This is a genomic window from Paraburkholderia franconis, from assembly GCF_009362735.1.
GTDB lineage: Bacteria > Pseudomonadota > Gammaproteobacteria > Burkholderiales > Burkholderiaceae > Paraburkholderia > Paraburkholderia franconis.
This window is the reverse complement of record NZ_WHNP01000005.1, coordinates 286332-334377: the sequence shown is the minus strand read 5'-3', so window position 1 is coordinate 334377 and position 48046 is coordinate 286332. Positions and strand designations below refer to the sequence as shown.

49 protein-coding genes and 3 pseudogenes (1 of these 52 running past the window's edge) are annotated in these 48046 nt (G+C 64.0%); 29 read left to right on the top strand and 23 right to left on the bottom strand.

All coding sequences use genetic code 11. The annotated features are described in order from the left end of the window. A partial coding sequence (locus tag GCT13_RS08060; protein ID WP_321574243.1) for a transposase occupies positions 1–254 on the bottom strand: 254 nt, incomplete at its 3' end. Between the two features lie 85 nt (positions 255–339). Between GCT13_RS08060 and GCT13_RS08055 the strand changes: the two genes are divergently transcribed. From GCT13_RS08055 to GCT13_RS08025, 7 genes are all read left to right on the top strand, one after another. After that, a complete protein-coding gene (locus GCT13_RS08055) occupies positions 340–573 on the top strand; it encodes a hypothetical protein (protein WP_321574250.1) in 234 nt (77 codons plus the stop codon). Between the two features lie 24 nt (positions 574–597). Beyond that, on the top strand, positions 598–906 hold the full coding sequence (locus GCT13_RS08050; protein ID WP_227746750.1) for a hypothetical protein: 309 nt from the start codon (positions 598–600) through the stop codon (positions 904–906). Positions 907–1157: 251 nt separating this feature from the next. Continuing rightward, complete coding sequence (gene dinB / locus GCT13_RS08045; protein WP_152756670.1) at positions 1158–2312, top strand: DNA polymerase IV; 1155 nt, start codon at positions 1158–1160, stop codon at positions 2310–2312. A gap of 512 nt (positions 2313–2824) precedes the next feature. After that, positions 2825–3856, top strand: a complete 1032-nt coding sequence (pstS, locus tag GCT13_RS08040) for a phosphate ABC transporter substrate-binding protein PstS (RefSeq protein WP_152756668.1) — start codon at positions 2825–2827, stop codon at positions 3854–3856. Positions 3857–4030: 174 nt separating this feature from the next. Then, positions 4031–4243, top strand: coding sequence for a hypothetical protein (locus GCT13_RS08035; RefSeq protein ID WP_087739221.1), 213 nt, complete (start codon positions 4031–4033; stop codon positions 4241–4243). Positions 4244–4638: 395 nt separating this feature from the next. Continuing rightward, entirely contained in the window at positions 4639–5637 is a 999-nt protein-coding gene (locus GCT13_RS08030; protein ID WP_152756726.1) for an O-fucosyltransferase family protein, read from the top strand. Between the two features lie 202 nt (positions 5638–5839). After that, positions 5840–6991, top strand: coding sequence for a J domain-containing protein (locus GCT13_RS08025; protein ID WP_321574242.1), 1152 nt, complete (start codon positions 5840–5842; stop codon positions 6989–6991). Positions 6992–7089: 98 nt separating this feature from the next. Here GCT13_RS08025 and GCT13_RS51140 read toward each other — a convergent pair whose 3' ends face one another. Next, positions 7090–7464 (bottom strand): hypothetical protein, encoded by a 375-nt coding sequence (locus GCT13_RS51140; RefSeq protein WP_407670760.1) that lies wholly within the window; start codon positions 7462–7464, stop codon positions 7090–7092. Here GCT13_RS51140 and GCT13_RS49105 point away from each other — a divergent pair. Further along, a pseudogene (locus GCT13_RS49105) lies at positions 7418–7537 on the top strand (histidine kinase dimerization/phospho-acceptor domain-containing protein); the annotation flags it as partial. The gene GCT13_RS51140 and the pseudogene GCT13_RS49105 sit on opposite strands and share 47 nt — an antisense overlap. 96 nt (positions 7538–7633) lie before the next feature. Here GCT13_RS49105 and GCT13_RS08005 read toward each other — a convergent pair. From GCT13_RS08005 to GCT13_RS07995, 3 genes are all read right to left on the bottom strand, one after another. Beyond that, the gene (locus GCT13_RS08005; protein ID WP_227746749.1) at positions 7634–8911 is read right to left on the bottom strand and encodes an MFS transporter; all 1278 of its coding nucleotides are present in this window, start codon (positions 8909–8911) and stop codon (positions 7634–7636) included. Positions 8912–9049: 138 nt separating this feature from the next. Further along, positions 9050–9994 carry a transcriptional regulator GcvA gene (gene gcvA, locus GCT13_RS08000; protein ID WP_152756666.1) on the bottom strand — a complete coding sequence of 315 codons (945 nt, stop codon included), beginning with the start codon at positions 9992–9994 and terminating at the stop codon, positions 9050–9052. 90 nt (positions 9995–10084) lie between these two features. Continuing rightward, the gene (locus GCT13_RS07995) at positions 10085–10312 is read right to left on the bottom strand and encodes an FmdB family zinc ribbon protein (RefSeq protein ID WP_152756664.1); all 228 of its coding nucleotides are present in this window, start codon (positions 10310–10312) and stop codon (positions 10085–10087) included. A 214-nt stretch (positions 10313–10526) separates the two neighbouring features. On the opposite strand from GCT13_RS07995, the gene GCT13_RS07990 reads away from it, so the two are divergent. Beyond that, entirely contained in the window at positions 10527–11090 is a 564-nt protein-coding gene (locus tag GCT13_RS07990) for an SLATT domain-containing protein (RefSeq protein WP_152756662.1), read from the top strand. A gap of 55 nt (positions 11091–11145) precedes the next feature. Here GCT13_RS07990 and GCT13_RS07985 read toward each other — a convergent pair whose 3' ends face one another. Further along, a complete protein-coding gene (locus tag GCT13_RS07985) occupies positions 11146–12102 on the bottom strand; it encodes a PTS sugar transporter subunit IIA (protein ID WP_152756660.1) in 957 nt (318 codons plus the stop codon). Between the two features lie 403 nt (positions 12103–12505). Between GCT13_RS07985 and GCT13_RS07980 the strand changes: the two genes are divergently transcribed. The 7 genes and pseudogenes from GCT13_RS07980 (at position 12506) to GCT13_RS07955 (ending at position 19900) form a co-directional block, all read left to right on the top strand. Next, positions 12506–13096 carry a BPSL1445 family SYLF domain-containing lipoprotein gene (locus GCT13_RS07980; RefSeq protein WP_152756658.1) on the top strand — a complete coding sequence of 197 codons (591 nt, stop codon included), beginning with the start codon at positions 12506–12508 and terminating at the stop codon, positions 13094–13096. Positions 13097–13360: 264 nt separating this feature from the next. After that, positions 13361–15889, top strand: a complete 2529-nt coding sequence (locus tag GCT13_RS07975; RefSeq protein ID WP_152756656.1) for an EAL domain-containing protein — start codon at positions 13361–13363, stop codon at positions 15887–15889. A gap of 79 nt (positions 15890–15968) precedes the next feature. Next, positions 15969–16355, top strand: a complete 387-nt coding sequence (locus GCT13_RS48230) for an ester cyclase (protein ID WP_193727602.1) — start codon at positions 15969–15971, stop codon at positions 16353–16355. Positions 16356–16361: 6 nt separating this feature from the next. Next, positions 16362–16580 (top strand): annotated as a pseudogene (locus GCT13_RS48225) (ABC transporter permease subunit); the annotation flags it as partial. 73 nt (positions 16581–16653) lie between these two features. Next, positions 16654–17619 (top strand): alpha/beta fold hydrolase, encoded by a 966-nt coding sequence (locus GCT13_RS07965; RefSeq protein ID WP_152756654.1) that lies wholly within the window; start codon positions 16654–16656, stop codon positions 17617–17619. Further along, on the top strand, positions 17616–19028 hold the full coding sequence (locus GCT13_RS07960; RefSeq protein ID WP_152756652.1) for a hypothetical protein: 1413 nt from the start codon (positions 17616–17618) through the stop codon (positions 19026–19028). Before GCT13_RS07965 ends, GCT13_RS07960 begins: the two co-directional genes overlap by 4 nt. Next, a complete protein-coding gene (locus tag GCT13_RS07955) occupies positions 19025–19900 on the top strand; it encodes an alpha/beta hydrolase (RefSeq protein ID WP_152756650.1) in 876 nt (291 codons plus the stop codon). Before GCT13_RS07960 ends, GCT13_RS07955 begins: the two co-directional genes overlap by 4 nt. Positions 19901–20022: 122 nt before the next feature. On the opposite strand, the gene GCT13_RS07950 is transcribed toward GCT13_RS07955, so the two are convergent. From GCT13_RS07950 to GCT13_RS07930, 5 genes are all read right to left on the bottom strand, one after another. Beyond that, a complete protein-coding gene (locus tag GCT13_RS07950; protein WP_087739237.1) occupies positions 20023–20184 on the bottom strand; it encodes a DUF1328 domain-containing protein in 162 nt (53 codons plus the stop codon). Between the two features lie 31 nt (positions 20185–20215). Continuing rightward, positions 20216–20848: a DUF72 domain-containing protein gene (locus tag GCT13_RS07945; protein ID WP_227746761.1), complete on the bottom strand. Its 633-nt coding sequence runs from the start codon at positions 20846–20848 to the stop codon at positions 20216–20218. Positions 20849–20973: 125 nt separating this feature from the next. Then, positions 20974–23838, bottom strand: coding sequence for an Hsp70 family protein (locus tag GCT13_RS07940; RefSeq protein WP_152756646.1), 2865 nt, complete (start codon positions 23836–23838; stop codon positions 20974–20976). 26 nt (positions 23839–23864) lie between these two features. Continuing rightward, positions 23865–25727 (bottom strand): Hsp70 family protein, encoded by a 1863-nt coding sequence (locus GCT13_RS07935; protein ID WP_152756644.1) that lies wholly within the window; start codon positions 25725–25727, stop codon positions 23865–23867. Then, positions 25724–26311: a DUF2760 domain-containing protein gene (locus GCT13_RS07930; protein WP_090865371.1), complete on the bottom strand. Its 588-nt coding sequence runs from the start codon at positions 26309–26311 to the stop codon at positions 25724–25726. The genes GCT13_RS07935 and GCT13_RS07930 overlap by 4 nt, the downstream gene beginning before the upstream one ends. 412 nt (positions 26312–26723) lie before the next feature. Here GCT13_RS07930 and GCT13_RS07925 point away from each other — a divergent pair, with 412 nt between their 5' ends. Beyond that, positions 26724–27116, top strand: a complete 393-nt coding sequence (locus tag GCT13_RS07925; protein WP_152756642.1) for a DUF3597 domain-containing protein — start codon at positions 26724–26726, stop codon at positions 27114–27116. A gap of 99 nt (positions 27117–27215) precedes the next feature. Beyond that, a pseudogene (gene xth / locus GCT13_RS07920) lies at positions 27216–28010 on the top strand (exodeoxyribonuclease III); the annotation flags it as partial. A gap of 302 nt (positions 28011–28312) precedes the next feature. Here the strand turns inward: xth and GCT13_RS07915 are convergent. Next, positions 28313–29254: an LLM class oxidoreductase gene (locus tag GCT13_RS07915; protein WP_152756640.1), complete on the bottom strand. Its 942-nt coding sequence runs from the start codon at positions 29252–29254 to the stop codon at positions 28313–28315. A 287-nt stretch (positions 29255–29541) separates the two neighbouring features. Between GCT13_RS07915 and GCT13_RS07910 the strand changes: the two genes are divergently transcribed. Both GCT13_RS07910 and GCT13_RS07905 read left to right on the top strand, forming a co-directional pair. Then, positions 29542–29820 carry a hypothetical protein gene (locus GCT13_RS07910; protein WP_152756638.1) on the top strand — a complete coding sequence of 93 codons (279 nt, stop codon included), beginning with the start codon at positions 29542–29544 and terminating at the stop codon, positions 29818–29820. A 67-nt stretch (positions 29821–29887) separates the two neighbouring features. Then, entirely contained in the window at positions 29888–30199 is a 312-nt protein-coding gene (locus GCT13_RS07905; RefSeq protein ID WP_152756636.1) for a superinfection immunity protein, read from the top strand. Between the two features lie 141 nt (positions 30200–30340). Here GCT13_RS07905 and GCT13_RS07900 read toward each other — a convergent pair whose 3' ends face one another. Beyond that, positions 30341–30811, bottom strand: a complete 471-nt coding sequence (locus GCT13_RS07900) for an NUDIX hydrolase (protein ID WP_407670759.1) — start codon at positions 30809–30811, stop codon at positions 30341–30343. A gap of 297 nt (positions 30812–31108) precedes the next feature. Here GCT13_RS07900 and GCT13_RS07895 point away from each other — a divergent pair, with 297 nt between their 5' ends. Further along, positions 31109–33412 (top strand): phospholipase C/P1 nuclease family protein, encoded by a 2304-nt coding sequence (locus tag GCT13_RS07895; RefSeq protein ID WP_152756633.1) that lies wholly within the window; start codon positions 31109–31111, stop codon positions 33410–33412. Between the two features lie 17 nt (positions 33413–33429). On the opposite strand, the gene GCT13_RS07890 is transcribed toward GCT13_RS07895, so the two are convergent. Together GCT13_RS07890 and GCT13_RS07885 are read right to left on the bottom strand one after the other, a co-directional pair. Beyond that, a complete protein-coding gene (locus GCT13_RS07890; RefSeq protein WP_152756631.1) occupies positions 33430–34761 on the bottom strand; it encodes a type II toxin-antitoxin system HipA family toxin in 1332 nt (443 codons plus the stop codon). A 2-nt stretch (positions 34762–34763) separates the two neighbouring features. Further along, positions 34764–35258, bottom strand: a complete 495-nt coding sequence (locus tag GCT13_RS07885) for a helix-turn-helix domain-containing protein (protein WP_321574240.1) — start codon at positions 35256–35258, stop codon at positions 34764–34766. Between the two features lie 364 nt (positions 35259–35622). Between GCT13_RS07885 and GCT13_RS07880 the strand changes: the two genes are divergently transcribed. Then, entirely contained in the window at positions 35623–37080 is a 1458-nt protein-coding gene (locus GCT13_RS07880) for an alkaline phosphatase family protein (RefSeq protein ID WP_152756627.1), read from the top strand. Positions 37081–37190: 110 nt separating this feature from the next. Here GCT13_RS07880 and GCT13_RS07875 read toward each other — a convergent pair whose 3' ends face one another. From GCT13_RS07875 to GCT13_RS07865, 3 genes are read right to left on the bottom strand one after another with little or no spacing between them, the layout of a single operon-like run. Further along, a complete protein-coding gene (locus GCT13_RS07875) occupies positions 37191–38444 on the bottom strand; it encodes a DUF3734 domain-containing protein (protein ID WP_152756625.1) in 1254 nt (417 codons plus the stop codon). A 9-nt stretch (positions 38445–38453) separates the two neighbouring features. Then, positions 38454–39236, bottom strand: a complete 783-nt coding sequence (locus GCT13_RS07870) for a 3-hydroxybutyrate dehydrogenase (protein ID WP_152756623.1) — start codon at positions 39234–39236, stop codon at positions 38454–38456. Positions 39237–39257: 21 nt separating this feature from the next. Further along, the gene (locus GCT13_RS07865; protein WP_152756621.1) at positions 39258–40067 is read right to left on the bottom strand and encodes an acetoacetate decarboxylase; all 810 of its coding nucleotides are present in this window, start codon (positions 40065–40067) and stop codon (positions 39258–39260) included. A 496-nt stretch (positions 40068–40563) separates the two neighbouring features. On the opposite strand from GCT13_RS07865, the gene GCT13_RS50525 reads away from it, so the two are divergent. Further along, complete coding sequence (locus GCT13_RS50525; RefSeq protein ID WP_265335276.1) at positions 40564–40692, top strand: hypothetical protein; 129 nt, start codon at positions 40564–40566, stop codon at positions 40690–40692. A gap of 117 nt (positions 40693–40809) precedes the next feature. On the opposite strand, the gene GCT13_RS07860 is transcribed toward GCT13_RS50525, so the two are convergent. Continuing rightward, positions 40810–41448 carry a LysE family translocator gene (locus GCT13_RS07860; RefSeq protein ID WP_152756619.1) on the bottom strand — a complete coding sequence of 213 codons (639 nt, stop codon included), beginning with the start codon at positions 41446–41448 and terminating at the stop codon, positions 40810–40812. A 137-nt stretch (positions 41449–41585) separates the two neighbouring features. Here GCT13_RS07860 and GCT13_RS07855 point away from each other — a divergent pair, with 137 nt between their 5' ends. Then, complete coding sequence (locus GCT13_RS07855; protein WP_152756617.1) at positions 41586–42407, top strand: SIR2 family NAD-dependent protein deacylase; 822 nt, start codon at positions 41586–41588, stop codon at positions 42405–42407. A gap of 70 nt (positions 42408–42477) precedes the next feature. On the opposite strand, the gene GCT13_RS07850 is transcribed toward GCT13_RS07855, so the two are convergent. Both GCT13_RS07850 and GCT13_RS07845 read right to left on the bottom strand, forming a co-directional pair. After that, positions 42478–42834 carry an HPF/RaiA family ribosome-associated protein gene (locus tag GCT13_RS07850; protein WP_152756615.1) on the bottom strand — a complete coding sequence of 119 codons (357 nt, stop codon included), beginning with the start codon at positions 42832–42834 and terminating at the stop codon, positions 42478–42480. A gap of 116 nt (positions 42835–42950) precedes the next feature. Continuing rightward, the gene (locus GCT13_RS07845; RefSeq protein WP_152756613.1) at positions 42951–43835 is read right to left on the bottom strand and encodes a LysR family transcriptional regulator; all 885 of its coding nucleotides are present in this window, start codon (positions 43833–43835) and stop codon (positions 42951–42953) included. Positions 43836–43981: 146 nt separating this feature from the next. Between GCT13_RS07845 and GCT13_RS07840 the strand changes: the two genes are divergently transcribed. Then, a complete protein-coding gene (locus GCT13_RS07840) occupies positions 43982–44776 on the top strand; it encodes a TerC family protein (RefSeq protein WP_152756612.1) in 795 nt (264 codons plus the stop codon). A gap of 13 nt (positions 44777–44789) precedes the next feature. Next, the gene (locus GCT13_RS07835; RefSeq protein ID WP_152756610.1) at positions 44790–45104 is read left to right on the top strand and encodes a TFIIB-type zinc ribbon-containing protein; all 315 of its coding nucleotides are present in this window, start codon (positions 44790–44792) and stop codon (positions 45102–45104) included. On the opposite strand, the gene GCT13_RS07830 is transcribed toward GCT13_RS07835, so the two are convergent. Continuing rightward, entirely contained in the window at positions 45050–45871 is an 822-nt protein-coding gene (locus tag GCT13_RS07830; RefSeq protein WP_321574239.1) for a helix-turn-helix transcriptional regulator, read from the bottom strand. The genes GCT13_RS07835 and GCT13_RS07830 overlap by 55 nt on opposite strands. 274 nt (positions 45872–46145) lie before the next feature. On the opposite strand from GCT13_RS07830, the gene GCT13_RS07820 reads away from it, so the two are divergent. Both GCT13_RS07820 and GCT13_RS07815 read left to right on the top strand, forming a co-directional pair. Then, on the top strand, positions 46146–46451 hold the full coding sequence (locus tag GCT13_RS07820) for an acylphosphatase (RefSeq protein ID WP_152756608.1): 306 nt from the start codon (positions 46146–46148) through the stop codon (positions 46449–46451). 107 nt (positions 46452–46558) lie between these two features. Further along, positions 46559–47569, top strand: coding sequence for a hypothetical protein (locus GCT13_RS07815; protein WP_152756605.1), 1011 nt, complete (start codon positions 46559–46561; stop codon positions 47567–47569). A gap of 7 nt (positions 47570–47576) precedes the next feature. Here the strand turns inward: GCT13_RS07815 and GCT13_RS48220 are convergent, their stop codons facing one another. Further along, complete coding sequence (locus GCT13_RS48220; protein WP_193727601.1) at positions 47577–47879, bottom strand: hypothetical protein; 303 nt, start codon at positions 47877–47879, stop codon at positions 47577–47579. A 160-nt stretch (positions 47880–48039) separates the two neighbouring features. Between GCT13_RS48220 and GCT13_RS07805 the strand changes: the two genes are divergently transcribed. Beyond that, a protein-coding gene (locus GCT13_RS07805) for a hypothetical protein (protein ID WP_090865390.1) crosses the window boundary here: on the top strand, positions 48040–48046 show its 5' portion. It continues 251 nt past the right edge of the window; 7 of the gene's 258 nt are visible here — the first part of the coding sequence; its start codon is at positions 48040–48042; the stop codon falls past the right edge of the window.

Genomic DNA, 48046 nt, shown 5'->3' with positions numbered 1-48046 from the left:
GTGCGTGTCTTATCGAAAATCGTGCCGGATGTCACTGTCCCAGGATGTCGGCAGGTGCGGCAGATCAGGCGCCCGCGGCTGCTCCTATACGGGTCCCGTTTGGTTGCGCAACTGGGGCAGACGAACCCCTCCGGCCAACGCAGCCGCTCAAGATAGCGCGCACACTCCTCCTCGGTGACAAACCAGTCTTCAAACTGGCTCCACGTCCGAGGGTAGTCGACGCCGGCGGTCGGGGTAGGCTGGAATTCGCTCACACCGACATTTTCTCTCAGGTGGTGCTAAGTGGATAGCCCTTATGGATATACAGTATCTGGCGTGCGATTGACGAGGAGCTGCGTCGTGGATATGCGCGTGAACAAACCCGTTAGCCATCCGATGCCGGAGATCGCGGCTTTTGTCGCGGCCTTGAAATCGGCGTTCGGCGAACGGGAAATCGATGAAGCGATCCGCCGCGGCAAGGCTGGCGAGCCCACGTTTTACGCATGCGAGAACGGCCGGTCGGTGGGAACGGCGAGTTCGCCGGCGGGCCCGGTGCGCGAACATCCCCGCGCGGCGGCAAACGATGCCCGGTAAGACGCACGGCAAGGAGATAAAGCAATGAATGCAGGTCGTCGTCTCTTACCCGGAATGACAGCCGGGCTGATCGCGCTGCTTATGGCTACGGCAGCGCACGCGGAAAAGTACGTCGAGATCTGGAACCCGCCCGAGGCGCGAGGTCATTCCGCACCGGCGCCGAAGCACGTCCGCCCACACACGCAGACGACGCCACGGCTCGCGCGGAAAATCACCGAGCCGGGCAGCGAGCATCCGGATCATGGCGCTTCATCGGTGGTGTCGTCGAAGAAGGCGCCGAATCGCAGCATTCCCCGCAAAATCGGTCCCGACGGCAACGTGTTCCGCGTCTGATGCAAGCGGGAAAGCGGCTGACGGTTGAACGTTGCACGCGTCGCTGTTTCGAAACGCTGTCTTGCGCGGCTGTTTTCCGCCCGTGTATTGCTAAACTCCACGACCGCGCGGCATAGCCCATCGCACCGCATGCCCGTCTCGCAAGCGGCACCAGCAGCACCAACTGCGCACGTGGCGTATCGTCGAGTCAGGTTCTAGCTGAAGCATCCGCTGCCGCAACCCACATCCAATCGCAGGCCGCATCACGCAACATGAGCGTCACCACCCGCCGTATCGCGCATCTCGACATGGACGCGTTTTATGCATCCGTCGAACTGCTGCGCTATCCGGAATTGCGTGGCAAGCCGGTGGTGATCGGCGGAGGGCGTAGCGCGACGCCTGAAACGCTGCCCGATGGCACGCGCCGCTTCGCGCGGCTGCGCGACTATGCGGGGCGCGGTGTCGTCACCACGTCGACTTACGAGGCGCGCGCGTTCGGCGTCTTTTCGGCGATGGGCATGATGAAGGCCGCGCAACTCGCGCCGGACGCGATTCTGCTGCCTACCGACTTCGATTCGTATCGCCATTACTCGCGCCTTTTCAAGGCCGAAGTGGCGAAGTTCACGACGCGTATCGAAGATCGCGGCATTGACGAAATCTATATCGACCTCACGGACGTCCCCGGCGACGCCGCCGACATAGGCACGCGCATCAAGCAGGCCGTGCGCGATGCGACGGGTCTCACGTGCTCGATTTGCGTCGCGCCGAACAAGCTGCTGGCAAAAATCGGCTCCGAGCTGGACAAGCCCGATGGCCTCACGATCCTGACACCCGCCGATATTCCCTCGCGCATCTGGCCGCTGGCCGCGCGCAAGATCAATGGCATCGGCCCGAAGGCGAGCGAGCGGCTGGCCACGATCGGCATCCATACGGTCGGCGATCTGGCGCATGCGGCGCCCGACCTGCTGCAGGCCAACTTCGGACTCAGGTATGCGACGTGGCTGATGCACGTCGCGCAGGGTATCGACGAGCGTCCCGTCGTCGTCGAATCCGAGCCGAAGTCGATGAGCCGCGAGACGACGTTCGAACGCGATCTGCATCCGCGCCACGATCGCGCGGCGCTGTCGGAGTCGTTCACGCGACTGTGCGTGCGGGTGGCCGAAGATCTGCAGCGCAAGGGCTATGTCGGGCATACGGTCGGCATCAAACTGCGCTTCGACGATTTTTCGACCGTCACGCGCGATCTGACGATTCCCGTCGCCACGTCGGATGCAGCGGCGATCCGGCGCGCGGCGACCGAATGCCTGAAGCGCGTCGCGTTGACGCGCAAGCTCCGATTGCTGGGCGTGCGAGTGAGCGGGCTGTCGCATGCGAGCGAACACGCGCAGCCGTTGCCGGTGCAGGCGGAGTTGCCCTTTACTGCGTGAGGCGATTGCGCGTCGTGTGCTGGCGTACGCGTGCGCCACGCTGTCCATGGCCTTTCGACGAACGAATCGTCGACGTGCCGCATCCATTCTGCGATCTCTTCCGACAAAACCGCGCGAAGCCATCGGCACTTACCGTAAAAGCCGCGCTTATCGACATACCCGAACCACTCCGCGAGCCGCACCACATCCGTCACCGCAATGTCACGAAGCACGGCTAATTTCGAAACGCACCCCATACAAAGCTTTTGCAACTGTCTTGCATGGGACCAGTAAGGCATGGAACGGCAGTAGGCACCAAGGCGCCAGCACTAACTCCAGCCGACAGCCGAAGCGCCAACTCTGGATCGACAGCCTTGCATGGGACCAGAGTAGGTGCTCCGCATGGGGCCGGAGTAAGTGCTAAAGCACTAACTCCGGCCGACAGGTAAAGCGCCAACTCTGGATCGACTGCTCTGCATGGGACCAGAGTAAGGCGCTAAAGCGCCAACTCTGGATCGACAAAGGAGGTGACCATGAAACTCGCATTCTTCGCCGTGGCCGGCGTGATCGGCGCGCTGTCCAACTCCTTCGCTCAGGCGGCCGACATTACGGGCGCCGGCAGCACGTTCGCGGCGCCCATCTACACGAAATGGGCCGACGCATATCAGAAGACGGGCGGCGCTCGCATCAACTACCAGGGCATCGGCTCGTCGGGCGGGATCAAGCAGGTGCTCGCGAAAACGGTCGACTTCGCCGGCTCCGATGCGCCGCTCAAGGACGACGAACTGGCCAAGGACGGCCTGTTCCAGTTTCCGACCGTCGTCGGCGGCGTGGTGCCCGTGGTCAACCTGCCCGGCGTGAAGCCGGGTTCGCTGGTGCTCTCGGGTCCCGTGCTGGGCGACATCTACCTCGGCAAGATCAAGAAATGGAACGACCCGGCCATCGCCGCGCTCAATTCGGGCGCAAAGCTGCCGGATACCGATGTCGCCGTCGTGCGCCGCGCGGACGGTTCCGGCACGAGCTTCATCTGGACGCACTATCTGTCGCAGGTGAACCCGGAGTGGAAGAGCAAGGTCGGCGAAGGCACGACGGTCAACTGGCCGACGGGCACGGGCGGCAAGGGCAACGACGGCGTCGCCGCGTTCGTGCAGCGTCTGCCGGGCGCGATCGGCTATGTCGAATGGGCGTACGCGAAGCAGAACAAGATGACGTACACGTCGCTGAAGAACTCGTCGGGTGCCGTCGTCGAGCCGAAGACGGAAACCTTCAAGGCGGCCGCCGCGGGCGCCGAGTGGTCGAAGTCGTTCTACCAGATCCTCACCAACGAGCCCGGCAAGGAAGCGTGGCCGGTCGTCGGCGCGACGTTCGTGCTGCTGCATTCGTCGCAGGACAAGCCGGACCACGGCAAGGAAACGCTCAAGTTCTTCGACTGGGCGTTCAAGAACGGCAACCAGACCGCGCAGGAACTCGACTACATCACGCTGCCGGATGCCGTCGTATCCGAAATCCGCACGCAGTGGAAGGCGAAGGTGAAGGACGCTTCCGGCAAGCCGATCGCCGACTGATCAGAATGCGCGCATAAAGCGGACCGGCGTGCAAAAACGCCGGCCGTCACCGAACAGTAACGGGGCGTCGTGATAATGCGAATCCTGGCCCGAAAGTGGGCACGAGGCGCGGCCCAGTCGTTCGGGACGCAGCGCATCGGCCCACATTCCGTTGAAAGAGCCAGAGACGTATCAATGACGATTCCCATGCTGACGACACACCGAGGCTATCGTTTGCAGGCCAGCGCCGCCATGGGCGACGACGGCATGCACGCAGCCGATCTCATCATCGAAAAACCGGGGCTGCCGCCCCGCACGTTCAACGCGCTCGACTACTTCTACGACGGCGAACAGGCGCTCAAATACGCGACCGCCTGGGGCCGCATCTGGGTCGACATGAAAGGCTGATGGAAGGCGCTGACGGCAGGCTTGCCGACAACTGCGGCGGGCCCTCGATCGCCCCGGCCGCGGCTATCCTGTTGCCATAAGTGCCTCAAAAAATCCTTTAAATTCAGACGATTAGCGGCGCGCAAGCAAATGTTGGGTGTCGCACACAGCCGGTTTTTCCCTGCTCGACCGCCGCGTTTCTGCCCTATATGATGGCGCGTGTCGGAACGCGTCTATTTGCTGGCTGATTTCGCATTGGGCCGGCGGTCCGCTTCGTACGATGTGCAAGACACGCTGGACATTCCAGCATGAAGGGCGTCTTGCGTCTGTCGTACGAAGCGCCGCCTCGCGCCTGCATCCTTCGACCACAGACGCCGTATCGGGTCGGCTGCCCGGTGAGCGGAAAGGGACGTGGCATGTTGAGCAAGTTGATCGATATCGCAAGAGATATCCGGCGCAGCGAACGGTTCAAACAATCGATCAGCACACCGGGCCGCATCTCGCTGCATGCGCAGCAGCGGTTGAATCACGGTTACTTCGCGATTGAAATTCGCGCGCATTCGGGCTTTTTCTCCGTGATGCAGATGGTGCTGTTCATCCTGATGTATTGCGACGAGAAGGGCCTGACGCCGCTGATTTCCGCGCGCGGCGGGATTTACGGCGATCGCGAAGGCCAGGTCGACTGGTTTGCCGAATACTTCGATACCGTCAGTGTGTCGCCAAGGCCGGGAGCGAGCGTGCGGCTGCGAACGTCGGTCGTGCGCGATCTCAGCGTGCTCGGCTTTCGCCGTCGCTACGAGCCGCGGCTCGAACTGAAGCATTCGAGCGCGCTCTTCATGGCGCACTACCGGCCGGCCGCGCCGATCCGCGCGGAAGTCGACGGAATCTGCCAGCGGCTCGGCATCGGCGCGGCGACGCTCGGCGTGCATTATCGCGGCACCGACAAGAAGGTGGAGGCGCATACGATCGGCTGGGAGGAATTTTGTCGGCTGATCGATGCAACGCTCGCCGAAGAGCCGCATCTGACGAACATCTTCGTGTCGAGCGACGAGCAGCCGTTCCTCGATTTCTTCGCGACACGTCAGTTTGCCGTGCCCATCAACGTCGCGCCCGCGCGGCTGCTGGCCTCGGGCGGCACGCCCGTGCATTTCAGCGGACATCCGGGGCTCGCCATCGGACGCGAGGCGCTGGTCGCAAGCCTGCTGCTCGCGCGCTGCGGCTGTCTGCTGAAGACGCCGTCGTATCTGTCGGCGTGGTCGAAGATCTTCAATCCGTCGCTGCCAGTCAAGCTTGCCGTCCCGCCGCGCGCGACCGCGTTCTGGTTCCCGGACAGCCAGATCTGGAACGAGCAGCAAAAACGTAACGAGGAAACGTCAGAATCGGCCGTGCAGTTTCCCCACGAGAAGACGGCATAAACGGAAGACTGCATAAAACGGCGGCGGGAACGGCGGCGCGCGCTACCTTGCATGATGTAAAAACAGCGCAACAGGAAGTGCGGTCCAGGCCACAACGGCGATTCGAAAGCCGGGGGGCGGGTGCGCCCGCGACCGGTAGGCTCGCTTTGGGTCGCGTAGAATCGATATAAAAGACAGCACGGCAATCGGGGAAGGGAAGGGCGTGAAGATTCACAGCCACTATGACAATCTGAAAGTCTCGCGGGACGCGCCTCAGGAAGTGATCCGCGCGGCCTATAGGACCTTGTGTCAGAAATATCACCCAGACCGGCGGATCGACGATCCGGACGCCGAGCGGGTGATGAAGATCATCAACGCGTCTTACGCGGTCCTGAGCGACCCGGCGCAACGCAAGGAACACGACGAATGGCTCGCGCGCAAGGAGCGCGAGGCGTCGGCTGCTGCCGCGACGGCGGCGTCCTCGCGTCCGTCCGGTTCGTCGCATTCGTCCGCATCGTCCGCCTCATCCGCATCTTCCGCGTCGGCCTCCCAGCAGATGCCCCGGTACGCCGCTGCGCAAGCCGAGGCGTCGGCGCGCTCCGCGCCGCGCGGAAGCGGCTGGACGTCCCAGGCGCGGGTCGATCCGCGCGCCGCCGCGCGCAAGAAGCCGCGCGTGTCGTTCGGACTTGCGCTGCGCAGGGTCTCGTTGCGCGGCTGGATCGCGATCGCGGCATGTGCGTTCGTCGGCTATGTCGTGATTACGGAATCGATGTCGCCGTGGCCGTTCACGCGCAACATCACATCCGGTGCGCCGTACGGCGAGCATGGCCATGCCGATGCCGACAGCGCGGCAGCAGACAGCAACGGCCGCGCGCTGGCTGCGATGGCGTCGGCGCAAGCAGCGACGTCGCCGTGGACGAACGACGCGCCCGATGCTGCGAGCGATGCGGGCGCGGCCGCCGCGTACGTGCGCCCCAGCGTCGCGCCGAACGGCGCGCCGTGGCCGGCCACGGCGGGTTATCTCGACGGCACGCCTGTCGGCGCGTCGGGCGGGCATTCGTCGGTGACGATCGACAACTCGATCAACCGCTTCGACGTGTTCGGCAAGCTGGTCTACAACGCGTCAGTGTTCGATCAGCCCGTGCGCCACTTCTTCGTGCCGGCGGGCCGGACCTTCACGCTGAAGGACGTTGCGCCCGGAAGCTACGACATCCGCTACCAGAATCTCGACGACGGCGGCATCTACAAGTCGCAGCCATTCGGGCTCACCGAGCAGGCTGTCGGCAACGGTCTCGACGCAACGCATATCAGCGTCATGCTGTACGCGTCGCCGGGCAGCATGCAGGCCACGGCGATCGGGCGAGGCGAGTTCTAGTTTCGGTTGCCCCGTCTATCGCGCAGTGGCGTTGCCATGCGCCGCAATGCGGCTCGCGGATCGCACGGCGGCTTGACAACGGCATCGATCCCAAAACGCTACACGGCCGTCACGCTAACGAGCTTCGACATCTTGCGCGAGCGTTGCGGCGATTCGTTCTCTCGCGGCATTCGCCACGCGGCGCGCAGCACGCGCACGAACATGTCCTCGCCTTCGGAAAGATGCCTGTCGGCGTGCGCGCTTTCCTTGCATAGCGCAGTGACTTCGCGTCGTAGACGCGCATCCTTGACGTCCGGTGCCAGCTGAACGATCACGGCGGGGTCGAGCCGGCAGGTGCGCCCCAGCTCAGATAGTCCGTCGTCGTGAGGTCTTCGCACATCTGCCGTGCCGACCGAAATACGTCCGTTCATCGTTTCGATCAACAGGATGTTCGAGCGTCTCGCGAAATCGATCGAAGGCGAAAGAAAGTTCATCTCCGACGCCGCGCACGAATTGCGCACGCCGCTCACCGCGTTGCAGTCGCTGGCCGACAATCCAGTTTGGACAGACGGTGATCCGCAACGTGCGCGGGCTCGGCTGGACAGTCATGCTCGGCGATACGCCGAAGACCTGAAGGCCGCCGGCGCATCGCTACACTTCACTTCAGGCGCGCGCCGCTTCGACAGACGCGCCGCTCGCATGAACCGTATCGTCGATGGGGAAATGCAGGAGCGCCGCGAACAGTCCCGCCAGCGCCGTCGCGCCCCAGATCAGCGAATACGAGCCCGTCACGTCGAACACGAAACCGCCGAGCCACGCGCCGAGAAACGAGCCAAGCTGATGGCTCAGGAACACGACGCCGAAGAGCGTCCCGAGATACCGTGTGCCGAACACCTTCGCGATGAGTCCGCTCGTGAGCGGCACCGTGCCGAGCCACGTCAAGCCCATCACCGCTGCGAACAGCACGACCGAGAGCGTCGATTTCGGCAGCAGGAAAAACGAGGCAATCGTCGCGCCGCGAATCAGGTACAGCCAGCCGAGCACGTGCTGCTGACGGAAGCGCCCGCCGAGCCAGCCGCACGCCCAGCTGCCCGCCATGTTGAAAAGCCCGATCAGCGCGAGCGCGGTGGCGCCGAGTCCCATCGGCATATGGCACAACGTGAGGTATCCGGGCAGATGCGTCGCAATGAACGCAAGCTGGAAACCGCACGTGAAGAAGCCGAGCGTCAGCAGCTGGTAGCCGCGATGCCGCGTCGCGTGCGCGAGCGTCTCGCGCAGCGACGATACGGGCGCCGACGTCGCATGTGATGCCGCCACATGCGGCACGGCCGCGTCTCTGCGGCGGTCGAGCACGATGCCGAGCGGCGCGGCGATCAGCATCAGAAATGCAAGCGCGAACAGCGACGTCGATACGCCCGACGTTTCGCGCAGCGTCTGCGCGAACGGCACCATCAGCACCTGCCCGAGCGAGCCGCCCGCGCTCGCGATGCCCATCGCCATGCTGCGCTGCTCGGCCGACGCCACGCGTCCGACGGACGTCAGCACGACGCCGAACGTCGTGCAGCTGACGCCGATGCCGACCAGCAGCCCGAGCCCCGCAATGAGCGCGAGCCCCGACGGCGCGCCCGCTGCGAGCGCGAGGCCCGCCGCGAACGTCGTCGCGCCGAACGCAACGACGGGTGCTGCACCGTAGCGGTCTGCGGCCGCGCCCGCGAATGGCTGCGCGAAGCCCCACACGAGATTGTGCAGCGCGATCGCGAATGCGATCAGCGTGACGGGCAGGCCGCGGTCATACGAAAACGGCCCGATGAACAGGCCGAATGTCTGCCGTATGCCCATCGCTGCGCTCAGGATCAGCGCGGCTGCGACGATCACATAGAACGTCGGGTTCTTCAGGGTTGTTTCGTAAGTTGTTGCATGAGCGGGTTTGGCCGTCGACATGTTTCGTTTCCTCCTCGCGGCCATCGTCGCAGCAGCGCGGACACGCGACAAACGAAAAGTTTTCGGCGACAGATGAACAGAATTCACTCGTGGCGAAAGACTCGCCAGCGTTGAGAGCGTCGGGAAGAGCCAGTAGCGCTACCGCGACGCGGCAGCCGCGGATGAAGGAGCGTCGTCAACGGGATGCTGGTCGTCGAACGCCTTCGCTTCGTGAAGCAGCCAGCGCTTGAACGCCTGCAGATCGGGCCGCTCGTCGGCGCCTTCCGCGCTGACGAGCCAGTACGCGGTCTTCGCTTCGACAGTCGGCGCGGCGGCTTCGACGAGCGTGCCTGCATCGAGCTCGCGGTTGACCAGCGGCCGGCGGCCGATCGCGATGCCCATGCCCGTCGATGCCGCTTCGAGCGCAAGCTGGATCGTGTCGAAGCGCAGCCCGGGCACCGCGTCGACGTCGACGATGCCCGCGCCGTCCAGCCACGCCTGCCAGTCCTCGCTCGCGGTATCGACGTGAATCAGCGTTGCACGGCGCAGATCGATGTGGCCGTGCGCATCGACGAGCGTCGCGCGATAGGCCGCGTTGCAAACGGGCACGAGCCGCTCGCCGAACAGCCGGCTCCAGTCGCTGCCCGGAACCGGGCCGCGGCTCAGTCGAATGCCGAAGTCGAAGCCGTCGATGGGAAAGCCGACCTGGCGCCGCGACGTGTCGACGGACACGTCGATGCCGGGCCAGCGCGCGCGAAAGTCGTGCAGTCGTGGCACGAGCCAGCGGACGGCTAGCGTCGGCGCGCAGCTCACGGAGATCGTCCGGTGCGTGCGGCTGTCGGGCAGCCGCTGCGTGCCGAGCGCGATCAGCGAGAAGGCCTCGGCGATGTACGGAAAATACAGCTGGCCTTCAGACGTGAGCGACAGCTTGCGCGGCTCGCGCATGAAGAGGGCGACGCCGAGCGCTTCCTCGAGCGCGACGATGCCATGACTGACGGCGCTCGGCGTCACGTTGAGTTCAGCGGCCGCGAGCTTGAAACTGCCGTGCCGCGCCGCCGCCTCGAAGAATCGCAGCGAGTTCAGCGGGGGCAGGCGAAGCGGCATGACACGTCCTTCTGGCGTGATGGTTGACGGCCGCGCCTATCGACCGATAGCGCGGATAACGCGCGGCCTGTTCGCGTGCCGCTCATGGGCTCAAGGGCAGCACGTGCAGCCGCGATGCCGCATGCCGTAACCGCCCTCGCCATCGGACGCGGCGCCACCCGACGCCGACGAACCGCCGAGCAGCGCGGGCGCGCCGATTCGCACGCGTTCGGCGGGGCTTCCGCAACGGGGACAGTCGGCTGCTTCGTCGCGCTGCGCGATACGCCGCACTGCTTCAAACGCGCCACAGTCGGCGCACTCATAGTCGTACACAGGCATTACTTGCTCCCACGAATCCTGTCATCGTACCGTGTCCGCTGCGCCTGCGTGAACTCCGCGTTTCGCGCTTGTGCGTTGCGACGGGGCCCTGCATGCGGTTGACACGAGGTCGAGGCGACATGGATTCGACGTCGATGCATGCCCCACACGCAAGGGCCATGCCGCACCGCACGATGCTATGCTGGTCTTTCCTTGTCGAAGAGAGGCGGCAGGCATGACGATGGTCGATACGCAAGCGAAATCCGGTTCGGGCGCGCGGGCCGGGTACAGGCCGCCCGTCAGCGAAGACGAGCTGCTGCTGAAATGGATACGCCGCGCGCGCGAATCGCAGAAGAGCCATTACGACATGGCCGATCTGCTGGCCGCGCGCAACCGCCTGTTCGGCATCGGCGTGACGGCCATTTCGGCTGTGGTTGGCACGACGGTGTTTCTGTCGCTGGTGGCGTCAGCGGACTCGCCTTGGGCACGGCTCGTGGTCGGAATGGTGAGCATTGCGGCGGCCGTGTCGGCGGCGTTGCAGACGTTCATGCGCTACGCGGAACGGGCCGAAGAACATCGCTCGGCGGGCGCGCGTTATGGTGCCGTGCGGCGTCAACTGGAAGCGATTTACGCGGGCGATCCCGGCTCGCGCGACGGCCTCTATGTGAGCGCGGTTCGCGAGACGCTCGACAGGCTCGCGGAAGACTCGCCGAGCGTGCCGCCGAGTGTGTTCAGACGCACGCAGGAAACGTTGCGCGTCGCAGCAGCGGAAAGCCACCACGAAGGACGTTGGGAGTGAACGCGCCCGACGCGCGACTCACAATGCAGGCGCGCAAAGGCCAGGCACGCCGGCGCTACGCCCTCTGACGCGCCACCGATGCGCCGTTGCCGCCAGCCGGACGCTGCATCGGCGTCAACGACGGCGTGAGCGTGCCGTCGCCTTCGGCACCGCCGCCGAACAGGCGGCAAACTTCATTCGCGCTGCCGCATCCACGCAGGCGCTCGCGAAAGTGCTGATCGCAAAAGCGCTGCGCGACATCGGCGAGCAGGTTCAGGTGCGTCGTGTTCGCGCCTTCGGGCACGAGCAGCGCGATCACGTCGCTGACGGGCTTCGCATCGGGCGCGTCGAAATCGAACGGCACGGCGGGGCGCACGTACACGACGACCGAGTTGCGCAGGCCCGCGATCTGGCTGTGCGGCACGGCCACGCCTTGTCCGAGGCCCGTCGAGCCCAGTGCTTCGCGCGCGTCCAGTCCCGCGACCACTTCATGCGCCGGTACGCCGTAGCGCGTTTCGCACAGATCGCCGAGCCGCGCGAAGAGCGCGGCGCGATCCGCGATGCTCACATCGAGCAGCACGTTGCCGGGATTCAGCAGGCGGTCGAGCGACTCGACGTCGTCGCTGACGGACGGTTGCCGCGCCGCGCGCAGCGCGTTGGCCGCGTGCGTCCAGGATGTCGCGCGCAGCAGGTCGCGCCAGCCGTCCGTCGGCGTTTCGGGAATCTCGAACAGATGGCCGAATTGCGCGGCGGGCGCGATGCGTGTCACTTGTGCGATGGCGCCGTTGACGGCGTCCTTCGGCAGATACAGCGACAGTTGCACGCGCTCGGTATGCGGCAATGTCGCGATACGGATCGTCCAGGGCTGGCCCGCGCAGTCGCGGGTGAGCGCGCGCCGCAAAGGCGTGACGTGCTGCGCGTCGAGCGTCACGCGCATCATCACGCTGCGCACCGCCGCGTGCCGCCGCGCGGCATCCGCGCGGGCACGGTGGACGCCGAAAATCGCGCGCAGAATGGCACTTGTCTTCGTCATGCCCTCTCTCCAGACCTTGACAAGATCATTAGCGTAGCGCGATCCGCATTAAAGCCGAATAAAAAAGTCGTGAGCGGTGCGCTCGCGGAATGCGGGGTGCCGCACCGCGCGCCAACTGGCGCGAAACGATGATTGCGGTCGGGCGCTGCGCGGCCGTGGGGGCTTTCGATGGCGCGCAATGCAGGTGCTCGATGCCGGTGCCCGATGCCGGTTCCCGATGCAGGTGCCCGATGCAGGTTCCCGATGCAGGTGTCCAATGCAGGTGTCCAATGCAGGTACCCCATGCCTGTCCCCGATGGAACTCCGGCGACGCATTCGCTGTCATCAAGTAGGGCCGTCCTCTGCCGACGCAAGGACGGAGCCGCCGTCGCGACAAAAATTCGGACTTGCAAGGGAGAAAACAATGCGCCGCCGCCGATTCCTCGCCATGACCACTGCCGCAGTCGCCACGAGCGGCCTGTCGCTTGCGGGCTGCACGACAACGGGGCCGTCGTCGGATGCGACGCCTGAAGCGAACGCCGGCAAGCGCCAGTCGATCGACGCCGACGTCAACGCGACGCTCACTCGTCTTTTCAATACCATCGGCGGCTCGCGCGAACTTGCCGACAAGGCGCGCGGCATGCTCGTGTTTCCTTCGGTGATCTCGGCGGGCTTCTGGTTCGGCGGACAGTACGGGCAGGGCGCGCTGCGCATCGGCGGACAGACGTCGGGCTACTACAGCATCACGGCGGCGTCGTTCGGCTTGCAGATCGGCGCGCAGTCGAAGGCGATCATCATGCTGTTCATGACGGACGACGCGCTCAACAGCTTCACGCGCAGCCAGGGCTGGGCGGCGGGCGTCGATGCGACCGTCGCGGTGCTGAAGGTCGGCGCGAACGGCAACGTCGATACGTCGACGGCGACGAGCCCCGTCGAAGCCTTCGTGCTGACGAACGGCGGATTGATGGCGGGCGTGTCGCTCGAAGGCTCGAAGATTTCCCGTCTGATCATCTGATTGCTTTGATGCTGCCTTGATGCGGCGCTTGTGAGCCTGCGACGTGTGCGGGCTCTTAACGAGCATGGCTGTGCGCGCTCTCGTGCGACATTCTGCCGCTCAGGTTTTGCACTCGATCTGTCGTCAAGAGACGGGTTGAAGTGTCATTTCCGTTGGGCGTCCGCAGACCCCGTCGATGCAGCAGTGAACCTGCGAGGCCGCCGGGCTTTGCCGGCGTGCGTGTGATGCAGACGTCTGCGAAGGTTCGCCGCTCTGAGCCAGTCGATGATAAACACGAGCAGCTACGCTATTCCCGTTTCACGCCTCATCGCGCGTCCGATGGTGACGTGCACCCCTGCCACGCCCGTGCGCGAAGTCGCGCGGCGCATCTTCGCGGAACGTTGCAGCTCGATCGTCGTGATCGACAACGGCATGCCCGTCGGCATCTGGACGGAACAGGACGCGCTCGCCGCCGGCGAGGATGCCGATGCACTCGATCGCCCGATCGGCGACGTGATGAGCGCGCCGCTTCTCACGCTCGATGCGGGCACGCCGCTCGGCGAAGCGGCCGTCCGTTTCAAGCAGTCGGGCATTCGTCACTTCGGCGTGGTCAGGGACGGCGCCTGCATCGGCGTGCTGACGCAGACGGACGTGATTGTGAACCAGGGCGCGGAATTTTTCCTGCGCCTGAAGCCGATCGAATCGATTCACGTGCACCCGCACGTCGCGGTGCCGGCGCATCAACCGCTGCGCGATACGATCGCGCAGATGCGGGCCCGCAAGCTCGATGCCGTCGTCGTCGAGTATGACGACGGCGAGCACGGCATCCTGACCGAGCGCGACGTGTTGCGTCTGATCGTGAACGACCGGCTCGACGGCGCGGTCGGTGATCAGGCGAGCCGTCCGTTGCAGTCGCTTGCGGCGACGCAGAGCCTGTACGCCGCGCAGCGCCTGATGCTGCAGCGGCATATCCGTCATGTCGGCGTGTGTGACGGCGACGGACGCCTCGCCGGATTGCTCAGTTTCGCGGACCTTCTGCAGAACATCGAAGACGAGTACGTCAGCGAGCTGCAAAACGCGGTGCGCGAGCGCGACGAGGCGCTCGGCCAGGCACGCTTCAGTCTGCGGATGGCGGACCGCGTGTTCGAGTCGGCGCTCGAAGGCATCATGGTGACCGACCGCAACGCGAAGATCGAGCGCGTGAATCAGGCGTTCACGCGTCTCACGGGCTATACGCAAGAAGAGGTGCTCGGGCGCGACGCGAGCCTGCTGAACTCGGGTCATCAGCCGCCCGGCTTCTATGTGGAGCTGTGGCGCTCGCTCGAATCCGACGGGCACTGGCAAGGGGAGATCTGGAACCGCCGCAAGAACGGCGAGCTGTATCTCGAGTATCTGACCATCACGAGCATTCGCAACAACCACGGCGAGATTTCGCACTACGCGGGCATCTTCTCCGACATCACGCAGCGACGTCAGACGGAAGAGCGGCTGCGCTACCTCGCGACGCACGATGTATTGACGGGGCTCGCGAATCGCGTGCTGTTCGAGGAGCGGCTCGAGCGGGCGATCATTCATGCGGGCCGCAGCAGACGCAAGTTCGCCGTGATGTGTCTCGACCTCGACCGCTTCAAGCTGGTGAACGACACGCTCGGCCATAGCGCCGGCGACAAGGTGCTCAAAGTGGTGGCCGAGCGGCTGCGCGCCGGTCTGCGCGAAAGCGATACCGTGGCGCGGCTCGGCGGCGATGAATTTGCGCTCGTGCTGGAAGACTTCAACGATGTCCGCGATGTGGGCCATCTTGCGGGAATGCTGCTCGACTCGGTGGGGCAGGCCATCGACCTCGGTGGACGCGAGATCTTCACCACGCCGAGCATCGGCATCAGCATCTATCCGGACGACGGCGTGCAGGCCGAGCAACTGATGATGCGCGCCGATCAGGCGATGTACGGCGCGAAGAGCCGTGGACGCAACGTGTTCCAGTTCTTCGAGAGCAACATGACGTCGTCGGCGATCGCGCAGCTCGAAACGCTCGGCGAACTGCACCGCGCGCTCGAGCAGAACGAATTCTGCCTGTACTACCAGCCGCAGTACGACCTGTCGAACGGCCGCGTCGTCGGCGTCGAAGCGCTGTTGCGCTGGCGCCACCCGCATCGCGGGCTCGTGCCGCCCGGCGAATTCATCGGCATCGCCGAGCAGTCGACGCTGATCGTGCCGCTCGGCCGCTGGGTGCTCCGCGAGGCGTGCCGGCAGGCGCGCGCGTGGCTGGATGCGGGCATCGAGTTCGGCCGTATCGCCGTAAACCTGTCGGCGCGTCAGTGCCTCACCGACGAGTTCCTGGGCGACCTGTCCGCCATTCTCAGCGAGACGGCGCTGCCGCCCGAGCGCCTGCAACTCGAACTGATCGAGAGCATGGCGATGAATACGCGCGAAGAGATCGGCACGCTGTTGCGCGAGCTGGTCGCGCGGCGCGTGAGCCTTGCAATCGACGACTTCGGCACGGGCTACTCGTCGCTCGCGTATCTGAAGGATCTGCCCGTCGATACGCTGAAGATCGATCGCTCGTTTCTCGGCAGCAGCGACGCGCACAATCCGGATCGCGCGATCATCCGCGCGGTCGTCGTGATGGGGCGCGCGCTCGGCCTCGATGTGGTGATGGAAGGCGTGGAGACGCCGGAGCAGCTCGCGTTCCTGCAAGACGTGGGCTGTCACCAGGGACAGGGCTACCTGCTGGCGAGACCGCAGCCTGCCGAACGGCTGACGGAACACATGCGGCACAGTTGCGATGCGGTTCTCGCGCAGCTGGAGAGTGCGTAGAACGCGTCACTTGATTCGGGCAATGCACGTCGGCAAGATTCCTTGCTCAGGGACATCGCACGAGCAAGGAGCCATGGCCATGATCGAAACGCGTCTGCCCGCCATCTACCGGGATTACATTGCATGCCTGAACAGGCAGGACTGGCCGGGCCTCGGACGGTTCGTTCACGATGACGCTATTCACAATGGCAAACGGATCGGCTTGGCGGGTTATCGCGTGATGCTGGAGCGAGACTTCGCGGAAATCCCGGATCTTTGCTTCAACATTCAGTTGCTGGTCTGCGATCCGCCCTTAATCGCAAGCCGATTGCAATTCGACTGCGCGCCACGGGGCGTATTTCTTGGCCTACCCGTGAATGGCAAGCGAGTCTCGTTTGCCGAGAACGTGTTCTATGAATTCCACGCAGACAAGATCAAGGAAGTATGGTCGGTCATCGACAAGGCCGCCATCGAAGCCCAGCTTTAGCGGTTAGGCATTCGTGGCGTCGTCCAAGCGCAGTATCAGGCGGCCGCTGCGCTCGGGCTCACGCCGCTTGCAACCTTTCGGCATGTCGTGCTGCCGCGGGCGATACGGATTGCGACGTCGCCGCTCGCCGGACAGTACATGAACGTCGTCAAGAATGCGTCGCTGACGATGGCAATCGGTTTCGCGGAACGGTCGTACGCGTCGCGGCAGGTCGATACGGAAACGCCTTGATCGCATGCGTTGCAGCAGGAACAGCAATTGCTCACATCATTGATTCCCATGCGGCACCGACGCATGCATGCCTCACCGACGCGTGCCGCTACCGCTCTTCAACGGACACAAGACGTTGCAACTTCTTCCTGTCTGCCTGGCCGTCTGCATCGCGCTCGGCGGCGCCTGGCTCGCGCTCGCGTGGCGCCGGCTCGAGGCCACGCCCGCGCTGAGCGGGGCCAGCCGCGCTGCGGGCATCGGCGGCGTCTATACGGAGGTCGGCCGCAGCCGGATGTTTCATCGCGTGCATCCCGGACCGGCCATGAGGCAGCAGACGATGCCCGTCGTGCTGGTCCACGGCCTTGTGATATCGAGCCGCTATATGGAGCCGCTTGCGAGCGCGCTGGGCCGTCACTTTCGCGTGCTCGCGCCGGACCTGCCGGGTTTCGGCGAAAGCCGTCTGATCGACGGCAGCCACTCGCGGACGTTGTCGCTTGCGCAACTCGCCGACGCGTTGCGCGACTGGCTGCGGGCGCTCGGAGTCGAAAGGGCGGCGTTTGTCGGCAATTCGTTCGGCTGCCAGATCATCACCGATCTTGCGTGCCGTCATCCAGATGTCGTCGACCGGCTCGTCCTGCAAGGTCCGACCACCGACCCCAACGCGCGCACGCTCATCAAGCAGGCGTATCGCGATCTCGTCAACGGCCGGCGTGAGCAGATGCGCTCGCCCGCCGCAACGGGACGCATCGACTACGCGAAGGCCGGCCTGCGCCGCGCGTTCGCGACGATGCGTATCGTGATTCGCGACAGGATCGAAGAGCGGCTGCCGCATGTTGCTGCGCCGACGCTGGTCGTGGCCGGCACGCGCGACGCCGTGGTGCCGCTCGAATGGGCGGCCACCGTCGCGCGGCTCGTCCCGCGCGGAACGCTTGCTGTGATCGAGGGAGGCACGCACACGTTGAACTACGTCTATCCGCACGCATTTGCGCTGGCGGTCGCGCCATTCCTGACGGCAGGCACGCACACTTTTGCAACCGAGGCCGAACGACCATGAACAAGGCGCCGCGCGGCATTGCCCGTTTCGATTCGGCGGCCGGCATGGCGCAGGCGCTGGCCGCGACGCTGCACGGCAAGCCGTTCGTGAGTCCGAGCAAGTCGCGCGTGCAGGACTGGCTGATGTCCTCCGCCAACAGGTTGTCGCCGCGCGCCCGCGAACGCTGCTACAGCATCGGCGGCATGATGGAAGGGATACGGCGGCGTCAGGTCCGCAAGCTGGACATCGAACGCATCGCCGAATGGCTCGCGGGACTGTATCCTCAACGGCAATACGATGCGGCCATCGTCGGGTCGTCGAATGGCGCGCTGGTTCATCTCGCGGCCGCGCTGCGGATTCCGTGGCTGCCGCAGACGTTCCTGTGCCCCGTGCGCGCACCGTTCAGCGACCCCGACGACGCGCAGCGCGGTTTCAACGAAGGCCGCCCGATCGTCGATGCGTTGCTCGCCGCCGACGAGCGCATCGCGGTCCATCATATGCAGGACCCGAATCAGGACAGGCTGATGCTGCATGCGATGCACTATTTCCGCCTGAAGCATCTCGCGCTGCCGCTTGCGTATCGCGAGTTTCTGCTGAGCAGCCTGCGGCCCGGCGGGACCTTGTACGTGAACGCATGCACGCGCGCATGGCCCGTCACGCGCACGAGCTCGCGCTCCGTCTATCAGTTCGGCGCGACGGGCGGCGCGACCGAGGACGACTATCTGCACGGCGGCCCATCCGTGAAAGCGAGCCTCGCGCGCTACGGCAGCAAACGCACGCACTGGGCGCCGCCTGCGCCCAACGACATCGCGCCCGAAGCCGAGTGGGGCTTCGACGAACGGCTGATGCGCGACATCGAATGGCTGGCCGCGCAGATGCGATGGCGGATCGTGGAGATCCGCTACGAGGAGCCCGAGAGCCTGAGCTTCGTGACGGCAGCCGTGTATCGCGACTGGTATCGCGACGTGGGCATCGTTCCGCGCAGGCTCGTCGTCGATTCGTTCCTGCTGATGGAACCGCTCACCACCATGCGTCTTCACGCGCTGCCGTTCTGGCTGCTGTTCTGCGTCGAGTCTTCGGCGGATGCGTTGCAGCGTTATCTGCAGACGCAGCCCGCATTCGACGAAATCGACATGATGCTGTTCTCGCATGGCGTCGAGAGCATCGGCTATGCGCCGATCGATCGCTGGCGCGCGCTGCTCGATACGGCGAAGAGCGAGGGCCGCTTCGCCGGCGTCGATACGGAGCACTATCCGCGCGACTTCGCGACGTTCGCGCGTTTCGGCCGCGCGCTTGCGCGCCTGCAACCTCAATTCCCGACACCACTTGCATTGAAGTGCGCGCGCTTCGAAGCGCTTCTCCAACAGCATGGCGCGGCGCATCGCGTGCAGTGCGCCGAGCGCGCGTCCGTGCAGGGCGCGACGGCATGAGCGAAACGGTGCGGCTGATTCTGCTGTCGCTGCTTGCCGTTGTCCTCGCCGGTTATGCGATCGTCGTCGCGCTGCTGTTCTGGCTTCAGGGGCGACTGGTCTATCCGCTCGAACAGATCCGAGGCGTGGCGCGCAACGCGGCTGCCGATCGCATCGAGCCTGTGACCGTGCGCACGGCAGACGGTCTCGTGCTGCCGGGCCGTTATGCGCCCGCAAGCCAACACGACGCATTCACCGTCGTGCTGTTTCATGGAAACGGAGAAGACCTGTCGCAACGCGCGCAAATCGCGCATGACCTGATCGCGGCAGGGCATGGCGTGTATCTCGCCGAATATCGCGGCTATGGTGGCGCGCCGGGACATCCATCCGAAGCGGGCCTGTATGCGGATGGCCGCGCAGCACTCGACTTCGTCGCGCAGCGCACGAGCAGGATCGCCGTGCATGGGTTTTCGCTCGGCACGGGTGTCGCGGTGCGAATGGCGTCGGAGTACGAAGCGCTTACTGCGCTGATTCTCGAAGCGCCGTTCACCAGCATCGCCGACGTGGCGAGAGCGCGCTTTCCGTTGTTCGCATTGCGCTGCATGGTGCGAGACCGGTATGACAACCTCGCCAGCATCGGCCGCGTGCGTGCGCCCGTGCTGATATGCGGCGGCCTCGCCGACGCCGTCATTCCACCTGTGCAATTCGCGCGGCTCTACTCGGCTGTCCGCGCGCCGCGCCGGCTCGAAATGATCGATGGCGCGGGACATGTCGATGTGTGGGAACAGGGCGCGCGCGAACACGTATTACGTTTTCTCGACGATCTGCGACGCGTGAGCGCCGCCGTCGAAACGGATCAGCACCACGGGCAGACTGCGCCGCACGATGCGTAAGCGCCGCGTGCAAAAGACGCACCTTGTAGACGCGTCTTATGCGAGGTGGCGGCGGCGATGCGAGCTGTCCGATCGACAACGTTCACGCGTTCGCATCGCCGCTTCTTGCGCTTGCCGTTACGTTATCGCCGCACGACGCCCATCAGCAGCGTCACGATGAAGATCACGAGGAAGATGAAGAAAAGGATCTTCGCGATGCTGGCCGCGCCCGCAGCGATCCCGCCGAATCCGAAGACGGCGGCAATGATCGCGATGATGAAGAAAACCAGAGCGTAGTAAAGCATGGTATGGATCTCCTTTTGGGGCCGCGCCGGGTTAGCGCGTGCGCTTCACAGGGACTGAGCAACCGTCGTGCCGTCGTCTCGTGAAGCCGGAAAGCGGGTGTCCGCGCGTCGGCTGCGCTGGACCAGAGGGCCGCAGTGCAAGCGCTGGCCTTGGAACGTCGGGTGCACAACTCCGGCTGTAGCGATTCATCAACGGAGACAGGTGATGTCCGGATGTCGCGTCTTCGCCGTATGGCCAGCCTGCTGTCGAGTCGGATATCACGAGTGCCGCCTTGTACTTTCGCAGCAGGGCCACGAACTCGGGTGTGCCAAAGCTCGGGTGACGAATTTCGATTGCGTGCCGAACGCGTCGGTTCACATCGACGTCGACCCAGGGATCGCTGACGCGTGCATCGTGTTGCGCGGCGAACTGCGCTGCGGACGCGAAATCCATGGGCAGCAGCGCGAGGACCGCTTCGAACGAATCAGGGACGAACGCAAAGTTCGGCGGAAATTGCCACAGAAACACACCGGGCTTTTCGCGCAATGCGAGCACGCCGGAGGCGAAGAAGTTCGCCGTTGCCGGGCGCGCGGTTTCGTCGCGGAAGCGCAGCATGTGAGTCGGGTAGCGCGGACCCTTCACGCTGAAAAGGAAATTGCGTGGTGTTGCGTCGTACCGCGACAGATCGCTCTCGACGGTTCGCAGCGAATGATCAGGTTTAGCGTGAATCAGGTTTAGCGTGAATCAGGCTGAGCGTGAATCAGGCTGAGCGTGAATCAGGCTGAGCGTGAATCAGGCGCAAGCGCGCATCACGCGCTGCCGATCAGCTTCAGCCCCGCCGGCAGCGATTCGCCGAACACACGTCCGGTGTCGGCCTCGTCAAGCGCGACCGTCTCGCGCACCATTCTGATCCACATGGGCGCCGCGCCGACCGCTTCGAGCCGCCGGATCACCGTTTCGCGTGCTTCGTCAGGCAGGTCGCGCGAGCGGTCGCCCGTCATTCGCGACAACTGCACGGCGGCGAACGCGGCGGGCTCGACTTTCTTCCAGTCGAGCGCGAGCACGGCATCGAGCCACGGCAGCGCGACGTCGGGCGGCACTACGCCATGCGCGCTGCCATAGAACGGCAGACGCGCGCCGATGCGCCCGATCGCCCACCACGTCTGGTGATTCTCCGAAGGCTTGCGCAGCCTTTCGAGCAACTGCTGCGCAAGCGCGATCTTGCGATCGACGGAAATGCGTTCGAGCGATGCCTGCACGCGAATCATGTCCGCATAGCCGACCTTCGCGGGATCGAATGGCAGCTTCTGTTTTTTGATGCTCGCGGCTTGCAGGAAGTCCATCGCATCGAGCAGCTGCAATTGCGCGTCCTCGTTCAGCCCGCCCGCCGCGCGTCGCCACAGCGTCCACCATTCGGACCAGACCTGGCTTTCGTGGATGTACTGAATGCCGTCGTCGAAGATCGTCCAGAGTTGCTCGACGCGCCATTCGTCGAGCGGATAGCCGAAGCCAGGCCGCACGCAGTAGCCCGTGAGGTTGAGCCACAGCCGCTCGTGAGCGGCCGAGCGCCGTCTGCGCTTCGCGCGTTCCCACAGTGCGCCGAACAGTTCGCGCAGCAGCGCGACGTCCCAGTTGTCGCGCGGCCCGAGCGTCTGTTCCAGTTGCGCGCGCAGCCGCTTCACTTCGTTCGGGCCCACGTCCGACGAACGCGCGCCGAACGAACGCTCGATCAGCTCGATTGCGTGATCGAGTGACGGATGGCGCCCGGACTCAATTACCTCGTCCGTTGCGGCCGCCGCCTCGTCGCGCCGCAGTTCGAATTGCAGCAGCCAGCGTTGCGAAGGATCGTCGGTGGCGATGCAGGTCACTTCGAGCGTGCCGACTTCCGTCATCGAAGTCGTCAGCCGGACGGGGCGCTCGTCGGCGTCCGCCGCGTGCCGGCGTTGCACGACGGTCGCGATAGGGGGCAGGCGCACGAAGTCGCCTTGCGACAGATCGGCGAGCTCGCCCGGCGCGAAGCGCGTGTCGGCGACCGTCGACATCAGGTGAAAGCGCACGGGTTGCCCCAGGCGCAGCGCGAACACGCGATCGTCGAGATGCACTTCGTGCGCTTCTTTCGTGCCGCGCGGCAACAGGCAGATGCCCTGATCGCCTTCGAGCACGAGGAAATAGCTGCGCGCCGAGCCGCCGCCGATGCGCGGTGCGTTGCCCACGCGCGCAAGGCCATACGCGACGGCGCCGCGCGCGACCGCGACATCGGGATGGTCGTTGTGCAGCACATGCAATGGCTTGCCGCGCCATGCGCCGAGCGTTTGCGCGAGCCGCTCCGTCAGCGGCTGCGCGCGGAACACGCCGCCGTTGAGCAGCAGCGTGTCGGGCACGGGCAGCGTGTCGGCGTTGTCGCCGTTTTGGCCGCGTTGGTCGCATTCTTCGGAAGTGCCCAGCGCCTCGCGCGATTGCGCGGCGAGCCGCTTCAGAAACGCCGCGACGTGACGCGTAACGGCGGCATCGCTCGCATAAGGCAGGCCGAACTCGACGATCGCCGCGCGCGAGCGGCGCGGCATCTCGTCGGCGGCGACCTGCGGAAAGAATCCGTCGACAACGACCTTTTCGATCTCCTCGCGCGTCACGTGCGCAGTGCGTGCGCCGCCGATCAAGCGCGAGCCCGCGCCGAGCAGCGTGATCGCGACGGACTCAGGCGCGTTCGCGTCGAGCAACTGCTCCTTCGCGACGCGGCAGCGTTCGACCAGCTGCGACAGGCTCGCTGCCGACAGCCGCGTCTGGCCGTCCTGCGTCTGCGACAGCCGCGTCTCGACGAGCCGCGCGAGCGCGAGGTCCATGTTGTCGCCGCCGAGCATCAGATGATTGCCGACGCCGATGCGCGTCAGTTGCGGCTCGCCGTTTGCGTCGATCTGCACCTTGATCAGCGTGAGATCGGTGGTGCCGCCGCCGACGTCGCAGATCAGCACGAGCCGCGTGTCGGCAAGCTCGCCGCCGAGGCTCGCGCGATGATGGAACAGCCAGTCGTAGAACGCCGCCTGTGGTTCTTCGAGCAGCCGCAGCGCCGGCAGCTTCGCGAGACGCGCCGCTTCGAGCGTCAACGCGCGCGCGCCTTCGTCGAATGACGCGGGCACCGTGAGAATCACGTTCTGCTGTTCGAGCGGCGCATCGGCGAAGCGCGCATTCCACGCGGCCCGCACGTGCGCGAGGTAGCTCGCGCTCGCGGCGACGGGCGAGACTTTCGCGACGTCCTCCGGCGCACCCCAAGGCAGGATCGGCGCGAGCCGGTCCACCGACGCATGCGACAGCCAGCTTTTCGCGCTCGTCACGAGACGCCCGGGCACCTGCGCGCCGAGCGTGCGCGCAAGCCGCCCGATGATGGGCGCGGGTTCGTCCCGCGATCCATCGCGCGTTTCATCCGTTGCGCGCGACCACGGCAGTTGCAGGTCGCCGGGATTCAGCTCGCCCGCCGCCGGGTGATAGCGCACGGACGGCAATAGCGGCTGCGCGCCCACTTCGCCGGGGCCAACCAGTTGCTCGACCTCGAACACGCGGATGTCGTCGGAGTCCGGCTCGACATACGCGACGACAGTATTGCTCGTGCCGAGGTCGATGCCGACCGTGTAGCGCCTGACGGCTTGTGGCTTTGGCTGCTTCGGCTGCTTTCGCTTCATCGATGCGTAGATGGTCAACCCTGTGGTCAGCCCTGCGCGCCGCCGCGCACGTCGAACTCGACTTTCCAGCGCTCGTCGGTGCCGCGGGGGATGATCGCTTCGAGTTCGAGCGTGCCCGTTTCCGTCACACGCGCGTGCAGCTTGACGGGCACGACTTCGCCAACCGTGCGGCCTTCCGCCGGCAGCGATGCTTCGATCTCTTCGAGCTCCTGCAATTCGTCGGGCGACCAGTAGTCGAGCATCGTGCCAACCTGATCGAGACGCCGCACCGACGAGCCGAAGAAGCGAAAGCGCACCGGCTCGCCGACGACGAGGCCAAACTCCTGTTCCGGCAGCGGCGCATCGGTGCCCTCTTCCATGCCGAAGGGCGCGACGCACAGCGCCGAGATGGGCGGCTCCATGCCGGGCACGGCGGGCATCGCCGATTCGATCGCGACGTAGTATGAGCGCGCCGTGCCGCCGCGAATGCGCACGCCGCGCCCGCGCTTCACGTAGCCATAGTAAGCGGCGCCGCGCGCCACGGCGAGATCGAGATCGGCGCCTTCGAGCAGACGCGCCGCCGCGCCGCCATCGGCCACGAGCCAGCCGTTGAGCGTGGTCATGATGCGCTCGACGAGCAGCGGCGACTTGAACACGCCGCCGTTGAACAGCACGGCCGTCGGATGCAGGAACGTTGCATTCGGTTCGAGCGGCAGCTGCCCGGACCCCTGCGACTCTCGCAGTTCCGCGAGCGCCGCGACCTGGCGGCCGAGGAACGCGGCGAGATGGCGCGTGACGCCCGCGTCCTGCGCATACGGCAGACCGAGTTGCGTGAGGCCGGCGCGCGTGCGGGCAATGGGCCGCGCCGACGCGTCGATTTGCGGGAAGAAGCCTTCGAGAATGGTCTGCGTGAGCTCGTCGCGCGTGAGTTCGGTGCGGATCGATCCGCCGATCAGCTTCGAGCCTCGGCTCGGCACGACGAGGGGAACGGCATCCGTCGACGGATCGGACAGCAGCGTTTCCTTCGCGCCCCGGCACGCGTAGGTGAGGGCGCGCAGTTGCCACGGATCGGCCTGCGTGCCTTGCGACGCGAGCTTGCGCGCGACCACGTGCGCGAGCGCGAGGTCCATGTTGTCGCCGCCGAGCAGGATGTGCTCGCCGACGGCGACGCGATGCAGTTCGAGATTGCCTTCGCGCTCGATCACGGCGATCAGCGAGAGGTCGGTCGTGCCGCCGCCCACGTCGACGACGAGAATGATGTCGCCGATCCTGACCTGCTTGCGCCATGCGCCGTCGCTCTTCTGAATCCAGCTATAGAGCGCGGCCTGCGGCTCTTCGAGCAGCGTCATCTGGCCGTAGCCGGCGGCATTCGCGGCTTCCGCCGTCAGCTCGCGCGCGGCGGGATCGAACGACGCGGGAATCGTCACGGTGATTTCCTGCGCGTCGAACGGCGCGTCGGGGTGCGCGTGATTCCACGCTTCGCGCAGGTGCGTCAGATAGCGCACCGAGCTTTCGAGCGGCGACACGCGTGTCACTTCGGGCGGCGCGTCGCTCGGCAGAATGGCCGCGCGCCGGTCGACGCCCGGATGACACAGCCAGCTTTTCGCGCTCGACACGAGACGGATTGGCGTGCCCGCGCCACGGCTGCGCGCCATCTCGCCGACGACGAATTCGCGTTCGCCCGTCCACGGCAGCGCGAGATCGCCGGGCGTCAGTTCGCTCGCATGCGGCAGGTAGAGGAACGACGGCAGCAGATCGAGATCTTCGATCGCGCCGGGCGCCGTGAGCTGCGTGACGGGCATCACGCGTTGGTCGGTCTTTTCGCCGTCGCTGGTGGCGAGATCGACATACGACAGCGCGCAGTGCGTCGTGCCCAGGTCGATACCGATCGAATAGCGCGGATCGCTCATAGTTCCACCTCGGCGGGAGCGAGCACGGTGGCGTCATGGCTTTGCGTGAGCTTCGGCAGGCGCACTTCGGCGACGCGCCAGCCGCGATGGCTGATGCTGCCCGTAAACGGCGCCTTGCCGACCACATTGCCCGTGAGGCGGATCGCCGTCGCGTCGAAGCCGTCGTTGATCGTCACGCGGCTGCCTTCCGCTTCGTCGCGCACGGGGCGGATCGTGAAGTGCTCGCGCAGCGTCGCGCGGCAGCCGTCATGGACGAGGCGCGCGGCGGCGCCGATGTCGGCGTCCGAGTACTTCGCGATGTCTTCCTCGACGAAATCGATGAAGCGCGCATCGCGTTGCAGGAGACCGAGCAACTGGAGCGCGGCGTCGGGCGTGGCTTCCTTGATCACAGGCGCGGGAGCGGGCGCAGGCCGGGGCGCCGGTGCGGGCGCCGGTGTCGCCACGGGAGCTGCGGCAGGAGCGGGCGCCGCGCCGCTGCGCAGGCGCAGCACGCTTGCGGCGAACTCGCGGTCGCCGAGGATGCTGAAAAATGTGCCGAAGGCAAGCGACAGCCTGCTCATCAGCGAAACGTTCGGTTCGGTCATGAAAGATCGCTCCTGATTCTCTGGATACTGCCGCGGCGCGCGGTGCCGCGCGGCCGCATGGGCTCGGGGCGGATGGCCGTGGCCGCCGGAAACGGGCGGCTGCCTGTGCGCCAAATCCGCGTCAAAAGCGGTATTTTGCCTTGTTATGAGCCGACGACGGCTCAGAGTCTGATTCCGGCACAAGAATGGCGGCCGGATTTTACGTCCTCAAGTAAGAATAAGCGGCATCGTCCTGTCATTTTTTGCGGCGAGGATAGCGGTTCGAGCGGGCACGTTGGGCGTACCGATTGCCTACAATCTCCATCGGCCGCCTTGCGTGCGTCGATCCCGCGAAATTCCATGAGGCGGATGTTCGGGGCCGTTTCGTCGAGTGCGGCGCTGTCGCCTTCAACCGGTTGTCTGGAGGAAAGCCATGAGCATTTTCAGCACGATCCTCAGCAAGATCTTCCCATCTAGCCATCCCGCCGTGCAGGCCGCGACGGCGACGCCTGAAGCCGCGCCTGCCGCCGAGGCCGCATCGGCACCCGCCGCAGCGCCCGCTGCCGAACCTGTCGATGTCGAGGCCATCCTGACCTCGCTCGCCGACCAGAATCCGGAAAAGCTGAACTGGCGCACGTCGATCGTCGATCTGATGAAGCTGCTCGGGCTGGACAGCAGTCTCGCCGCGCGCAAGCAACTGGCCGAGGAACTCAAGTACAGCGGCGATACCAACGACTCGGCCGCGATGAACATCTGGCTGCACAAGCAGGTGATGACCAAGCTTGCCGAAAACGGCGGCAAGGTGCCCGACGATCTGAAGAACTGATAGAGCTGATCGGCCGCGTCCGCCCGGCGCGACGCGATCCGGCCGTGCGCGGAGACGCGCGGCGCGCGTGGGTATGGCACTTGCGAGCACCCGATGATCATGAAGCTCGCGACGTTCAACATCAACGGCATTCGTTCACGGCTTCCCGCGTTGCTCGAATGGCTGAAGCGGGAAGCGCCCGACGTCGTGTGTCTTCAGGAGCTGAAGACGCCCGATGCGAGCTTCCCAAAGGCCGAGATCAACGCCGCCGGTTATGGCGCGATCTGGCATGGGCAGGTGTCGTGGAACGGCGTCGCGATTCTTGCGAAGGACAGCGAGCCCGTCGAGACGCGTCGCGGCCTGCCGGGCGATCCCGACGATACACATAGCCGCTATATCGAAGCGGCCGTCGACGGTCTGCTGGTCGGCTGCCTGTATCTGCCGAACGGCAATCCGCAGCCGGGGCCGAAGTTCGACTACAAGCTCGCGTGGTTCGAGCGGCTGATCACCTATGCGAAGAAGCTCGCCGACTGGGGGCATCCCGTCGTGCTGGCGGGCGACTACAACGTCGTGCCGACCGATTTCGATATCTACAATCCGCGCTCGTGGCTCAAGGATGCGCTGCTGCAACCGGAGAGCCGCGCGTGCTATGCGCGCCTGCTCGCGCAGGGCTGGACGGATGCGTTGCGCACGCGCTTTCCCGACGAACAGGTCTTTACGTTCTGGGATTACTTCAGACAGCACTGGGAGAAGAACTCGGGGCTGCGCATCGATCATCTGCTGCTGAGCAAACAGGTCGCCGCGAAACTGCGCGATGCGGGCGTGGACCGTTGGGTGAGGGGCGAGCCGCATGCGAGCGATCATGCGCCGGCGTGGGTCGAACTGGATCTCGGCGGGCAGCGCGGCGAGCCTGGGCGCGCGGCGTCGGAGAACAGAGACGCTGATGGAGATGCAGAGGTTGGACGCAGTGCAGCGAAGGTGGCTGTGAAGAAGAATGCAGCGAAGAAAAGTGCGGCGAAGAAGAGTGCAGCGAAGGAAAGTGCAGCGAAGGAAAGTGCAGCGAAGGAAAGTGCAGCGAAGGAAAGTGCAGCGAAGGAAAGTGCAGCGAAGAAAAGTGCCGGGAAGAAAACTGCGGCGAATAAAACTGCGGCGAATAAAACTGCATCGAAGAAAAGTGGAGTGAAAAAGTAGCGGCACTCGCCTCGCGCATAGCAACATCACGTGCGGAAATGCGGCAATACGTCGGCGGCCAGTTCCTCGATCACTTCGCGTACAGGGCGATCGGAAGTCAAGTTCAGTGTCACATGATGCGTGCCGTTCCCGCGCATGTCGTCTAGCAGTTCAAGCAGCGCATCCCGTCCCGCGCGATAGCCGAGCGAGAGCGGCGTAGCGCGCTCATGCGGATCGCCGCTCAGATCGAGCCGCATCGCAATGCCGAACGCGCGAAAGCCGGGCGTCGGCAGACGTTCGACGGCCGCGCGCCACATGCTATGTCTCGCGCGCTGGGTTTCCGGCTCGCGGTGATACGTCATCCAGCCGATCGAATGCCTGGCGATCCAGTCCACGCTCTGTCCGCCCGAGCCGACGGCAAGCATCGGCACGGGCGAAGGCGGCTGCGGCAAGAGCATGAATTCGGGCGCGTCTTCCGGGCGACGATCGGCCACCACGCGCGGCGCTTCGCCCAGCGCCGCAGCTACCGTCTCCCAATGCACGCGATACAGTTCGCGCCGCTCTTCGCCATCGCGCCCGAACGCTGCGTATTCGGGCGGCCGGTCGCCGGAACCCAGCCCGAGAATGAAGCGGCCATTCGACAGCGTTTGCACGGAGCCCGCGCCCTTCGCGATATGCAGCGGATGACGCAGCGTCAGCACGATCGCGCCGCTGGCGAGCGCGATCCGCGTCGTGTGCATCGCGAGCGCGCCGAGCAGCACCCACGGATCGAGATGACCCACGGGGTCGGGATAGTCCGCGCTGTTCAACGGTACATCGCGTACCCAGAGCGCGCGGAATCCGAGTGCATCCGCGAGCGCCGCGAGTTCCACCTGTTCGCGGAAGTCCGCGACGACATTGCCCACGCGCAGCAACGGCAGCGTCAGTCCGATCGACAGACGGCCTTCGGAAAACACCCGGCGTTCCGTGGTGGATGCAATTGAGTTCATGAACGTGCGCCACCTGCTGCCGCGACGCTTGCGACGGTTGAATGGAAGCCGATCCTAGCATCGGCGCGCGAATCGCACCGGCAACGGGCACGACGACCCTGAGGACCGCATGGACAACGCGCTGGCATCGGCGCGCGGTTTCCCATTGTTTGAAAAACGGGAACTGTGATTTCAATCTATGAGCATAGAAGTTTGATAGGACTCGCCTAAACTCATCCTCAACCGACGCCGCACCAGAACATCCGGTTGCGATGCGTTCCTGATTCAACACTTTCCGGAGTCACGTCATGAAAACCCGTCTTATCGCAGCTTTGCTCGTCGCCGTATCCGCAGCCGTTGCCGCACCGGCTTTTGCGTCGGGCTACGGTCCCGCACCGTTCTATCGTCCTTCCGTCGGCGCGCCGGCTTCACAACACGGCGTCAGCGCTCAGACGATCGTTGCGGAACGCAGCCAGGCTGCCGATGCGAACAGCGCCGTCGGCGGCGTGGCCGATACATCGTCGGCATCGGGCAGCCGTCAACCGGCCGAAGCCGCTCGCGAAGCGAACGTGTTCAAGGGCCACTGATCGCCGCACGCGGCGCGTGCAGCGCGCCGCACCGACGACGATGGCGACCATTGCAGGAGGTTACGGCATGAGAGCGTTTTTCGAAGGACTGGTGTTGCTGGCGGCAGTGATCGTGTATTTTCTGCCCGCCATCGTCGCCGATTCACGCGAGCGCGACGACGCGTTCGCACTCACGGTCTTCAACGTATTGTTTGGCTGGACGGTGATTGGCTGGATCGCGGCGTTCGTGTGGGCGCGCCATCGCGTGAGCGAGAAGCGGCTCGCGAATGTCGCGACGAAAACGCGCCGCTCGATCGGTCGCGTGACGATCGCGAAGCTGGTCGCGCGCTCGCACCGTGCACGTCTGGCGCGGCGTCAGCCAACGGTATCCGTGTTGTAGCGGGTTTGGTGCACGAAGCCGCCGGTCTTTGAGGCCGGCGGTTTTGTTTTTGTGCGGAGCATGGAAGCGCTTGCTCGAACATCAGTCACTCGGCTCTCACACACACGGCCGGTACGGATTCCGATCTGAATCGACTTTCGATCACAGCGCAGGCGTCGACCCGTTGAGCCCCACGTCGTGCAGCGCGTCGCGCAGATTCTGCACGAATGCATCGGCGCGCTGGTGCCGGCTCTGCTCGCGTGGATCGTAGCGGCGATTCAGCGCGAGCACATCGACGATGCCTCGCGTCGAGACGCTCGTGTCGAGATCGGAAATGTCGGTGACTTTAGCCCACGTGCAGCGTGTGATTTCGTTGCTGGGCACAGGGGATTGCCGCTCGTCGATATGCGCGGCGAACACGTGATGACAGGTGCGCGTGCCCGCGAATGCGAACAGGTACTGCATGCCGATGGCTTGAAGGCGTGTCTCTTCGATCAGTTCGCGCACGGCGGCCGCTTCGAATGACTCATCCATTTCAGGCTTGCCGCCCGGCAGCGACCAGCGTGAATTCGCCTTGCCGACCAGCAGAATGCGTGTGCCCACCCTGCATACAACAGTCGCACGCTGCTTCACAGTGTCTCTTCCATGTAGGGACGCAATAGCACCGGATTGAGCAGGCCGTGTGCCGCGCGATGCGATGGCGCTCTCAGCCGCCATTCGACCGTATTGTCCGCTGATGGTGCGCACCGCACGTGACACCTTTATGACAGCCCTCATCGGAGTGACGCAACGCTGTCACATGCATCGGAGAACCTTGATTGCGACCACGCGCCGCCGCGCGCGATGCCATCTGAAGCGCGGCATCGCATCGTACTGGCGGCGTGCCTGCAACGGCCGGTCGAAGCGGCCGGCGAGCGTCGAGGTGAATCGATGAATCCATTGTCCACGCAGCACAATTTCCAGAGCCTGTCGTTGAAGGATCTGCTCGAAGCGCGCGATCTGTATCACTGGCATCTGTCGAACAAGGCCAATGTGGTCGGCACGGCTGTCGGGCTGTATCTGATCCGTACCGATGAACCGTGGCCGGACCAGCACGCCGATACGAACGGCCACGATGTGCGCAACGCCAGGGCGAAGGGCATACGCATATTCGACAACTCAGAGGTGCGGCCTTATTCATGGCCCGCCGTGATCGTGCTGGTGCGAGACTGGATCGATGCGACGGAGTTTGGTCATGGCAAGGTCGATCCCGATCATATGGTGCCGCGCACGCTTTACATGCCCGATGGCCGCGCGGTGCCCGTCTGCGTGGTCGCCGTCGAGCCGACCGAGCCCGCGACGAACGCGCCCACGGATGCACGCTGGCCTTCGACATACATCGGCGGCGGCTGCCCGTTGATTGCGGATGCACAGGGCATCGAGCGCACGGCGAGCGTCGGTTGTCTCGTCACCGATGGACATACGGTCTACGCGCTCACCAACCGGCACGTGTGCGGCGAACCCGGCTCGTCGGTGAAGGCGCTGTTGCGTGGCGCAGTTTCGGAAGTAGGCCTCGCATCGGACCGGCAACTGACGCGCGAACCGTTCACGGATGTGTTTCCTGAGTTCGCAGGCAACCGCAGCTTCATGACGCTCGATATCGGGCTCGTCGAAGTGCACGACGCCAACGACTGGTCGAGCCAGCCGTTCGGCATCGAAGGCACCATCGGGAACATCGTCGATCTGAACGAGCTGAGCCTCAACCTGCAATTGATCGATCAGCCGGTGACGGCGTTCGGCAGCGCATCGGGCGCGCTCGACGGCACGATCAAGGCGCTCTTCTATCGTCACAAGTCGGTCGCGGGCTACGACTACGTATCGCAGTTTCTGATCGCGCCCGCCAACGGCAGTCGGCAAACGCAACCCGGCGATTCGGGCACGTTGTGGTATCTGGTGTCATCGGAAAGTGCGGAAGAGGAAAAGGGAACACGTAACGGGTCCGCGCGTAATGGCAAGAAGCGCAACGTCGTGAAGAGCGCGCGCCGTCTTTATCCGCTTGCGATCGAATGGGGCGGACAGGCGCTCGCGAGCGACGGCGACGGGCGGCTGAACTATGCGCTCTCGACGGGCCTGAGCACCGCATGCCAACTGCTCGACGTCGATCTCGTGCGCGAGCATAACGTCGGCGCGAATCCGTTCTGGGGACAAACAGGCCACTACAGCATCGCGACGGCGGCAATCGAGTCCGTGAAGCAGGGACCGTTGCATGATTTCCTCGAAGCGAACGTCGAGCGCATCAGCTTCCGGCTGAATGAACTGACGCCGGAGCAGATCCGCGAGAAGCTTGCGCGCGGCGATTTCGTCGAACTGGCGGACGTGCCTGATCTCATGTGGAAGAAGACGCCCGATCGCGTACCAGGCGGGCGCGACTATGCGCAGAACGCGGGCCCCGAGCATCCGAATCATTACGCGGACATCGATCAGCCCAACGCCGACGGCAAGACGCTGCGCGATATGACGCTCGACAACATCGCCAACATGAGCGTGGCCGTATGGTCGAGGTGGTATGCGGATGAAGGCGAAAAGGACGCGCGCAATGAAGGTCTGCTGCCGTTTCGCGTGTGGCAGATTTTCGACGAGATGGTCGCGCAGCTGAAGGCGCGCAACGACACGAAGTTCCTGTGCGCGGCGGGCGTGCTCGCGCATTACGTTGGCGATGCATGCCAGCCCTTGCATGGCTCGTATCACTCGGACGGCTACAAGGATGCCCCTGGCGCAACTGCGAAGAAATGGCCCGGCAAGGGCGTGCATTCGACCTACGAGGACAAGATGGTCGACCGTCATTCGAGCGACCTGCGGCCGCAGATCGGACCGCAGGCGAAAGCGTTCAAAGGCAAGATTCCCGCGATCAAGACCGGCCGCGATGCCGCGTTCGCGACCGTGACGTTGATGAGCGAGGCGGCGCAAATTCTTCCGCCCAGCACGCTGATCGACGAGTACGTCCGTCTGGGCGGCGGAAGTTCGGCGCGTGTCGTCGATGGTCTATGGGCGGCCTTCGGCGAGGACACGGCGAAACTGATGGGCGCGGGCGCACGTTTTCTCGCTGCGATGTGGGAAGCGGCGTATGCCGTCGCCGATACGTCGCTGCCTGCGGGCGCGCGTGAAATCGACGAGCAGGCGCTCGCGCACGTGTATCAGGACAAGACGTTCGTGCCGTCGCTGACTATCGACAAGATTGGACCGGTGATTGGTTGAGCGCTTTTATCGCGGCGCTACATCGCCGCGAGCTTCCTGCTCTGTTTCAGCAGGCCGTCGAATATCGCCGAGGCGAGGTCTTCCGGGAAAGCGGCGGGCAGTTGCGCGGCCACGGTGTCGATGACGTGCTGCGTGTCATTCGTCACCGACGCGATCAGCGCATCGACGGCATCGGGTGCCAGGCCGACCTGCTGCGCTTGTGCGATCCAGTGCCGCCGCACGATCTGCGCGATCAGATAGTGATTGCTCGTGCCGCGCACGGCCATCGCCATTTTCGCTTTCTGCATCGGGATGCGGTTCGCGCCGCGCCCGATGATGGGATGCGCGGACAGCACGTCGTACAGCGGCGTCGCGCGATAACGATTGCCCGGTAGATGCGTGATGCTGAAATTCTTCGCGTGACCGTCGGTGGCCGCAAGCAGCCAGAAGACCAGCTGCGTCTTGAAGAAACGCGTGGTGTCAGTGGCGGCATCGACCGATCCCGCCAGTATCTCCATCACGGTGTCGATGCCTGGGCCGCCGTCCGCCTGGTACTTCACGATGGGCGGCGTGCCCGTCGCCTGGCACATGTCTTCCTGCGGCAGGCGGACGATCCACGTGCCGTCGCTCGACAGCCTGCGATCGAAGCGCTCGACCATGAGTGCCTTCTGATCGCCGAAATGCGCGATCTCGCACGCGGCGACGGGCAGGCCATACGCTTCGACGATCTTCGAGCAAAACCATTCGTTTTCGACCGACGTGCGCATGTCGGCGCGCATGTTGCCGACGAGTCCCAACGGGAGCTTGAGAATGTGCGTGGTGGGCGTGCTGCCCGAGGGCAACACCCAGCGGCCCTTGTGGCGCAGCAACGCTGTCTTTTCCTGCGCGCCGGCGATGGACAGCCGCAAGTCGCCCGCCTGATCGCGCTGGCCTAGCGGCGCGGCTGATGTCGTGTCGCGCAGCAGGCGGCCGATGTCATCGTCGGTGAGCGTGTCGCCGCTGATGCGGTAGAGGTCGGCGGGGGCCTCGCCTGGCGGCAGCATCTGGATCGCGCCGACGCAGTCGCGCCCGAGCGCCGCGAGCAGATCGAACGGCGCCGTGCCGGCCGTGCGGTAGCGCTGCGCCATCCGCCGCCGGATCGGCTCGCTGTCGGGCAACAGGTTGTCGAAGAACGCCGACACGACGGCGCCGCGATAGGGCTGATTGCCGGGCGTGAATGGCAACGAAAGTGACAGCGGACGGCCCTGTTCGTCGGCGATCCAGTCGTCGAGGTAGACGAGCCGCTCGCCGCCGCTGGCTTTTTCCCAGTAGCCGACGGCGAGACCGTTCATCCACAGGTCGAGTCGTTGTGTCTGTGAACCGCGCCGCATGCTTACCAATTCTCGCGCTTTTTCGGCGATGTTGCCGCTTGCTTCGCCTTGACGGGGGCGGGCGCTTTTCGGCCGGACGTAGCCTCGTGCGCAGCCATGCGGGCGCCCGGCACTGTCTTGCCCGGCTGCGCCCGCTTGCCGGTCTTGCGCGCGGGCGCCGCGCGTTTCGTCCCGGCTTTGCGAGGCGTTGCCGGGGGAGCCGTTGAGACGTTCCCATTAGTGGCGGCTGCGCGGGTCGACGGCGCCATCTTCGCAACGGGCGCCGTGTTCGCCGGCGACGGCGCATCCTGACTGAGCGTGATGCCGGCGTTCAACAGCCGCAAAACCTTGAACAGCCGCTCGACCCCGGCCGCAGCCGGATTCGCCTCGAACTGCGCATAGCTCTGCTGCGTGATGCCGAGCCGCTCGGCGAGCATGGCCTGCGTGAGTCCCGCGGCCTTGCGAAAGCCGCGCAGAACGGGCCGCAGCTGGCTGAGCGTCTTGACGGAATAATCCACGGCGGGCCTCGAAAGGAGACAGTTGAAGGCGGGCAGGCAAGGGTGCGCATGCGTCGCTGCCTGTCGATCAGGATACAGGTCAAAGACTGTATTGGCAATATACAGTCTTTAGACTGTAAAGAGAAAATACAGGCTTGAGTCTGTGGCGATGCGCATGTCTCCGCGCACGGCCGTCCCGCGTTACGCAGCGCACGAAAAACCCATGCAGCATCGGCAAAAGATCAGGGAATCCACTGACGCGGATCGCGTGCCGATCGGCGACGTCCGGGAACGCCAAGTGCTGACGAGGCTTGTCCGCCCGCTCGATCCGTCGACAGCGATCTCAACGGCACCCCCGGCGGCCCTTACAAAAACGGAGAACGACATGAGCGATCATCAGTCTTCGAATGCACCCGATCCCACGCGCCGCAAGATACTGGCTGCGCTCGCGGGCACCGTCGCGTTGTCGGCTTGTGGTGGAGGCGGGGGAGGCGGAGGCAGTTCGGGGGCGACGAGCGGCATTCCGCCCGATCGCGCCAATCTGCCGAGGCCCGCGTTGCCCGATCCGGCCACGTCAGGCGTCGATCACATCGTGCTCGTCACGATGGAGAACCGCTCATTCGATCACCTGTTCGGCTGGGTGCCGAATGCGGAACATCAGCAGAACCGCGAGTTCCCTGACGCATTCGGACAGACTCAGTCGTCGTTCGCGTTGACGTCGAACGCGGCATACGGCTTCCAGGCCTGCTCGTTTTCCGATCCGAACCATCAGTACACCGGCGGCCGCACGCAGCTCGCCAATGGTGCGATGAACGGCTTTTTGCTGACGCCGGGCACGAGCCTCTTGCGCGGCGATCTTCTGCCCATCGGCTATTTCGGCGCGGCCGACCTCGACTTCTATCGCGGCGCCGTTACGCAGTATACGGTTTGTGATTACTTCATGAGCGGCATTCTGTCGGCAACTTTCCCGAACCGTCTTTATCTGCATAGCGGCGAAACCGACCGTCTCAACGACAGCACCGACACGAGTTCGCTGCCGACCATTTGGGACCGGCTTGACGCGAAGAACATCTCGTCGACGTATTACTTCCACGACGTGCCGATCACCGCGTTGTACGGCTCGCGCTATGTCGGCCGCTCAAAGCTCTTCGCGAATTTCCTTGCGGATGCGGCGTCGGGCAATCTGCCGTCGTTCTGCATGGTCGATCCGAGTTTCGCGGGAGAAGTGCAGGGCACGTCCAACGACGATCACCCGCATGCGGACGTGCGCAACGGCCAGGTCCTGCTCGGCCAGATCTACGACGCGCTGCGCACCGGGCCGAAGTGGAGCACGACGCTGATGATCATCGTGTACGACGAATGGGGCGGTTTCATGGAGCACGCAGTGCCGCCCGTCAGACCCGTATCGACGGCTGAGCAGGGCGCGGGCAATGACGGCCGCCTGGGATTTCGTGTGCCGTGCATGATGCTCGGACCACGTACGCGCGCGAACATGGTGTCGCGCTATCCGTTCGATCCCAGCTCGATCCATCAGCTGCTCGCATGGCGCTTCGGTATCGACCCGTTGGGCGTGCGCGCAACCGACCCCGCCACCTTCAACATGGCCTATGCGTTGGACTTCAGTGATGCTGCGCGAACCGATGCGCCCGCCATTGCAGTGACGCAGGGAATCTTCGGTGTCGCGTGCTCGACGGCGGGCATCATACCTGGACTCGGCGGCGTCGATCAAAGCCAGCAGCTTCCGTCGAGCGCGGCATCGTCGACAGCTGTCAATCAGCCCGGCGGCCGCTTTGCGGATTTACGCGCGAAAGCGACTGCGCTAGGTTTTCCAGGCGGCATGTAAATTTTGCGCAGCCTTCGTGAGGCATTTGCGCGGCTCGATAAAAATACGGCTCTGCAACATGCGTATTGCAGAGCCGTGTTTCATCCAGAGCGAACTCGTACGAAAAGTACTCAGGCTGCTTCCTTGCGGTTCTTGCCCGGCAACGTTTCGACGGCACTCTTGTCGGACTGCGGCACCAATCCGACGGGACGGTGCACGTCGTGTGTGGCGAAACCCTGCTCACGGCTCGGCACATCGAACCAGTCGCGATGCGAGAACGAATCGCGAATATCGTCGAGGCCGCTTTGCCAGTGTTCGAGCATCGTATCCATGCTGAACTCGTAGTCCTTGTAGTGGCCTTCGTATGGCTTGTTCTTGTAGATCAGATGCACGACGTTGATCGCGCTGCCATCCGCGGCCGCTTCTGCAAGCCGGAATAACGGGTCCGCTTTCAGCACCGACGTAGGCACGTGTTCGAGCAGTTCCTTGATGAAGCGTGCGTGCTTCTGCCGCTCCGCGAGCATGTTGGTGATCGCGCGCGTCCGGCTCGAGTACTGAATGTCTTTTGCGCGCTCCGATATGTCGAGAAAATCGCCCGGCGCATTGCCTTTCGCACTCCACAAATCGACTTGAAAGACGAGCGTGTCCTTGTGATCCGAATCACGAAGAACTTCCGTGAGCGGCGTATTCGAAACAAGTCCGCCGTCCCAGTAGTATTCACCGTCGATTTCGACAGCAGGAAAGCCCGGCGGCAATGCGCCCGACGCCATGAAGTGCTCCGGCGCCAGACGCATTTTCGCGTTGTCGAAGTACGTGAGATTGCCTGTGCGCACATTCACGGCGCCCACGGACACACGAATCTTGCCGTCGTTGATGCGATCGAAATCGGCGTACTGTTGCAATGTCGCCTTGAGCGCGGCCGTGTCGTAATAGCTCACGCGGCTCGGGTCCAGCTTCGCGAGTCCGGCAACGGGCAACGGAAAACGCGGCGCGAAAAATCCCGGCTGGCCTTCCGTCAATGCGCGGCCCGCGGCCCACATGCTGGCCCACTTGCGCGACAGGTCTTGCAGGCCCAAGCCGGGCAAGGTCCACGCACTGACGCTGCCGACCCAGTCGAGCGGATGGCAGATCGCATTCCAGAATCCGCGTAACGCTTCCACGCGTTTTTCCGGCGCATTGCCAGCGATGATCGCCGTATTGAGCGCGCCAATCGACACGCCCGCAATCCAGTCCGGTTCGACATTCGCCTCGGCCAGCCCTTCGACGACTCCCGCCTGATACGAGCCGAGTGCTCCGCCGCCTTGCAGCACGAGCGCGATCTCGTCGTAGCGCGGCAACACAAAGGCATCCGGCCGCGCGCTGATTTTTTTTGTGTCGCTGCGCATGCAAGCTCCTTACTGCATCGACCAGCCGTGACTGACGATCACCGACTGTCCCGTCAGTGCCGCCGATTCGAAACCTGCGAGGAACGCAACCGTATTGGCGACGTCGTCGACCGTCGTGAATTCGCCGTCCACCGTTTCCTTCAGCATCACGTTCTTCACGACTTCTTCCTCGGTGATGCCGAGTTCCTTTGCCTGTTCGGGAATCTGCTTCTCGACGAGCGGCGTGCGGACGAAGCCCGGGCAAACGACATTCGCGCGCACGCCACGCGGACCGCCTTCCTTCGCGACGACGCGAGCGAGGCCTAGCAGGCCGTGCTTGGCCGTGACATAGGCCGACTTCAGCTTCGACGCTTCATGCGAGTGGACAGAGCCCATATACACGATCGAGCCGCCGCGCTTGCTGTCGTACATGTGTCTGATGGCCGCTTTGGTGGTCAGGAACGCGCCGTCCAGATGAATTGCGAGCATCTTCTTCCAGTCGGCGAACGCATAGTCCTCGATGGGCGCCACAATCTGAATGCCCGCATTCGACACGAGCACATCAATACCGCCGAGTTGCTTCACCGCGCTGTCGACGCCCGCATTGACGGCTTCTTCATTCGTCACGTCCATTGCAACGGCGAGTGCCTTGCCGCCCGCAGCGACGATGCTTGCCGCGACTTTCTGCGCGGCCTCGAGGTTCAGATCGGCAATGACGACGGAAGCGCCAAGGCTTGCCATTTTGCGCGCGCATTGTTCGCCGATGCCGCTTGCTGCGCCCGTGACGAGCGCGACCTTGTTTTGCAATGACATGTTCTTTTCCTGATGGGTGGTTTAGAGAGCGAGTTCGAGTGCGTCGTCATTCGACTTCTTCGCGGTCTGCGTAGTGGCTTGCACGGGCGCGAGATAGTCGAACGCCACTTCACCGATATCGAGCGTGAGATTCGCAATCACGTGACGCGCGCCGATCACGCGCTTGACGGGCAGTTCCGCGATGGGCGCTAGCGCATGCGGATGCAGTTCGAGCGCGGCGGGGCCGCTCCATGCGCCGAGCACCGTCACGTCGCGCAGATAGAAGCGCACGAGCTCGCAAATGCGCGCGCTGCCATCGACATGCGGAATTACTTTCAGCAGATAGTTCGGTGTATCGGCGAGCTTGGCGCGCTCGGCTTCGATGTCGAGCATCCGGTGCTTGTAGCCCATCGTGCCCGTCGCGATGCGTTGCGTGCCGTAGTCGAGCGTGCCGAGCAGCGTGTCGTTGCCGTCGACGCTCAGCTTCGGGCGCGCGAGCTTCTTCGGAAAGCCCCAGATTTCACGGCCGCCGGCAATCGGGCCTTCATCGTCGAGGTACATCGAGTGCGTGTAGTTCCCAAGACGTCCTTCCATGTCGCGCACGGAAATCACCTGACCGCTTTCCGTATAGTCGCCGAAGCCCGACGAATCCGGCATGCGGATGAACTCGTAATGGACCAGCGCGTTTTCCGGCTTGAGAGGTTCGGGCACAACGGCGCGCAGCGCATCCATTTCCGTTTCATACGAAATGATGAAGTACTCGCGATTGAGAAAACGGAATGGCGGGCGAGGGTAGGCGGGATTGTGGACGGGCATCGCAAAAGCAGATTGCCGGATTGACTTGATGTCCATACTTTTCCTTTGAGCGATAGGCGTTGTTGGAGCACGGCGAATCTTAGAGCAAAAGCATTTGCACGATCACATTAATTTTTCCAATACACCGTTGGTTCAAACGCAACAGTGTTTGAGGCTTTCAATTCGATTCGTTAAACGACCGATCATTGTGAAATCCGGCATGACCTTTTTGCCGATCGAAATGAAGGGATCGACGGAAATGAAATACTGCTGTCATGCAACGGGTGCTGTTCGGTGATGATCCACCATGGACATATTGAGGTATCCGATCTATCTGATTGGCTTCGCTTCGGTGGTGCGCAACTGCTCATGGACGCATTCGGTTTCACCGGAATGCAATTGGAACCTGATAAGCGCGTATACGCAGATGACAAAGGCCCGTTGTAAGGTTGTGTCGCGCGCTGGCGAAAGATTATTGATTTGTTGCGCTGCGTCATGTGTGCGAATATACTAGGGTTATTACCTAGGGTGTTACCCGCACAAGGAGTCCGCCATGCAACAAGCTACGACCGCCGCCGCCCCGTCCACGAACTTGCTCTCGCGTCTGCGCGAACTCGCCATCCGCGCTGTCGAACTGCATCTGCAGCATTGCGCCGTGCTGGCCGAAGCCTATCGCCGTTAAGCATTTGCCGCTCGGCATTCGACATAAAACAAGGGGGAGTACGAGCCGTACTCCCCCTTTGTTCATCAGTGTTCTACGGCCGGTTGGCGCCGCCCTTATGTCGTTATGTCTGTGCGGTCAGATTCCCGCCTTTCTCGCCGCAAAGATCAACCGCAACCCGAGTGCCGCGATCGCACTTGCGGCAATCCGGTCGATCCACTTCTTCGCACGCAAATAGACCTCGCGCGGATGCCGGCTCGAAAAGCACAGCGCGACGACCGTGTACCAGCCGGCCTCCACTGCGAAGACAAGCGGCGGCAGCACGAAATAGCACCACACAGGCGGATGCTGCGGCAGCAGTGCCGCAAAGATACTGCCGTACCAGATCGCCGTTTTCGGATTGCTGAGCTGCGTCGTCAAGCCGATCCAGAATGATTTCTTCGCACGACGGCCGAGCGCCGCGTCGGCGCTATCCATCGCGATGGGCTGAGCCGCGCCGCGCCAGATCTTCGACGCGATATAGATCAGATACAGCCCGCCTGCAACTTTCAGCGCGATATAAAGCCATTCGACGGCTACCAGCAACGTATACAGGCCGGCAAGCGCGACACCGCCAAAGAAAATCCCGCCGACACCCATGCCGAGTGCAGTCGAAAGTCCGTCGCTGCGGGACAGGCTGATTGAATTTCGCGCGACGAGAACGAAACTCGGCCCGGGAATCATCGCGCCCAGTAACAAGGCGATGAGAATGGCAAACACAGCGGCGGATGCGGACATCGATTTGTCTCCTCGTAAGGTGGCCACGCTGCCTGAATGACGGCCTTGCTAACCACGTGTCGGCTCGCGTCGCTATTGTCCATTACACGAAGCGCGACGTACAAGACGCTTCGTGCGCGAATTGCTAGAGTAGCGCGATGGACGAAAACGAACGTATCAAGCGCGCTGTGTCGTGGCTGCGCGAGGCCGATGGCATGCTGGTGACGGCTGGCGCCGGCATGGGCGTCGATTCAGGCTTGCCCGACTATCGCGGCGCCGATGGATTCTGGCGCGCCTATCCCGCATTGAAACAGCAGCGCCTCACCTTTCAGGACATGGCGAATCCGCGTGTGATGGCGTTGCATCCGCGGCTTTGCTGGGGCTTTTATGGGCATCGTCTCGACCTGTACCGGCGCACGATTCCGCATGAGGGCTTCGACATGCTGCGCCGCTGGGCCGACTTCATGCCGCGCGGACAATGGGTGTTCACGAGCAACGTCGATGGACAGTTTCAGAAAGCGGGCTTTGACGATGCGACGATAGCCGAGTGCCATGGTTCGATTCACGTACTGCAATGCTCGGAAGTCTGCAACGACCGGCTATGGTCCGCCGATGACGTGCGTCCCACCGTCGACGAGGCGTCTTGCGAACTGACGAGCGATCTGCCGCGCTGCCCGGCATGCGCTGCTGTGGCGCGGCCCAATATCCTGATGTTCGGCGACTACGACTGGATCGCGCTGCGCACCGAACAGCAGGAGGCGCGCTTGCACGCGTGGCTGTCGACGGTCGAGCGGCTCGTCGTGATCGAAATCGGCGCGGGCAAGGCCATACCGACCGTGCGTCTTTTCAGCGAGCAGCACGGGCCGCGCGTCATTCGCATCAATCCACGCGATTTCGGCATTGCGCCGCATCTGGGCATTGGGCTTGCCAGAGGCGGAGTCGAGGGCTTGAGGCTGCTCGATCGTGCAATGAACGCATAGCGCGCAAGTGTAGCGGCGACACCGCGCCTGGCGGTGCCGCCGACCATGCAGCCATCAACTGCATTCGTCCTTAAGCGAAATCAGGCTGAGCGGCCCATGCAGGCTCGCGCTGGCTGAAGCGTCGCACGGCAACGCGTGTCTGCCGTCTGCGCACGATTGAACGCGCCGCGCGAGAGAGAGCCAGATCGAGCGCGCCGCGCCAGTCTCGCGCGATCGACGTGACGACGACGGGCGTTGCATCGGGTGTCTGCACCTGCACCTGGCAGCGCTTGTCGAGCCCGCCGCGCGGGCCGTTGATGTCCGAAAGACTGACCGTTGCCTTCGAAATCAGCCAGTCCAGACGTCGAAACACGAACCGGATACGTTGACGCGCGAAGCTGCGCATACGAACGGCTTCACGGTCGCGGGACTTGAACAGTACTTGCATGTGACACCTCCGTCGTGGGTACGGCTCAAGAGTACGGTGTCGAAGTGTCCGGAAAAAGCAGAAATAGCGGAACCGAAAGTTCGGAAAATCCGAAACCTGCGTTACAGCCAGAACAGTCAGCCCAAAGCGGAAGCCAGTACCTTTTGCGTCAACGGATGATGGCGTCCGCGCCGCGACACGATCGCGTGTATCTCCTCTTTCACATCCGGCGACCGGCCTAGCCAGCGCAAGCTGCGGTGGATCGGGTCATTGCGCTCGGCGCCGAAAGACGCGAGCGGAAATACGCCGAGGCCTCGCGATGCGAATAGCGCCATCAGCGCGCTGTCTTCGAACTCGCCCGCGATGCGCGGCCGTATGCCTTCCGCTTCGAACCAGCGGTCGAGCCGTGAGCGCAGAGAAGAGTGTCCCGTCGGCAGCAAGACGGGCAGGCTCGCGAGACATTGCGGGAAGTGATCGACAGCGCTCTTGCGCACGGTGGCGGCCGGTCCATACCAGTCGATCGGCGATGCGATCAGGCGTTCGCTCGACAGCCGCAAGTTCGCGTTGTGTGGCGCCGCCTGACTGGAGAGCACGAGATCCAGATGATGATGCGCGAGTTCAGCCAGCAACTGCTCGGATTCGCCCTCGTGACAGAGCAGCCGCAGCGACGGCGTGTCCAGCACGGGCGCGAGGATCGCATGGGCGGCCAGCTTCGAAATGCCGTCCGTCAGACCGACCGCGAAGCGCGCGACCACTCCGCTTGCGGCCTCGCGCACTTCGTCGTGCAGCGTGCTGCCGAGCTGAAAGATTTCTTCCGCGCGCGCGAACGCCGCCTGACCGGCCTCCGTCATCGCGACGCCGCGGCCCGCCGGCTTCAGCAACTGATGACCGAGCGATTTTTCCAGTTCGCGCACCTGCGCGCTGATGGTCTGCACGGCCATGTCGAGCCGTTCGGCGGCGCGCGCAAATCCGCCTTCCTTCACGACGACCCAGAAATAGTGCAAGTGCCGGTAGTTGAGCATGGAGCCTCTTCAACTTCGAAAAATACGAATCGATCTTCAGATTATCACTGGTTTTTCCGATGCGGCGCGTGATGGATCATTCGCTTTACTGGCTGTGGCCCAGTAATCAGCCGCTTTCATTCAACTCCGAACAACTACGCGCGCAAATGGATTCCCTGTTGACTCTCGTCGCCGATCCCGCTGCATGGGCGGCACTCGTGACACTCATCGTGATGGAAGTCGTGCTAGGCATCGACAACCTGATCTTCATTTCCATTCTGAGCAACAAGCTGCCTGAAGCGCAGCGCGCACGGACGCAGCGCATCGGCATCATGCTCGCGCTCGTGATGCGTCTCTGCCTGCTCGGCACCGTCGCGTGGATTGCGCGCCTGACGGAGCCGGTGTTTTCCGTGTTCGACCATGCGTTCTCGTGGCGGGACCTGATTCTGCTCGCGGGCGGTCTGTTCCTCGTGTGGAAGGCGACGCGTGAAATGCACCATCACGTGAGCCACGATGCCGATGTATCGAATGCGGCCGTGCATGTCGGCGGACTGACGGCGACGGCCGCGATCGGCCAGATCCTGCTGCTCGACCTCGTGTTCTCCGTCGACAGCATCATCACGGCCGTCGGCATGACGGACCATCTGCCCATCATGTTCATCGCGGTGATTGCGGCTGTTACGGCGATGCTGTTCGCGGCGGCTCCGTTGTCGAAGTTCATCGAAGGCAATCCGACCATCGTCACGCTGGCACTCGCGTTCCTGCTGGTGATCGCGATGACGCTGATCGCGGAGGGGTTCGGTTCGCACGTGCCGAAGGGCTACATCTACGCGGCGATGGCTTTTGCCGGCTTCGTCGAAGGGATGAACATGCTGGCGCGCCGCAGGAGGATAAAACGCGAGCACGACACGGCTGCACATGCAACGAACCCGAATCATCAAGATACCGAACTCGTGAAATGAAAGGAGCAACGCAATGAAATGCCCCGTTTGCAAGACGCCCGATCTGCTGATGACCGAGCGGCAGAACATCGAAATCGACTACTGCCCGACGTGCCGCGGCGTATGGCTCGACCGCGGCGAACTCGACAAGCTGATTGGCCAGATGCAGGACGCGCCCGAGTCGCAGCGCGCAGACGCAGAGCACGAGCGTCACCCGCGCTATGGTGATCGCGATGTGCGGCATGAACAGGAGTGGGGCCGGCGTCACGACTCACACGACGACCATCGCAAGCATTACGATGCGCGCCGCAAGAAGAAGTCGCTGTTCGATATGTTCGATTTCGATTGAGGGTCGACATCGTCCGGCTGCATTCGCGCGTTGCGCCTCACAGCGCCGGGCGCAACGCCGACGATGCGCTTGAACGCCCGGCTGAACGCCGCATCCGAATCGTAGCCGAGCCGCATCGCGAGTTCGGTCAGCGATGCATCCGTTTCCTGCAGCTGCGTGAGCGCAGCCTGCATCTTCCAGCGCACGGCGTAGTGCATCGCCGGTTCGCCGACCAGTTGCGTGAAGCGCGCTGAAAACGCCGAGCGCGACATGCCGACGCGATCGGCGAGCGTCGCGACCGTCCAGTTGCTCGAAGGGTCGCGAGGAATCATCGCGATCGCGCGTCCGATCTGCCTGTCGCGCAACGCGCCGAGCCATCCTGTTTGAGCCGCGGGCGCATGTGCGATCCGCGCGCGCACGGCCTGAATGACGAGCATGTCGGCGAGCCGCGTGATGACCGTTTCGCCACCCGCATTGAGCTGTTGCGCCTCGGCCGCGATGAATCGCAGCGTGCTCTGTATCCATTCCATTTCGGGCGATTGCCACGTGTCGACGCGAATCAGCTTCGGCGGCAGATCGATCAGCCGGTGAGCGGCGGGGTGATCGAAGCGCTCGAGCGCGCAAATTGTCGTCGGCGTGCCGCCCTGTCCGTGCCGAAGAATCTCGTAGCGGTTGCTGACGGCTTCGCGCGGCAAATCGAAGAGCTTCGCTGCAGGGACGCCCGCTGCGCTCATCAGCCAATGACCGGCGCCATGCGGCACGAGCGCGAGATCGCCGATCCGCTTCACGCGCATTCCAATGGCGGATTACGTGGCCGCGCTCGAAGCGAAGAGGCGCAACTGCCGCCTGATGTCATCGAACTGATTCGCTACCTGTTCACGGAAGTGCTCGACGGCCGCAATGCCTGCGTTGAAAGAGAAGAAGAGGCAAGGGCATCGTCATACGTATTCGCTTCGGACGTAAATTAAATCGGTCTATCGGCAATGCAACGACATGACATACGATCGACACATCGATGTGAGTTCGATATTTTTGCGGCAGTTTTGTCGGTGGAGAGCGCGGATGGCAGGCGATTTCGATGGCCGGGTGACGACGCTGCTCGTGAGAGTGACGGGCACGGTTCAGGGCGTGGGGTACCGGGCGGCGTGCGTGCAACAGGCGGCCGTGCTCGGTGTTGCGGGCTGGGTGCGCAACCGGATGGACGGTTCAGTCGAGGCGCTGCTCCAGGGCGCGCCGGAGCAGGTACGCGAGATGTGCGACTGGATGATCGACGGCATGTCCGCGGCACTCGTCGACAGGATGGAAGTCGAAGAGCTTGCGCCGCCTTTTACGCGGTTCGATGCGTTCAGGCAGATTCCCGATGCGTAGCTGCTGAAAGCCGCGCCGCATGACACTGTTGACCGTGGTCGCCCGCTGCGCATTCCCGCGCGCCGTAGACTATGTTTGATGATGCCTCGCCTTGGGAGAATTCGACAATGGGTCTATTGCGCTGGCTGTTCAATCGCGAGCGAATCCACGTTTCGGTGGCCGATGCCGCGCGTATCGATGAAGCGGTCGGGCGCATTCTCGCCATTCATCCACGGTTGAAGCTGGCGAGCCATTTCCGGCGCCGTCTGAAACGGCCCGTCGCAGCAACGCTGCAGTACATAGACGAGCTGATCGCCTCGCTGCCCCCCACGCTCGAGGCCAATGCCGCTGCGTGGTCCAGCAATCCCTGCCTGCGTGCGTTCTTTGCGACGCCGGACGATATCGCGCGCGCGTTCGGCCGCTCCGAAGCGGTGCGCACCTTTTTCGAGCAGAACCCCGGCGCAGTGGATGTCCACGGAACGCTCGGGATGGCCTTGAACGAGCGTCATGTGCTCGGCGTCGCGCTGGAGGGCGACACGCTGCGCCATGACGTCGTGCAAACGACGTTGTCCTTCAGCGATCATCGCGTGAGGATATGCGGACGCACGGAATCGGAGCTGCGCGAGGAACTGGTGCGGCGGCTGATCGACCAGATGGCGCTGGAAGGGCTTTCCCGGCTGGCGACCGATCGCGCGGAACGTCTCGCACGGGGACGCGAACTGATGCAGGAGCGCGTCGCTTTGCTGCATCGGCAGGGCACGGGTATTCGGTCCGTCGTCGGCGGCGACGGTGCGACCTCGGAAGAACTCGCGCGCGTGCAGGCGCAGATTGCAGAGAACGCGGACAGCCTTGCGGCGCTCAGAGTGCCGACGGATACCATCGAACTCGACCTCAAAGGCGTGTGCGAAGTGCTGAGCAAGCCATCGGAGCACGTCTACATCAAGACCCGGCACATTCGCATCGACATGATGAACGTGATCCAAAAGGAGAGCGTGCAAGGCGCGCGCGAGATCGACTTTCACTTCGCGCGCATTCCCGGTCCCAGGCCGGAGACGCGCGCCTTCGCGCTGGTCCGCTTTAGCCGCGCGGATTTGCCGCCGGGTGGATTGAATATCGACTCGGCGATGCGCGCCCTATAAGATAGATTCAATACGAAAGTCGGCAGCGGAGGAGACCATGAACCGATTCGATCTGGCTGTACGGGCAGTCGCGGCAAGTGCCGCCGTTTCGTTTGCCGTTTTGTTTGCTGCGGCGCCCGTCGCCGTCGCGCAGCCGGCCGCAACGAAGCAGATGCAGGACGCGCAGCGCAAGGCAGAGCAAAAGGCGCGCGAAGCAAGGAAGCAAGCCGGGCAACAGCAAGCAGATCCTCAGCAGCAAGAGAAAGATAAGCCGGCTTCCGCGCCTTGAGAAATAGCGCGTTGCAATTTTCGATTTGATCGCTGTCGCCATTTCGCATTTCGCAGCATCGATTCATCTTTCTGAACGGACGCAATGCGTTTTCGCGCTGGCATTTGCCGCGCGCGAGCGCACAATAAGACCATTGAGTGTGTCATGTCGTGCAGCGCATGGTCGAAGTGATGAGCCGACTGTCCAAAAGGAGAAAATCGCTATGGCTG

Bases quoted from the DNA above. Each gene is read 5' to 3' on its own strand.
- GCT13_RS08050 (WP_227746750.1), top strand. From the start codon at position 598: ATGAATGCAGGTCGTCGTCTCTTACCCGGAATGACAGCCGGGCTGATC.
- dinB (WP_152756670.1), top strand. From the start codon at position 1,158: ATGAGCGTCACCACCCGCCGTATCGCGCATCTCGACATGGACGCGTTT.
- pstS (WP_152756668.1), top strand. From the start codon at position 2,825: ATGAAACTCGCATTCTTCGCCGTGGCCGGCGTGATCGGCGCGCTGTCC.
- GCT13_RS08035 (WP_087739221.1), top strand. From the start codon at position 4,031: ATGACGATTCCCATGCTGACGACACACCGAGGCTATCGTTTGCAGGCC.
- GCT13_RS08030 (WP_152756726.1), top strand. From the start codon at position 4,639: ATGTTGAGCAAGTTGATCGATATCGCAAGAGATATCCGGCGCAGCGAA.
- GCT13_RS51140 (WP_407670760.1), bottom strand. From the start codon at position 7,464: ATGAACTTTCTTTCGCCTTCGATCGATTTCGCGAGACGCTCGAACATC.
- GCT13_RS08005 (WP_227746749.1), bottom strand. From the start codon at position 8,911: ATGTCGACGGCCAAACCCGCTCATGCAACAACTTACGAAACAACCCTG.
- gcvA (WP_152756666.1), bottom strand. From the start codon at position 9,994: ATGCCGCTTCGCCTGCCCCCGCTGAACTCGCTGCGATTCTTCGAGGCG.
- GCT13_RS07995 (WP_152756664.1), bottom strand. From the start codon at position 10,312: ATGCCTGTGTACGACTATGAGTGCGCCGACTGTGGCGCGTTTGAAGCA.
- GCT13_RS07990 (WP_152756662.1), top strand. From the start codon at position 10,527: ATGACGATGGTCGATACGCAAGCGAAATCCGGTTCGGGCGCGCGGGCC.
- GCT13_RS07985 (WP_152756660.1), bottom strand. From the start codon at position 12,102: ATGACGAAGACAAGTGCCATTCTGCGCGCGATTTTCGGCGTCCACCGT.
- GCT13_RS07980 (WP_152756658.1), top strand. From the start codon at position 12,506: ATGCGCCGCCGCCGATTCCTCGCCATGACCACTGCCGCAGTCGCCACG.
- GCT13_RS07975 (WP_152756656.1), top strand. From the start codon at position 13,361: ATGATAAACACGAGCAGCTACGCTATTCCCGTTTCACGCCTCATCGCG.
- GCT13_RS48230 (WP_193727602.1), top strand. From the start codon at position 15,969: ATGATCGAAACGCGTCTGCCCGCCATCTACCGGGATTACATTGCATGC.
- GCT13_RS07965 (WP_152756654.1), top strand. From the start codon at position 16,654: ATGCCTCACCGACGCGTGCCGCTACCGCTCTTCAACGGACACAAGACG.
- GCT13_RS07960 (WP_152756652.1), top strand. From the start codon at position 17,616: ATGAACAAGGCGCCGCGCGGCATTGCCCGTTTCGATTCGGCGGCCGGC.
- GCT13_RS07955 (WP_152756650.1), top strand. From the start codon at position 19,025: ATGAGCGAAACGGTGCGGCTGATTCTGCTGTCGCTGCTTGCCGTTGTC.
- GCT13_RS07950 (WP_087739237.1), bottom strand. From the start codon at position 20,184: ATGCTTTACTACGCTCTGGTTTTCTTCATCATCGCGATCATTGCCGCC.
- GCT13_RS07940 (WP_152756646.1), bottom strand. From the start codon at position 23,838: ATGAAGCGAAAGCAGCCGAAGCAGCCAAAGCCACAAGCCGTCAGGCGC.
- GCT13_RS07935 (WP_152756644.1), bottom strand. From the start codon at position 25,727: ATGAGCGATCCGCGCTATTCGATCGGTATCGACCTGGGCACGACGCAC.
- GCT13_RS07930 (WP_090865371.1), bottom strand. From the start codon at position 26,311: ATGACCGAACCGAACGTTTCGCTGATGAGCAGGCTGTCGCTTGCCTTC.
- GCT13_RS07925 (WP_152756642.1), top strand. From the start codon at position 26,724: ATGAGCATTTTCAGCACGATCCTCAGCAAGATCTTCCCATCTAGCCAT.
- GCT13_RS07915 (WP_152756640.1), bottom strand. From the start codon at position 29,254: ATGAACTCAATTGCATCCACCACGGAACGCCGGGTGTTTTCCGAAGGC.
- GCT13_RS07910 (WP_152756638.1), top strand. From the start codon at position 29,542: ATGAAAACCCGTCTTATCGCAGCTTTGCTCGTCGCCGTATCCGCAGCC.
- GCT13_RS07905 (WP_152756636.1), top strand. From the start codon at position 29,888: ATGAGAGCGTTTTTCGAAGGACTGGTGTTGCTGGCGGCAGTGATCGTG.
- GCT13_RS07895 (WP_152756633.1), top strand. From the start codon at position 31,109: ATGAATCCATTGTCCACGCAGCACAATTTCCAGAGCCTGTCGTTGAAG.
- GCT13_RS07890 (WP_152756631.1), bottom strand. From the start codon at position 34,761: ATGCGGCGCGGTTCACAGACACAACGACTCGACCTGTGGATGAACGGT.
- GCT13_RS07880 (WP_152756627.1), top strand. From the start codon at position 35,623: ATGAGCGATCATCAGTCTTCGAATGCACCCGATCCCACGCGCCGCAAG.
- GCT13_RS07875 (WP_152756625.1), bottom strand. From the start codon at position 38,444: ATGCGCAGCGACACAAAAAAAATCAGCGCGCGGCCGGATGCCTTTGTG.
- GCT13_RS07870 (WP_152756623.1), bottom strand. From the start codon at position 39,236: ATGTCATTGCAAAACAAGGTCGCGCTCGTCACGGGCGCAGCAAGCGGC.
- GCT13_RS07865 (WP_152756621.1), bottom strand. From the start codon at position 40,067: ATGGACATCAAGTCAATCCGGCAATCTGCTTTTGCGATGCCCGTCCAC.
- GCT13_RS50525 (WP_265335276.1), top strand. From the start codon at position 40,564: ATGCAACAAGCTACGACCGCCGCCGCCCCGTCCACGAACTTGCTCTCG.
- GCT13_RS07860 (WP_152756619.1), bottom strand. From the start codon at position 41,448: ATGTCCGCATCCGCCGCTGTGTTTGCCATTCTCATCGCCTTGTTACTG.
- GCT13_RS07855 (WP_152756617.1), top strand. From the start codon at position 41,586: ATGGACGAAAACGAACGTATCAAGCGCGCTGTGTCGTGGCTGCGCGAG.
- GCT13_RS07850 (WP_152756615.1), bottom strand. From the start codon at position 42,834: ATGCAAGTACTGTTCAAGTCCCGCGACCGTGAAGCCGTTCGTATGCGC.
- GCT13_RS07845 (WP_152756613.1), bottom strand. From the start codon at position 43,835: ATGCTCAACTACCGGCACTTGCACTATTTCTGGGTCGTCGTGAAGGAA.
- GCT13_RS07840 (WP_152756612.1), top strand. From the start codon at position 43,982: ATGGATTCCCTGTTGACTCTCGTCGCCGATCCCGCTGCATGGGCGGCA.
- GCT13_RS07835 (WP_152756610.1), top strand. From the start codon at position 44,790: ATGAAATGCCCCGTTTGCAAGACGCCCGATCTGCTGATGACCGAGCGG.
- GCT13_RS07820 (WP_152756608.1), top strand. From the start codon at position 46,146: ATGGCAGGCGATTTCGATGGCCGGGTGACGACGCTGCTCGTGAGAGTG.
- GCT13_RS07815 (WP_152756605.1), top strand. From the start codon at position 46,559: ATGGGTCTATTGCGCTGGCTGTTCAATCGCGAGCGAATCCACGTTTCG.
- GCT13_RS48220 (WP_193727601.1), bottom strand. From the start codon at position 47,879: ATGGCGACAGCGATCAAATCGAAAATTGCAACGCGCTATTTCTCAAGG.